Annotated in this window: 55 protein-coding genes, 2 pseudogenes and 2 other annotated features (1 of these 59 running past the window's edge); of the genes and pseudogenes, 51 read left to right on the top strand and 6 right to left on the bottom strand. The window is 35.0% G+C overall.

Annotated elements, in window-relative coordinates:
* From CD30_RS11295 to CD30_RS11270, 6 genes are all read left to right on the top strand, one after another.
* Positions 1-544: the 3' portion of a serine hydrolase gene (locus CD30_RS11295; protein ID WP_036176906.1), read on the top strand. It extends 248 nt beyond the left edge of the window; the window shows 544 of its 792 coding nt (coding positions 249-792); the start codon falls outside the window, past its left edge; the stop codon is at positions 542-544.
* The gene (locus CD30_RS11290) at positions 541-1,353 is read left to right on the top strand and encodes an SH3 domain-containing C40 family peptidase (RefSeq protein WP_036176903.1); all 813 of its coding nucleotides are present in this window, start codon (positions 541-543) and stop codon (positions 1,351-1,353) included. The genes CD30_RS11295 and CD30_RS11290 overlap by 4 nt, the downstream gene beginning before the upstream one ends.
* Before the next feature lie 98 nt (positions 1,354-1,451).
* Positions 1,452-1,874, top strand: coding sequence for a universal stress protein (locus CD30_RS11285; protein WP_036176900.1), 423 nt, complete (start codon positions 1,452-1,454; stop codon positions 1,872-1,874).
* A gap of 133 nt (positions 1,875-2,007) precedes the next feature.
* Entirely contained in the window at positions 2,008-2,610 is a 603-nt protein-coding gene (locus CD30_RS11280; protein WP_052126165.1) for a hypothetical protein, read from the top strand.
* Between the two features lie 450 nt (positions 2,611-3,060).
* A complete protein-coding gene (trhA, locus tag CD30_RS11275; RefSeq protein WP_036176894.1) occupies positions 3,061-3,702 on the top strand; it encodes a PAQR family membrane homeostasis protein TrhA in 642 nt (213 codons plus the stop codon).
* 245 nt (positions 3,703-3,947) lie between these two features.
* The gene (locus CD30_RS11270) at positions 3,948-5,264 is read left to right on the top strand and encodes an IS1380 family transposase (RefSeq protein WP_036176891.1); all 1,317 of its coding nucleotides are present in this window, start codon (positions 3,948-3,950) and stop codon (positions 5,262-5,264) included.
* Positions 5,265-5,617: 353 nt separating this feature from the next.
* Here the strand turns inward: CD30_RS11270 and CD30_RS11265 are convergent, their stop codons facing one another.
* The 4 genes from CD30_RS11265 to CD30_RS11250 all read right to left on the bottom strand — a co-directional run bounded on the left by CD30_RS11265 (position 5,618) and on the right by CD30_RS11250 (position 8,233).
* Positions 5,618-5,899 carry a hypothetical protein gene (locus CD30_RS11265; RefSeq protein ID WP_036176888.1) on the bottom strand — a complete coding sequence of 94 codons (282 nt, stop codon included), beginning with the start codon at positions 5,897-5,899 and terminating at the stop codon, positions 5,618-5,620.
* 120 nt (positions 5,900-6,019) lie between these two features.
* Entirely contained in the window at positions 6,020-6,766 is a 747-nt protein-coding gene (locus CD30_RS11260) for an SDR family NAD(P)-dependent oxidoreductase (RefSeq protein ID WP_036176885.1), read from the bottom strand.
* A 258-nt stretch (positions 6,767-7,024) separates the two neighbouring features.
* Positions 7,025-7,573 (bottom strand): hypothetical protein, encoded by a 549-nt coding sequence (locus tag CD30_RS11255; protein WP_036176882.1) that lies wholly within the window; start codon positions 7,571-7,573, stop codon positions 7,025-7,027.
* Between the two features lie 147 nt (positions 7,574-7,720).
* Positions 7,721-8,233, bottom strand: a complete 513-nt coding sequence (locus tag CD30_RS11250) for a DUF3231 family protein (RefSeq protein WP_036176879.1) — start codon at positions 8,231-8,233, stop codon at positions 7,721-7,723.
* A gap of 378 nt (positions 8,234-8,611) precedes the next feature.
* On the opposite strand from CD30_RS11250, the gene CD30_RS11245 reads away from it, so the two are divergent.
* The 34 genes and pseudogenes from CD30_RS11245 to pheA all read left to right on the top strand — a co-directional run bounded on the left by CD30_RS11245 (position 8,612) and on the right by pheA (position 44,408).
* Complete coding sequence (locus CD30_RS11245; protein WP_036176876.1) at positions 8,612-9,610, top strand: tetratricopeptide repeat protein; 999 nt, start codon at positions 8,612-8,614, stop codon at positions 9,608-9,610.
* A gap of 104 nt (positions 9,611-9,714) precedes the next feature.
* The gene (gene tig, locus CD30_RS11240) at positions 9,715-11,007 is read left to right on the top strand and encodes a trigger factor (RefSeq protein WP_036176873.1); all 1,293 of its coding nucleotides are present in this window, start codon (positions 9,715-9,717) and stop codon (positions 11,005-11,007) included.
* 193 nt (positions 11,008-11,200) lie between these two features.
* Positions 11,201-12,469 carry an ATP-dependent protease ATP-binding subunit ClpX gene (gene clpX, locus CD30_RS11235; RefSeq protein WP_036176869.1) on the top strand — a complete coding sequence of 423 codons (1,269 nt, stop codon included), beginning with the start codon at positions 11,201-11,203 and terminating at the stop codon, positions 12,467-12,469.
* Positions 12,470-12,734: 265 nt separating this feature from the next.
* Positions 12,735-15,068, top strand: a complete 2,334-nt coding sequence (gene lon / locus CD30_RS11230; protein WP_036176866.1) for an endopeptidase La — start codon at positions 12,735-12,737, stop codon at positions 15,066-15,068.
* A complete protein-coding gene (yihA, locus tag CD30_RS11225; RefSeq protein ID WP_036176862.1) occupies positions 15,055-15,636 on the top strand; it encodes a ribosome biogenesis GTP-binding protein YihA/YsxC in 582 nt (193 codons plus the stop codon). Before lon ends, yihA begins: the two co-directional genes overlap by 14 nt.
* A 321-nt stretch (positions 15,637-15,957) precedes the next feature.
* Positions 15,958-17,313, top strand: coding sequence for a glutamyl-tRNA reductase (hemA, locus tag CD30_RS11220; protein ID WP_036176859.1), 1,356 nt, complete (start codon positions 15,958-15,960; stop codon positions 17,311-17,313).
* Positions 17,314-17,465: 152 nt separating this feature from the next.
* Positions 17,466-18,293, top strand: a complete 828-nt coding sequence (ccsA, locus tag CD30_RS11215) for a cytochrome c biogenesis protein CcsA (RefSeq protein ID WP_036176856.1) — start codon at positions 17,466-17,468, stop codon at positions 18,291-18,293.
* Between the two features lie 71 nt (positions 18,294-18,364).
* Entirely contained in the window at positions 18,365-19,294 is a 930-nt protein-coding gene (gene hemC / locus CD30_RS11210) for a hydroxymethylbilane synthase (protein ID WP_036176852.1), read from the top strand.
* A complete protein-coding gene (locus CD30_RS11205) occupies positions 19,287-20,051 on the top strand; it encodes a uroporphyrinogen-III synthase (protein ID WP_036176849.1) in 765 nt (254 codons plus the stop codon). Before hemC ends, CD30_RS11205 begins: the two co-directional genes overlap by 8 nt.
* Positions 20,044-21,024: a porphobilinogen synthase gene (gene hemB, locus CD30_RS11200; RefSeq protein WP_036176846.1), complete on the top strand. Its 981-nt coding sequence runs from the start codon at positions 20,044-20,046 to the stop codon at positions 21,022-21,024. The genes CD30_RS11205 and hemB overlap by 8 nt, the downstream gene beginning before the upstream one ends.
* 3 nt (positions 21,025-21,027) lie before the next feature.
* The gene (hemL, locus tag CD30_RS11195) at positions 21,028-22,317 is read left to right on the top strand and encodes a glutamate-1-semialdehyde 2,1-aminomutase (protein WP_036176843.1); all 1,290 of its coding nucleotides are present in this window, start codon (positions 21,028-21,030) and stop codon (positions 22,315-22,317) included.
* Positions 22,318-22,511: 194 nt separating this feature from the next.
* Positions 22,512-23,456: a hypothetical protein gene (locus tag CD30_RS19520; RefSeq protein WP_052126164.1), complete on the top strand. Its 945-nt coding sequence runs from the start codon at positions 22,512-22,514 to the stop codon at positions 23,454-23,456.
* A 268-nt stretch (positions 23,457-23,724) separates the two neighbouring features.
* Positions 23,725-23,983, top strand: a binding site (T-box leader).
* Positions 23,984-24,047: 64 nt separating this feature from the next.
* Complete coding sequence (locus CD30_RS11180) at positions 24,048-26,696, top strand: valine--tRNA ligase (protein ID WP_036176837.1); 2,649 nt, start codon at positions 24,048-24,050, stop codon at positions 26,694-26,696.
* A 73-nt stretch (positions 26,697-26,769) separates the two neighbouring features.
* Positions 26,770-28,044: a bifunctional folylpolyglutamate synthase/dihydrofolate synthase gene (locus CD30_RS11175; RefSeq protein ID WP_036176835.1), complete on the top strand. Its 1,275-nt coding sequence runs from the start codon at positions 26,770-26,772 to the stop codon at positions 28,042-28,044.
* A 29-nt stretch (positions 28,045-28,073) separates the two neighbouring features.
* The gene (locus CD30_RS11170; protein ID WP_036176832.1) at positions 28,074-29,327 is read left to right on the top strand and encodes a bifunctional folylpolyglutamate synthase/dihydrofolate synthase; all 1,254 of its coding nucleotides are present in this window, start codon (positions 28,074-28,076) and stop codon (positions 29,325-29,327) included.
* A 166-nt stretch (positions 29,328-29,493) separates the two neighbouring features.
* Complete coding sequence (locus CD30_RS11165; protein WP_052126163.1) at positions 29,494-30,138, top strand: hypothetical protein; 645 nt, start codon at positions 29,494-29,496, stop codon at positions 30,136-30,138.
* Positions 30,139-30,232: 94 nt separating this feature from the next.
* On the top strand, positions 30,233-30,820 hold the full coding sequence (locus tag CD30_RS11160; protein WP_036176828.1) for a Maf family protein: 588 nt from the start codon (positions 30,233-30,235) through the stop codon (positions 30,818-30,820).
* Between the two features lie 43 nt (positions 30,821-30,863).
* Positions 30,864-31,394, top strand: a pseudogene (gene radC / locus CD30_RS11155) (RadC family protein); the annotation flags it as partial.
* Positions 31,395-31,965: 571 nt separating this feature from the next.
* On the top strand, positions 31,966-33,849 hold the full coding sequence (locus CD30_RS11150; protein ID WP_036176825.1) for a reverse transcriptase/maturase family protein: 1,884 nt from the start codon (positions 31,966-31,968) through the stop codon (positions 33,847-33,849).
* Positions 33,850-33,934: 85 nt separating this feature from the next.
* Positions 33,935-34,069 (top strand): annotated as a pseudogene (locus CD30_RS19815) (JAB domain-containing protein); the annotation flags it as partial.
* 350 nt (positions 34,070-34,419) lie between these two features.
* The gene (locus CD30_RS11145) at positions 34,420-35,439 is read left to right on the top strand and encodes a rod shape-determining protein (RefSeq protein WP_036176822.1); all 1,020 of its coding nucleotides are present in this window, start codon (positions 34,420-34,422) and stop codon (positions 35,437-35,439) included.
* Between the two features lie 12 nt (positions 35,440-35,451).
* Complete coding sequence (gene mreC, locus CD30_RS11140) at positions 35,452-36,342, top strand: rod shape-determining protein MreC (RefSeq protein WP_036176819.1); 891 nt, start codon at positions 35,452-35,454, stop codon at positions 36,340-36,342.
* A gap of 2 nt (positions 36,343-36,344) precedes the next feature.
* The gene (gene mreD / locus CD30_RS11135; RefSeq protein WP_036176816.1) at positions 36,345-36,872 is read left to right on the top strand and encodes a rod shape-determining protein MreD; all 528 of its coding nucleotides are present in this window, start codon (positions 36,345-36,347) and stop codon (positions 36,870-36,872) included.
* Between the two features lie 26 nt (positions 36,873-36,898).
* Entirely contained in the window at positions 36,899-37,567 is a 669-nt protein-coding gene (locus tag CD30_RS11130; RefSeq protein WP_036176813.1) for a septum site-determining protein MinC, read from the top strand.
* 1 nt (position 37,568) lies between these two features.
* The gene (gene minD / locus CD30_RS11125; RefSeq protein ID WP_036176811.1) at positions 37,569-38,366 is read left to right on the top strand and encodes a septum site-determining protein MinD; all 798 of its coding nucleotides are present in this window, start codon (positions 37,569-37,571) and stop codon (positions 38,364-38,366) included.
* Between the two features lie 212 nt (positions 38,367-38,578).
* On the top strand, positions 38,579-39,133 hold the full coding sequence (locus CD30_RS11120; RefSeq protein WP_170215830.1) for a M23 family metallopeptidase: 555 nt from the start codon (positions 38,579-38,581) through the stop codon (positions 39,131-39,133).
* Positions 39,106-39,744 carry a site-2 protease family protein gene (locus CD30_RS20550; protein ID WP_036176804.1) on the top strand — a complete coding sequence of 213 codons (639 nt, stop codon included), beginning with the start codon at positions 39,106-39,108 and terminating at the stop codon, positions 39,742-39,744. Before CD30_RS11120 ends, CD30_RS20550 begins: the two co-directional genes overlap by 28 nt.
* 42 nt (positions 39,745-39,786) lie before the next feature.
* Positions 39,787-39,865, top strand: a sequence feature (ribosomal protein L21 leader region).
* A 14-nt stretch (positions 39,866-39,879) separates the two neighbouring features.
* Positions 39,880-40,188: a 50S ribosomal protein L21 gene (gene rplU / locus CD30_RS11110; protein WP_036176802.1), complete on the top strand. Its 309-nt coding sequence runs from the start codon at positions 39,880-39,882 to the stop codon at positions 40,186-40,188.
* A 15-nt stretch (positions 40,189-40,203) separates the two neighbouring features.
* The gene (locus tag CD30_RS11105) at positions 40,204-40,542 is read left to right on the top strand and encodes a ribosomal-processing cysteine protease Prp (RefSeq protein WP_036176799.1); all 339 of its coding nucleotides are present in this window, start codon (positions 40,204-40,206) and stop codon (positions 40,540-40,542) included.
* Positions 40,543-40,555: 13 nt separating this feature from the next.
* Positions 40,556-40,855 (top strand): 50S ribosomal protein L27, encoded by a 300-nt coding sequence (rpmA, locus tag CD30_RS11100; protein ID WP_036176796.1) that lies wholly within the window; start codon positions 40,556-40,558, stop codon positions 40,853-40,855.
* Between the two features lie 233 nt (positions 40,856-41,088).
* The gene (locus CD30_RS11095) at positions 41,089-41,604 is read left to right on the top strand and encodes a Spo0B domain-containing protein (protein WP_036176791.1); all 516 of its coding nucleotides are present in this window, start codon (positions 41,089-41,091) and stop codon (positions 41,602-41,604) included.
* Between the two features lie 18 nt (positions 41,605-41,622).
* Complete coding sequence (obgE, locus tag CD30_RS11090; RefSeq protein WP_036176788.1) at positions 41,623-42,912, top strand: GTPase ObgE; 1,290 nt, start codon at positions 41,623-41,625, stop codon at positions 42,910-42,912.
* Between the two features lie 123 nt (positions 42,913-43,035).
* Positions 43,036-43,491, top strand: a complete 456-nt coding sequence (locus tag CD30_RS11085; protein WP_036176785.1) for an ACT domain-containing protein — start codon at positions 43,036-43,038, stop codon at positions 43,489-43,491.
* A 44-nt stretch (positions 43,492-43,535) separates the two neighbouring features.
* Positions 43,536-44,408 (top strand): prephenate dehydratase, encoded by an 873-nt coding sequence (pheA, locus tag CD30_RS11080; protein ID WP_408056766.1) that lies wholly within the window; start codon positions 43,536-43,538, stop codon positions 44,406-44,408.
* 124 nt (positions 44,409-44,532) lie between these two features.
* Here pheA and CD30_RS11075 read toward each other — a convergent pair whose 3' ends face one another.
* Positions 44,533-45,054, bottom strand: coding sequence for a transcription repressor NadR (locus CD30_RS11075; protein ID WP_036176936.1), 522 nt, complete (start codon positions 45,052-45,054; stop codon positions 44,533-44,535).
* 155 nt (positions 45,055-45,209) lie between these two features.
* Between CD30_RS11075 and safA the strand changes: the two genes are divergently transcribed.
* From safA to CD30_RS11035, 8 genes are all read left to right on the top strand, one after another.
* On the top strand, positions 45,210-46,463 hold the full coding sequence (safA, locus tag CD30_RS19510) for a SafA/ExsA family spore coat assembly protein (protein ID WP_052126162.1): 1,254 nt from the start codon (positions 45,210-45,212) through the stop codon (positions 46,461-46,463).
* A 1-nt stretch (position 46,464) separates the two neighbouring features.
* Positions 46,465-47,304, top strand: coding sequence for a phosphotransferase (locus CD30_RS11065; RefSeq protein ID WP_052126161.1), 840 nt, complete (start codon positions 46,465-46,467; stop codon positions 47,302-47,304).
* Between the two features lie 176 nt (positions 47,305-47,480).
* Entirely contained in the window at positions 47,481-48,107 is a 627-nt protein-coding gene (ruvA, locus tag CD30_RS11060) for a Holliday junction branch migration protein RuvA (RefSeq protein ID WP_036176781.1), read from the top strand.
* Positions 48,108-48,119: 12 nt separating this feature from the next.
* On the top strand, positions 48,120-49,118 hold the full coding sequence (ruvB, locus tag CD30_RS20420; protein WP_036176778.1) for a Holliday junction branch migration DNA helicase RuvB: 999 nt from the start codon (positions 48,120-48,122) through the stop codon (positions 49,116-49,118).
* An 18-nt stretch (positions 49,119-49,136) separates the two neighbouring features.
* Positions 49,137-50,177, top strand: coding sequence for a tRNA preQ1(34) S-adenosylmethionine ribosyltransferase-isomerase QueA (queA, locus tag CD30_RS20415; protein ID WP_036176775.1), 1,041 nt, complete (start codon positions 49,137-49,139; stop codon positions 50,175-50,177).
* 110 nt (positions 50,178-50,287) lie between these two features.
* A complete protein-coding gene (gene tgt, locus CD30_RS11045) occupies positions 50,288-51,433 on the top strand; it encodes a tRNA guanosine(34) transglycosylase Tgt (RefSeq protein ID WP_036176771.1) in 1,146 nt (381 codons plus the stop codon).
* A gap of 159 nt (positions 51,434-51,592) precedes the next feature.
* Positions 51,593-51,856 carry a preprotein translocase subunit YajC gene (gene yajC, locus CD30_RS11040; protein ID WP_036176768.1) on the top strand — a complete coding sequence of 88 codons (264 nt, stop codon included), beginning with the start codon at positions 51,593-51,595 and terminating at the stop codon, positions 51,854-51,856.
* Positions 51,857-51,973: 117 nt separating this feature from the next.
* On the top strand, positions 51,974-52,633 hold the full coding sequence (locus tag CD30_RS11035) for a DUF421 domain-containing protein (RefSeq protein WP_036176932.1): 660 nt from the start codon (positions 51,974-51,976) through the stop codon (positions 52,631-52,633).
* Between the two features lie 2 nt (positions 52,634-52,635).
* Here the strand turns inward: CD30_RS11035 and CD30_RS11030 are convergent, their stop codons facing one another.
* A complete protein-coding gene (locus tag CD30_RS11030) occupies positions 52,636-54,153 on the bottom strand; it encodes a putative polysaccharide biosynthesis protein (protein WP_036176764.1) in 1,518 nt (505 codons plus the stop codon).
* Positions 54,154-54,245: 92 nt separating this feature from the next.
* Here CD30_RS11030 and CD30_RS11025 point away from each other — a divergent pair, with 92 nt between their 5' ends.
* The 3 genes from CD30_RS11025 (at position 54,246) to CD30_RS11015 (ending at position 57,597) form a co-directional block, all read left to right on the top strand.
* Positions 54,246-54,560: a post-transcriptional regulator gene (locus CD30_RS11025; protein ID WP_036176761.1), complete on the top strand. Its 315-nt coding sequence runs from the start codon at positions 54,246-54,248 to the stop codon at positions 54,558-54,560.
* A gap of 169 nt (positions 54,561-54,729) precedes the next feature.
* Entirely contained in the window at positions 54,730-57,000 is a 2,271-nt protein-coding gene (gene secDF / locus CD30_RS11020; protein ID WP_036176758.1) for a protein translocase subunit SecDF, read from the top strand.
* 162 nt (positions 57,001-57,162) lie between these two features.
* Positions 57,163-57,597, top strand: a complete 435-nt coding sequence (locus CD30_RS11015; protein ID WP_052126160.1) for a LapA family protein — start codon at positions 57,163-57,165, stop codon at positions 57,595-57,597.
* Positions 57,598-57,671 lie beyond the last annotated feature (74 nt).

The following is a 57,671-nucleotide window of genomic DNA, read 5'->3' as shown; positions in this document are numbered from 1 at the left end:
AGACTCAGATAAGAGTACATTATATGAATTACTTGTTTGGATGATCATTACAAGTGATAATACGGCAACAAATGTGTTAATCGATTTTTTAGGAATGGAAGAATGTAATGCATTTTTTAAAAAAATAGGATTAACGCGTACTAAGCTACAAAGAAAAATGATGGATTTTGATAGCTTACAAAAAGGGGTAGATAATGTCACGACTGCAAGAGATATGGCAAATTTGTTCACCCGAATTTATAAGCAAGATTTATTACCATTACAATTTAGTCAATTAGCTCTTGATATTTTAAGCAGACAAAGAATAAATGATGGACTTAAACGGTATATAATCGAAAATGTTAAAATCGCACATAAAACGGGTAATTTAGATACTGTGAGTCACGATGTTGGCATTGTTTTTCATGAGAAACTAGATTATATCATCGGAATTATGATTACAGATATTAATGATGCTGAAGAAGCGAAGAAATGTATTGGCTTAATTTCTAAGATTGTATTTCAATATTTTGAACGTATTGAAAGGGGTGAACACTTTCTATGAAAGCTGTTGTTACTTCAATGATTGCAAACCTTCATGCAAAACCTGAGGCGACTTCAGAACTAGTTGATGAAGTTCTTTATGGTATGACCGTTGAAATATTAGAGTTATGTGGTGAATCATGGTTAAAGGTTCGTACTACTTATCGATACGAAGGGTATTGTCAAAAGGAACATTTTCTTATAAATGATGAAAAAACAAAAAAGTGGCAAAATGAAGCACAGCATATTATTATTCAAAATTTTGCGGATTTGCTGCGAGGACCTAAAATTCAAAATGAGAAAATAATAACACTTGTAAAAGGTTCCATTGTTCAATTGTTGGAAGAAGAGAATTTGGATCATACCTGGTCGAAGGTGAAATTAGTCACAGGAGAAATTGGTTATACTAGAACCAAATGGATTCAAGAAAAAATACAAGAGATAAAGGTTCCTGAGAGAGACTTTCGTGAGCGTGTTGTTCAAACGGCACTCAGCTATTTGAAAACACCATATCGATGGGGAGGAAAAACTCCAATTGGTATTGATTGTTCTGGACTTTGTTTGATGGCGTATATGTTGAACGGTTCGATTATATATCGGGATGCAAAAATAGTTGACGGTTTTCCTGTTAAGCAAATCCCCTTTGAACAAATTCAAAAAGGTGATTTAATTTATTTCCCGGGGCATATTGCGCTGTATATGGGAGATGATTTATATGTCCATAGTTCATTAGGTGGAAATGAAGTGTCGATCAATAGTTTAAATGATAAACACCCGAATTATCGTCATGATTTAGCAACAACAATTACAGCGGTTGGTAGTATTTTTTAGTAGTTTTCAATTTTCATATTGTCTCTAGAATAAGAATTAATTTATATTCGTATCTTCTAAAATTTGATATGATAAAGTCAAAATGGAGGAGGATAATAATGGCAAAATATCAAAAAATAGCAGTAGCAATCGATTTTTCCGAGCAATCTAAAAAAGCACTAGAACGTGGAGTTATTCTGGCAAAGGATTATGATGCAGCTCTTCAATTAATACATGTAGTTGATACGGTATCATTTGGTTCAATTGCAGCCTATGATTTAAATTATGCTGGAAAATTAAAAACTCAAAGCCTTTCTGAATTAGAAACATTAAAACTTGAAGCAAAAGCCCAAGGTGTTAATAGTGTAGAAGTAACTGTAGAAGAAGGTTCTGCAAAGGCAATTTTAACTCAACTACCAGATGTAGATTTAATCATATGCGGAGCTACAGGATATAATGCAATGGAGAAAATGGTTATCGGTTCAGTTGCAGAGCAAGTTGCTCGTACAGCAAAATGCGATGTTCTTATTGTTCGTTTATAAAATATGTAGCACGTTTTTGCTCACTAAATGGAGTGAAACGTGTTTTTTTTATTTCGTAAAAATTCCTCCAGATGGATGATTACATGTAACTTTCTATAACAAACAAAGTCAAATTGCTAAAGGGGGATTAATCTTGAGAAAAATAAAAATGTTTCTTATTTTTTCATTCCTAATAGCATTTTCATTTAATTTTACCGCAACTGAAGCTTATGCTTGTTCATGTGCTGCACCTGGTTCGCCAACTGAAGAATTAAACATGAGTACTGCTGTGTTCTCTGGGAAAGTGATTAAAATAGTGGACCCTAATAAGGATGCAGAAATACAATCATCCGCAGATCTTCTTGAGGTCCAATTGAAGGTAAAGGAGACATGGAAGGGTGTCGATGAAACAATTGTTACACTTTATACGGCAAGAGAATCTGCAAGCTGTGGTTTTAACTTCACTTTGAATGAAGAATATTTAGTGTATGCAAATAAATCAGATGGAGCACTTCATGTGAATCTTTGTTCGAGAACAGCTCCATTAATAGCAGCTACATCTGATTTAGAAGAACTAGGTGCTGGTGAAGAACCTACCGTAATAGTAGAAGTTGATCAATCAGATGGAAAAAAAGAAAACATTGTAGCTAAAAGTGAAGATGATCATTCAAACATTCTTCTCATTTTTAGTATATTAGGGCTAATTATTATTGCCATTTCCCTGTACGCGATTATCAAAAAGAAACGAAATCAATAAACCAAACGCTCAGAAGAATCAAACGAACCGGAACTTCTAATCTCCACGCTCTAGAGTAGATGATTCAACAGTGGCATTCAAATAGACTGTATAACTTATCTCTAATAAGCGCTCAAACATTTGCGGGGAGTATGAAACTGTATTATAGTAGCAATTAACTATCGATTTTGATTAAGTATGTTACTAAGAGTAAAGGTTCCGTTGTGAGCAAAGAAACGCTTTGGAGCTAGCAATGTAGCGTCACGGATGTTCTTTTTTTGTCGACACTAAGAGCACAATCATTTAGATGTGCTCTATTTTTTTATTCTTCACCAAACGTATGTCTTTTTACAATTTTGCTCATATTTATAGATGTCATTTTGAAGTATGACATTTATCATTTATTTTTTATTACATCTTACTCTTCTGTTTTACCATTATATTGCCATAATATTAATTGAGGTGAAGGAAATGACGCAAGCAGTAATAGTTGAAAGTGCTTATAGTAAAAAAGAAGAATTTTGGAATGCCATGACCCATGGAATAGGTGCGTTTTTAACGATACCAGCAACATTTTTACTAGCAGATAAGGCTATTAGCAATGGGTCAAAAATTGAGTTAATTAGCTACTTAATCTTTGGAATTTCAATGTTCCTTTTATATTTAGCGTCAACATTATATCATTCGTGGCCAACACATAAATATTTCTTAAAAAAATTAGATCACAGTTCAATATTTCTTTTAATCGCAGGAACATATACACCTGTTGCGTTGATAGCAATAGGAGGGAAAACAGGGTGGATTTTATTTGGAATCGAATGGGGATTAGCATTAATAGGTATTGTTCTGAAACAGTTTTTTGTCCACCGTTTTCATGGAATATCACTTATAGTTTATATTGGAATGGGCTGGTTGCTTATCTTTGTTTACCAACCAGTAATTGACCATTTCACAATAAACGGAGTTTTAACATTACTAGCTGGAGGGCTTAGCTACACAATCGGAACTATTTTTTATAAAAACAAAAAAATCCCTTATAATCATGCAATATGGCATGTATTTGTAATGGGTGGAAGCTTGTGCATGTTTTTAGCCATCTATTTCTTTATATAATGAAATGAAATAAACGTACATTATCCTAATGGAATATAGTGATAATGTACGTTTATTCTTTATTTAAATAATTGAAATGAAATAATAGTCATACCTGAATTATTCATAGAAAACTTTTGATAAATTTTGAATGCCTATCTATCAAGCATTTCAACCGAATTGATCATGCATCAAATAAATGAAAAAAGAATCCATTTCTGTTAAAGTTAAATCACCACAAAATAACCACAGAAAGGATTCTTATAATGGCTACTTTACCGCAATTAACTTTAGATTTCAATCGTCAAATTAAATTGTCAAGTGATGGGGGTTCTCTTTCTTCTGATACAGGTGAATTTATCTTTAGGGAATTCGATGAGAAAATCGGATTCTCTAAAACCTTGGCTCGACATCTACATTTAAAAGACGATAGAAAATACCATGTTCATTCGAATGAAAATTTACTCCGTCAAAAGATTTATCAAATCATTGCTGGTTATGCTGAAGATGACAGTGCTGATCAATTGACGAATGATCCTGTCTTCACACAAATTATCGGGACCGACGCCTTAGCTTCTCAACCAAGTTTATCTCGGTTTTACACAAGATTTGATAACGAATCCATGGAACAATTAAATCAAGCGAACCAAGAGCTTTTAGATAAAGTACATACATCCAGGGGATCCAAAGCAATCATCTTTGACTTGGATTCAACACATGCTGACACATATGGTGAACAAGAATCGGCATCGTACAATACTCATTATGGAACGGTCGGTTTTCATCCGTTAGTTGCTTTTGATGGTATCACTGGCGATTTCCTTAAAGCGAAGCTACGACCAGGAAATGTTTATACTTCCAATGGTGTCGTTGATTTTGTAAAACCACTTATTGAACACTACAATGAAAAATTTCCAGAAACCACACCGTTTTTACGTGGAGATAGTGGATTTGCTGTCCCGGCTTTGTATGACTTATGCGAAGATGAGTCTGTCTATTACGTGATTCGTCTAAAATCAAACGCTATTTTACAGCGAATGGCAGATGAATTACATCCAGCAACGGAGATATCAGATGTTTCCATGTCTGAATGCTATTATGAGGAAATCGAATACCAGGCAAAATCATGGTCGAAGTCAAGAAAAGTCATCGTACAATCTGTTCGTCCTGCGGGTGAACTGTTTTTTACCCATTCCTTTTTTGTAACGAATTTAAAAGATGCATTCACTCCAGAAACTATCGTTCGTTCTTATCAAAAAAGAGGGACGATGGAGAACTATATCAAGGAAGCTAAAAACGGTTTTTATCTGGATAAAATGAACAGCCATTCTTTCCAGGTAAATGAAGTCAAAATGATGTTAAGTCTATTAGCGTACAACCTAACGAATTGGCTACGTACCCTTTGCTTTCCAAAAGGACGGAAAAGTATGCAAATCGAGACCATTCGTACAAGAATTATTAAAGTTGCGAGTAAATTAGTAAAATCAGGACGATCCATCTACTTTAAATTGTCCTCTAGTTTTGTGTACCAAAAATTCTTTTGGGAAGTACTTCAGCGAATTCAACGTCTTAAGCTAGAATAATTCAATTGAATAGCTGTTTTTTAAAAGGATGAAAGACCAAGGGGGTAGTATGCCCAAAATCAGGATTTTACTACCATTCACCTTTATCATTTATCATGTTTATCGAAATTAACAGCTCTTACTTGTTTAGATAACAAAAAATCATTGGATTTGGTATCAAATTAAATCTTCATTGGAAGTATGAATAATTCAGGTCATATTTTTATTTCCTATCTTAATTATTTTCTAATTCAAATGCAGTAATACGGTTAACATCAACAATAAGAATATTTCCCGTAGGCAAAATAAAAGTAGCTAATTATTTTTTCATTAAAATTAAAAGATATAATTTTGTAATTAGTCAGCAATACTTTTTAATCACCGCCACCGCCACCTCCGTCATCACTACAATCACTTGAAGTGGAGGTGAATGAATAACTCCCGCTATAATCTGAAGAACCGTATTTTGATTGACGTTTAATTCGCTTAACGGTTTTATTCATTTTTCTTCGATTTTTTCGTTGCTGAGGGGATAATTTAAACCAGGCAAATAAGCGTTGAAAATTTCTTATGATAAATAGAAAGAGTTGAAAGACAAACCATATTAAAAATAAAAGAACGATTCCTAGTAAAAGATACTGGAACAGTTTCTCCATCATCCCACTTCCTATCTATAAGAAATTGCAAGCTTGTTTGTATAACTTTTCATATTTATTATACTAAATTTCAGATTTATTAACTTAGTTCTAATTATTCAAAATTCAAATAAGACTATATTACTCCTCATAGATCATTTTCTTTGTCATACCACCATCAACTGTTAAATTGATGCCAGTTACAAAATCATTTTTTTCGTCTGTTAAATAAAAACATGCGCGGGCGATATCATCAGGTTTGCCAACTCGACGGGATAAATGCTGCTCATGATCAATCTCACGTAACTTTTCATAATCACCAGTTTCAATCCAACCAGGAGAAATGCAATTTACTCGAATTTTATCCGGAGCAAATGATCGAGCTAAAGCATGAGTTAATGAAACGATGCCACCTTTCGTTGCTGCATAGGATTCTGTATGTGGCTCAGACATGAATGCACGTGTAGAAGCCATAGAAACGATAGCGCCACCATGATTATTTTGTCTCATGAACTTTGCAGCTTCCCGTGAACATAAAAAGACACTACGTAAATTAGTATCCATGACATAATCCCATTCATCCATGGACAAATCATAAGGGGATTTCGGACAGAAAATACCCGCATTGTTAATGAGAATATCAATTTTTCCGTATTTCTCTACTGCAAACTTCATTAGCTGTATTACGTCATGTTCTTTTCGAACGTCAGTAGAGAAAAAGGCTGCAAAATAGCCTTCTTTACAAATGTTTTCACATACTTGTTGAACTAGCTCTTCATTTTTATCTGCTAAAACTACATTAGCTCCAGATTTTGCGTACTGAATGGCAACTTCTTTTCCTATCCCCTGAGCAGCACCTGTTATGACGACAACTTTATTTTTAAACATAAAATACCTCCTATTTTCTCTTACCATTATGCTAAGTGAAAAAAGGCTGATTCGTAAATATCGAATCAACCTTTTCCTTACAATATTTAACCTACCCAACCGACAGAAGCAATATAAAAAAGAATGACTGCGCCAACCACCATCCATATAAGTAAGACACCATGATAAAAAATGGTGTCTATAATAATAAATTATTCAAGTGGAACATCTAAGGTAAAGTCTTCTCCAACTGATTCAAAATCTTCATCAAAAGGACCGCTAAGTATGAAGAGTTAATTTTTTTATGTTTTCATCATGCTTTAAAATCCAAACTACATCATCTTCCATTGTAACCGCACCCATAAAGTCGCCGCCTACTTCACCAGAATACCAAAGATCAGCGTCTACTTGTTGTCCAGTATCTGTTACAAGTGTGGCCTGGTCAGGGTAGAAACTTATAGTTTGGTCTGTTGAGTTTTTTGCTGTCATATTGATTGTGATTACTGTAGCAACATCTTGATTGTCGAAGGATTCCTTAAAATCCTCTGCAACTTCAAGTGTAGCGACTTGAACAGCATTTAACGTTAAATTCATTGGACCAGCTTCATGGCTAATGCCTAATTCCTCATTTTTATAATTAATCGTTAATTTACCTAGATCTGATTCTTGTACATTTTCATCTGTACTTACTTCTTCTTCCTGTTCTGTTTCTGTATTTGTCTCATCAGCAGGTGTATCATTTGCTGTATCCGTAGGAGTATCGTCTCCTGAACATGCTGCTAGTCCTAAAGATAATAATAGTGCTAAACCTAAAAGATATTTGCTCATATTTCTCCCTCCTATGTATTTTTATTATGTACAAAACATGTTATAAAAAACGTGAAAATGTGAGAGTTAATTTTCTATTAATACTAAAAAATAGAAAAACACCTATGGTAGGTAGGTGCTTTCAACGTAATTTTTTTATTAAACTTTTTATGATTTGTCGGTAGGGCTAACATGTAGTGGGGGAGGAGCGAGCCAACCCTTTGCTTTATTTAATCGTAACATTTTCCCACCTAATTGAGCCTTAGCCATATGGAATTGGCCATACATAAAGGCAATATCCTCGCGAGTACATAATGCTATTGTAGTACTACAAGAAATTAAACCTGAAGCGACATTTGATGATAAAATTGCACTTATTTCAGGATCCATATATTTTGCTCCTACAGGAATATCTTCAATACGAGCATTTGGACGTTCAGGAGGGGCAGGTGGTAAACCAACACCGTTAATTTTTAAAACACTTTTCACCTGTTTATTTTCTTCCTCTAATCCTGCCAGGGCTTCTTCAATAAGCTTTGCTAAATCTACATCGCCAGTATGGTTGTATAGTGTTTGATAGGCTGCTATCAATCCATTGTTCGTCAATGTATGCGACCACATTGCAAAAATTTCACCATAGTGTAACGGTTCGTCCTTTGGATTTTTACTTAAGATCCCCATCAAAAGCTCTCCTTTATGATTAAAATGCATAACTATCACTAGGTTGCACAAATGTGGAAACATTATTCAGATTTATGCAATTTATAATGAGATAAGATTAAAAGCTTAAGATGGAAAATTGAAATATAAATTGAGGCTTGATTGATTAAAAAATAATTGCAAAAAATACAAATGATTACTCTTTTTCATTTATGTATTATTAATTGTTCTTCGATTAAATTTTATTTAAGCGGGTAACATTGATTAGTAATCGTAATAACTTCATTTGTATTGAAAGATAAAATTGATGTTGTTCAAGAAGTAAATTAACGGTAAAATGACAATAATTATGAATACTTATATAAGATTTTCATAATGAACAGCTTGGGAGTGAGACACATGAAAAATAAGAAGAAAAGAATAAAGGGATATAAAAATGTTGTCTTATTTCCTGGAACTGTCGAAAGATTAATTTCACAAGCCCATGAATATGTAGAAAATTATCAATTCGATGAAGCTAACGAGAATTTCTCAGAAGCGTTACAATACACTGAAGGTGATGAATTAACTTTAAGTGTTTATGCCTACTCTTTATATGAAGCGAAATCCTTTGAAAAAGCAAAAGAGGTTTGCGAGCAATTATTGAGTATTGGGCCATCTATGTACTTAGAAGTGATGGAATTATATTTAACAATTTGTATGCAATTAAAACAATTTAAGCAGGTCGAGAGCATCATTACATCTCTTCTTGAAGAAGGCGCAATTCCTGAAAATCAAGTTGAGAAATTTGAACGTTTAAAAAACTTGAACGCAAATATTACACAAATGGATGATGATTCGCAGCTTGAATTTCAAACTGAAAACAAATTAAATCTTGAAGAATACGATGTGTATCAATTCTTATCTTTAAATCCAAATGAACAATTAATAAAAATACAAGAACTTACTGAAGCAAATGTTCGTCCTATTGTTGAGCAGTTAAAAAGCATTATTGAACATGATAAATCCCATCCATTTATCAAGAGTCTAATATTAATTTTGCTAGTCGAACAAGAAGTGAATGTAGAAATAAAAATAAACAAATTTCATCGATCAATGGTAGTAAATCCATCAACATTACCATTACCAACAAAACTACCACAATATCAAGCCATTACATCACTTGTAATAGAAAAATTAGATCAAGAACCATCTAAATTAGAAATGCTAGAATATTTAATTTCAAAGCATGCAATAGTCACTTATCCTTACGAATGGTTAGATTATGATTCCGAAGATGTGGCTTTAGCTTATATTGATTTAGTAAGCTTAATGTTTGGAAACGTACAGGAAATGGATTATGAATTAGTAGACTTTTTGCAGAATCTCGAAAAGTTAACAGAACTACAAGAAGTATGAAAAAAGTTGAAAGTATAACTAACTATGATATACTAAAATGGTTGTCAAAATCGTATAAACGAAGAGTTTGTCAAACTGTAAATTATTTTTGGAGGTATTAATATATGTCAGCAAAATGGGAAAAACAAGAAGGGAATACTGGTATCCTTACAATCGAAGTGCCAGCTGAAGAAGTGAATAATGCTTTAGATAAAGCGTTTGCAAAAGTTGTGAAAGAAATTAACGTTCCTGGTTTCCGTAAAGGTAAAATGCCACGTAACTTATTTGAAAAACGTTTTGGTATTGAAGCATTATACCAAGATGCTCTTGAAATTCTAGTGCCTGATGCATATTCAAATGCAATCGATGAAACTGGAATTGTGCCAGTTGACTATCCACAAATTGATGGAACTGAGAATTTTGCTAAAGGCCAAGCTTTCACTTTCACTGCAACAGTAACTGTTAAACCAGAGCCTAAATTAGGTGAATATAAAGGTCTTGAAGTGAAAAAATTAGATACAGAAGTTACTGATGAAGAAATCGAAGAACAAATTCAAGAGCAAGTTAGCCGTAAAGCTGAATTAGAAATTAAAGAAGATGAGCCGATTGTAGAAGGTGACACTGCTGTTATCGATTTCGAAGGTTTCGTAGGTGACGAAGCATTCGAAGGTGGTAAAGGAGAAGACTACCCGCTTGAAATCGGATCTGGTTCTTTCATTCCAGGTTTTGAAGAACAATTAGTTGGTCTAAAAGCTGGTGAATCTAAAGATGTACAAGTTACTTTCCCAGAAGAATACCATGCAGCTGAACTTGCTGGTAAAGAAGCTACTTTCAAAGTAACAGTTAAAGAAGTTAAAACAAAAGTTGTTCCAGAATTAAACGACGAATTAGCAAAAGAAATCGATCCAGATGTTGAATCTTTAGCTGAATTACGTGCTGCACTTAAAATTAAAACTCAAGAGCAAAAGAAAGCAGACGCAGACGCTTCTTTACGTGACGAGTTAGTAGAAAAAGCAGCTGAAAATGCTGAAATCGAAATTCCTGAATCAATGACTCATAACGAAATACACCGCATGATTGACGAATTTGCTCAACGTTTACAAATGCAAGGTATGAGCTTAGATCTTTACTATCAATTCTCTGGTCAAGATGAGCATGCATTACACGAGCAAATGCGTCCAGAAGCTGAAAAACGCGTACGTATTTCATTAACTCTAGAAGCAATTGCTAAAGCTGAAAATATCGAAGTAACACAAGAGGATATGGATGCAGAACTAGAAAAAATGGGTAAACAATTCAACATGGATAAAGAACAAATTGTTACTGCTTTAGGTGGTACAACTGAGATCTTAGAAAACGATATCCGCACTCAAAAAACAGTTGAATTTTTAGTAGAAAACGCAAAAATTACTGAATAATTAAGTGTAATTTAGTACAATAGTAAAAAACAAGGTGCGGTATAATCCGTGCCTTGTTTTATAAACATATATAACGAAAAAATACATAAGTTCTGCATGTGGAAAATACATCCATATGCATAAAAGAGTCAACATATTTGATAAAGATATAAGAATCTTGTAAGATAGTTCTCGTGAATAGGGGTGAAGCAAGTTGTTCAAATTTAATGATGAAAAAGGCAATTTGAAGTGCTCGTTCTGTGGAAAGCCACAAGAACAAGTTCGTAAACTAGTAGCAGGTCCAGGAGTATATATCTGTGACGAATGTATCGAACTATGCTCTGAAATTGTTGTTGAAGAATTAGGTGTTGAGGAAGAGATTGAATTCCAAGATATTCCGAAACCAAAAGAAATCTTATCTATACTAGATGAATATGTAATTGGACAAGAGCGAGCAAAGAAAGCCCTTGCTGTTGCTGTGTACAATCACTATAAACGTATTAATTCAAACAGTAAAATTGATGATGTTGAATTATCAAAATCAAATATTGTATTAATTGGACCAACAGGTAGTGGTAAAACATTACTTGCACAAACACTTGCAAGAATATTAAATGTACCATTTGCAATTGCAGATGCCACTTCATTAACAGAAGCTGGTTATGTGGGTGAAGATGTTGAAAATATCTTATTGAAATTAATACAAGCCGCTGATTACGATATTGAACGTGCTGAAAAAGGTATTATTTATATCGATGAGATTGATAAAGTTGCACGTAAATCAGAAAATCCTTCTATTACACGTGATGTATCTGGTGAAGGTGTTCAACAAGCATTACTAAAAATTCTTGAAGGGACTGTAGCAAGTGTTCCTCCTCAAGGGGGACGTAAACACCCTCATCAAGAGTTCTTACAAATTGATACTACAAACATTTTATTTATCGTTGGCGGTGCCTTTGATGGTATTGAACAAATCATTAAACGTCGTCAAGGAGAAAAGGTTATTGGGTTTGGTTCGAATAATGTTAAAAAAGAAGAGAATGAGTCTTTACTTTCGAAATTAATCCCTGAAGATTTGTTGAAATTTGGTTTGATCCCAGAATTTATTGGACGACTACCAGTTTTAGCATCTTTAGAGCAATTAAACGAAGAAGCACTTGTTCGTATCTTAACTGAACCGAAAAATGCTTTAGTAAAACAATATCAAAAAATGTTTGAGCTCGATAAAGTGGAACTTGAATTTGAAGAAGATGCACTTACTGCAATTGCGAATGAGGCAATTGAACGTAAAACGGGTGCTCGTGGCTTACGTTCTATTATCGAATCAACAATTTTAGATATGATGTATGAGCTACCTTCGCGTGAAGACATTGTAAAATGTATCATTACGAAAGAAACAATTAGTGATAACAAGCCACCAAAATTGATTTTGGAAGATGGTACAGAACTAGAAGGTCTAAATGATAAAAAAACATCAGCATAAACTATTGTGATGAAACACAAGTAGGCAAATAAAAGCTGACTTCGAAAGATGCGCAAATATTCGCGTAAAAGTCGTAAGTCAGCTTTTTCTGCCAACTTTAATGAACATATCGTTACTAAATGATTTTTGATACATAAAATGTTAATGACTTATGTACATGTAGAGGATAAAAACTGTAAACAATATGCAAGAGAAATGTTTTGTTTTTATCTCATAATAAGTGAGCGGGTTGATACGCAAAATTCAAATGGAGGTGATTACCCGCATGAGCAAAGTAAAAGATAAGAAACCATTACTGCCTTTGCGAGGATTACTAGTCTACCCTTCAATGGTTTTACATATTGATGTAGGTAGAGCAAGATCAGTGGCTGCGTTAGAGTACGCAATGTTAAATGACAATCACATTTTCTTAGCAACACAAAAAGATTTACGTATTGAAAAACCTGAAAAAGAAGATCTATATACAATTGGAACATTAGTTAATGTTAAACAAATGTTAAAATTACCAAATGGTACATTACGTGTTTTAGTTGAAGGTGTAAGCAGAGGAGAAATCATTAATTTTTATGAAGATAAGGACTTCACCTCTGTTAGCATTGAGTTACATGAAGATAGTAAAGTAAAAGATCCTGAAATTGAGGCGTTAATGCGTACACTTCTTAGCTATTTTGAAAAATATGCGAAATCCTCTAACAAAATTACAACAGAAACGATTGATTCTGTGTTAGATATTGATGAACCAGGTAGACTAGCGGATGTTATCGCATCTCACCTTCCACTTAAAGTAGCAGAAAAACAAGAAATCTTAAGTATATTTAACATAAAAAAACGTTTGGATCATTTAATTATTCGATTACATGATGAACAAGAAGTATTAAATCTAGAAAAGAAAATTAATTCTAAAGTGAAGCAAGCAATGGAGCGTACTCAAAAAGAGTATTATCTTCGTGAACAAATGAAAGCGATTCAGGCTGAGCTAGGTGATCGTGAAGGGAAAACAGGAGAGGTAGCAGATTTAAGGAAACGTGTTGAAAATTCAGGAATGCCTGAGTCCACAAAAAGCACTGCCTTCAAAGAACTTGATCGTTATGAAAAATTACCTGCAGCTAGTGCTGAAAGTGGTGTAATTCGAAATTACATTGAATGGCTTGTGACAATTCCATGGACAGAAAGCACAACTGACCGACTAGATATTCTTCATGCGGAAAATATATTGAATCGTGACCATGACGGTTTAGAAAAAGTAAAAGAACGTATTTTAGAATATTTATCAGTACGTCAACTTAAAAATTCGGTACGTGGACCAATTCTTTGTTTAGTCGGACCTCCTGGGGTAGGGAAAACGTCTTTAGCTCGATCTGTAGCTGAAAGTCTTGATCGAAACTTTGTACGTGTCTCACTTGGTGGTGTTCGAGATGAGTCAGAAATTCGAGGCCATCGTAGAACCTATGTAGGTGCGATGCCTGGTCGAATTATTCAAGGGATGAAAAAAGCCGGTACGATAAATCCTGTCTTTTTACTAGATGAAATTGACAAAATGTCAAATGATTTTAGGGGAGATCCATCGGCGGCGATGCTTGAAGTATTAGACCCAGAACAAAACCATAATTTTAGTGACCATTACATTGAAGAACCATATGATTTATCTCAGGTAATGTTTATTGCTACAGCTAACGATTTAAGTACGATACCAGGTCCTTTGTTAGACCGTATGGAAGTAATATCAATTGCTGGTTACACTGAAATGGAAAAAATTCAAATCGCGAAAAATCACTTAATACCGAAACAAATTGAAGAAAATGGATTGAAAAAATCTCAAATCGTTATAAAAGATGAAGCGATTGTTGATTTAATCCGTTATTATACGCGAGAAGCCGGTGTCCGAAACCTACAAAGACAAATTGCGTCTCTTTGCCGTAAAGCAGCGAAAATAATTGTTTCAGGTGAGAAAAAACGTGTAACAGTTAATCAAAAAGTATTAATTGATATGTTAGGAAAACACAAATTCCATTATGGTCAAGCAGAAACAGAGAATCAAGTTGGTGTTGCAACAGGTTTAGCCTATACAACAGTTGGTGGAGATACATTACAAATCGAAGTATCGCTAACTCCTGGTAAAGGTAAGATCCAATTAACAGGTAAGTTAGGGGAAGTAATGAAAGAATCTGCACAAACAGCCCTATCCTATGTTCGATCATTATCTGATAAGTTGAAAATTGATGCGAATTTCTTTGACGAGCATGATATTCATATCCATGTACCTGAAGGCGCTGTGCCAAAAGATGGTCCATCTGCAGGTATAACAATGTGTACTGCATTGGTATCAGCTATTACAAACAAACCGATTAAACGAGAAATTGGTATGACAGGTGAAATCACATTACGTGGTCGCGTTTTACCAATCGGTGGCTTAAAAGAAAAATCATTAGGTGCACATAGAGCAGGTTTAACAACGATTATTATGCCGAAGGATAATATTCGTGATATTGATGATATACCTGATAGTATTCGAGATCAGCTTACATTTAAACCAGTATCTACTGCTGACGAGGTGCTAAATCTAGCACTAGTTGGAGGTTTTAAAAATGAAAGTAAATAATGTTGAACTGGTTATTAGTGCTGTAAAACCAGAACAATATCCTGAAGGTGGTCTCCCTGAGTTCGCATTAGCAGGACGTTCGAATGTAGGGAAATCATCATTTATTAATAAAATGATTGGACGTAAAGCATTAGCACGCACGTCTTCAAAGCCTGGGAAAACACAAACCCTCAATTTCTACAAAATTGAGGAACAGCTATTTTTTGTAGACGTGCCAGGCTATGGCTATGCAAAGGTTTCGAAAACAGAGCGAGAAGCATGGGGAAAGATGATTGAACGATATATTACAGCGCGTGATGTACTACGTGCTGTACTATTAATCGTTGATTTAAGACATCCACCGACGAGTGATGATCGAATGATGTACGACTTTTTAAAGCATTACAATATACCAACTATTGTTATAGCTACGAAAGCCGATAAAATTCCAAAAGGTAAATGGGATAAGCATAAAAAAGTTGTGAAAGAGACGTTAGATATGGAAAAAGGCGATCCATTAATCGTCTTTTCGTCAGAAATAGGTCTAGGTTTTGAACAAGCTTGGAGCGAAATTGAAAAAAGGATGTAACGAATCGTACATACCCAATTTTCACAACTAAATATGTGAGAGGGGAGATGTTTTGAGTTGAATCGAATTTTTTCGATTTTTACGAAACATCTTTTTCTTAATTAAGGGGATAATTTTAATAATAATGAGAATTATTTTTTATAATTCTACCTAATTTGACTTAAATCATTGAAGAATAAATAAATTTTTGGTACACTTAATTAGAATTATTCTAATTTAAAAATAAAACCAATTCATAGCATGTTCACAATTTAGTTGATGGATAGCGCTTTCTTTGTGTTACAATAGGAGTTGGAAAAAGACAGTGTGAGGTGTAAGTTCATGCATACACTTGTAGTAGGCTTGAATTATAAAACTGCGCCGGTCGAAATTCGTGAGAAATTGTCGTTTATCGAAAGCGATTTACCGAATGCAATGGCTGCGCTAAAAAAAGAAAAAAGCATATTAGAAGATGTAATTGTTTCTACATGCAATCGTACAGAAATTTATGCTGTAGTCGATCAATTACATACTGGTCGTTACTATATAAAACAATTCTTAGCAAAATGGTTCGATATTCCCGTTGAAGAATTTGATAAACATTTATATATACGTGAAAATGACGAATCACTTAACCATTTATTCCGAGTTGCATCTGGTATTGACTCGATGGTGTTAGGTGAAACACAAATTCTTGGTCAAGTTAAGAAAAGCTTTTTAGATGCTCAAGAAATTGGCACAACAGGAACGGTTTATAATCAGTTGTTTAAACAGGCAATTACCTTTGCTAAACGTGCGCACAATGAGACAACGATCAATGAAAACGCAGTATCAGTTTCTTATGCTGCTGTTGAATTAGCCAAAAAAATATTTGGTTCATTAAAACATAAGCATGTAGCAATTCTAGGTGCTGGCAAAATGGGTGAGCTGGCAGCACAGAATTTAGCTGGTAGCGGTGTTGGAAAAGTAACGGTTATTAACCGTACACTAGAGAAAGCACAAATACTTGCAGAAAAATTTAATGGACAAGCAAAATCAATGCAAGAACTACAATGTTCTTTATTGGAAGCGGATATTCTAATCAGTTCCACTGGTTCTACAGAATATGTGATTGATTATGAACTAATGCAATTTGTAGAAAGATTAAGAAAAGGTAAGCCATTATTTATGGTAGATATTGCTGTTCCACGTGATTTGGATCCGAAGATTGGTGACTTACCTAACGTTTTCTTGTACGACATTGATGATTTACAAGGTATTGTAGAGGCGAATCTGGCTGAACGTGAAAAGGCAGCTCAGGATATATCTAAGATGATAGTGAAAGAAGTAGACGAATTTAAAGATTGGATTGCTACTTTAGGTGTTGTGCCTGTAATTTCTTCATTGCGTAAAAAAGCTAGTCGAATTCAAGAAGAGACGATGATGAGTATTGAAAATAAGATGCCAAATTTAACAGATCGAGAACGAAAAATTTTAAATAAGCATACGAAATCCATTATCAATCAATTATTGAAGGAACCAATTCTTCAAGCAAAAGAACTAGCGAATTCACCTAAAGCGAAGGAACAGCTTCAATTATTCCAACAAATTTTTGGGATTGAAGATGCAGTTCAAGAAGAATTGAATAATCTGCACGTTAAGGAGAAGTTAGCAACAGAAAATATTGAGGCAGTTGGAAATCCTAAATTGTCTTATTAATACAAGTTGCAATGGAAACTTATAAGGATATAAATGAGATAAGGCGTTTTCGTATCAGTATGTTAAACTAGATACGGAAACGCTATTATTTTGGAGTGAATCTGAAGATAACACCTTATAAAAATCAATTTTTTGATGGAGAAGGGATGCTAATGACTGAATTAGCGATGACTAGATTATATGAGATGATGGTTATCCTATATGCGATATGTATTGTTTTATATTTTATAGATTATTTTTACAAACAAAATAAAATCCGACGAATTGCCTTTTGGCTCGTTTCGGTTGTTTGGGTTATGCAAACAGCTTTTTTATTACTCTATGTAATGGAGACTAAGCGATTCCCGGTTTTATCGTTGATTGAAGGTGTGTATTTCTATGCATGGCTATTAATTACTATTTCAATCATATTACATTGTATCGCACGCGTAGATTTACCTGTTTTCTTTATTAATATTCTTGGATTTATATTTGTAACAATTCATTTATTTGCCCAGGATCAGATCAACCCAGCTTTAGGGGAAACAGTAATTTCAGAAATGTTGGTCATTCATATTAGTTTTGCAATTTTAGCTTATGCAGCGTTTACGTTAGCATTCGTCTTTTCGATATTGTATTTAATTCTATATAAAATACTGAAAGAAAAAAAATATTCTAAGCTATGGAGCCGTTTACCTGCACTTAGTCAGATTATTAATTGGATTAATAAATCGATACTAGTTGCTATTCCAATTTTCCTTATAAGTATACTTTTAGGACTAGAATGGGCATTTATGACGATGGAAAAGTTCTCTATTATCGATGCAAAAATTCTTGGTTCCTTTGTGATTGCGATTATATATTTCATTATTATGATATTACATCGTAAAGGTAAGCTAACAGGGATTAGTTATTCCTGGGCTCAGATTTATACATTTTTATTAGTAGTTATCAACTTCTTTTTAGGAAGTAAACTTTCAGGATTCCATTTATGGTATTAAAAAGCTAATTGCGAATTTAAACTCACGGGCAAATTAGTCAGGCGTAATTGAATAGAAGGGTAGGAATTATTTTGAGAAAAATTATAGTAGGATCAAGAAAGAGTAAATTAGCACTTACACAAACAAATTGGTTTATTAATGAATTAAAAAATGCAGGTGCACCTTTCGAATTTGAAGTAAAAGAAATTGTAACAAAAGGCGATAAAATTTTAGATGTACAACTATCAAAAGTTGGTGGGAAAGCCCTTTTTGTTAAAGAAATCGAACAAGCCCTTTATGATAAAGAAATTGATTTTGCTGTACATTCTATGAAAGATATGCCAGCTGTTTTGCCTGAAGGTTTTGTAATTGGTTGCATTCCACCTCGAGAAGATGCACGTGATGCCTTTATTTCAAACGGTCATGTGAAGTTCAAGGATCTTCCTAAAGGAGCAATTGTTGGGACAAGCTCTCTTCGTCGCAGTGCTCAAATATTACAAGCTCGTCCAGACTTAGAAATTAAATGGATCCGAGGGAATGTTGATACACGCTTAGCAAAGCTTGAATCTGAAAATTTTGATGCAATTATTTTAGCAGCTGCGGGCTTAAAACGTTTAGGTTGGAGCGATACAATTGTTACGGAATATTTAGATACGGATCTTTGTTTACCGGCCGTTGCGCAAGGTACTCTAGGTATTGAATGCCGTGCTGATGATGAAGAACTACTGGTGGAACTAGCAAAATTAACGGATTCTACAACTTGGAATGAAGCCTTTGCAGAAAGAGCGTTTTTAGGGGCAATGGATGGCGGATGTCAAGTTCCAATTGCAGGATATGCAACAACAGATGGAGATTTATTAACATTAACAGGACTTGTTGCAGCACCAGATGCTTCTGTATTCTATAAAGAAACGTTAACTGGAAAAGATCCAGTAGAGCTAGGAAAAGAAGTGGCTCGAAAGTTAACAGAACAGGGTGCATTTGAGCTGATACAAAAAGTAAAGGCTGAGCTTGATGCTTAAACAATCACTTCGTGGTAAAACCGTTATATTGACTGGTTCTTCCATGACAACATCGATTTTAAATAGAATTCAACAATTGGGTGGAGAAGCACATGCCTTTCCACTCATTAAAATTGTTGAAATATTAGAACCGTATGATCATATGCAACTGGAAATGGCGCGAAATTTCGATTGGCTGATTTTTACAAGTCAAAATGCAGTTGATGCATTCTGTGCTAAAATGGTTAGACATAAGTTTTTTCCTTCAATGATAAAAGGAAAAATTGCTGCTGTTGGTGAGAAAACGCGTGATCGATTAGAAGCTAATGGTTTAACGGTTGATTTTATGCCTTCCATCTATAGTGCCGATTATTTTATAGAGGAATTTCCAACGATCATAGAAGGAAAGCCGCGATGCTTATTCGTAAGAGGAAGTAAAGCGAAGGATACTATTAAAAACGGCCTTCCTTTTTCTGTGGATGAGTGGGTTGTTTATGACACAGAAGATTTTTTAGAGCATATTCAAAGTATTGTAAACATTATTAAATCGAAGGAACAGCCCATTATTATTTTTGCAAGTCCTTCAGCTGTAAATGTTTTTGCAATACATATTGCGCCAATTGTTGGATGGGATAGTGTAAAAATAGCTAGCATTGGACATATAACAGCCCATGCGATAGAAAAACGCGGTGGCCATGTTACATATCAGCCTAATACGTATACAATGGAAGCAGTAATTGATGAGATTAGTAATGAGGAGGAAGAATGGAATGACTGAACTAAATTTCAAAAGACATCGTCGTCTAAGAACTTCAAAAACAATGAGATCAATGGTGAAAGAAACATATTTACACAAAGAGGATTTGATTTACCCGATTTTTGTAATCGAAGGTGAAAATATTAAAAACCCTATTAGTTCTATGCCAGGTGTCTATCAATTTTCATTGGACACGTTGAATAGAGAAGTAGATGAGGTTGTTGAGCTTGGTATACCAGCGATTATTTTATTTGGTATTCCTGCAGAAAAGGATGCGGTTGGGACAGGAGCATTTCATGATCACGGAATCGTACAAGAAGCAACTCGTCAAATAAAAGAACGCTATCCGGAATTACTTGTAATTGCAGATACTTGTTTATGCGAGTTTACTGACCATGGTCACTGTGGATTAGTAGAAGGGGAGAAAATTTTAAATGACCCATCACTTGATGTTTTAGCTCGTACAGCTGTTTCGCAGGCAAAAGCAGGTGCTGATATCATTGCTCCATCAAACATGATGGACGGATTTGTTGCGGCTATTCGTGTAGCTCTTGATGAAGCAGGCTTTGAAGATGTACCAATTATGTCATATGCTGTGAAATATGCATCAAGCTACTATGGCCCATTCCGTGAAGCAGCTGATGGGGCGCCTCAATTTGGTGATCGTAAAACCTATCAAATGGATCCAGCAAATCGCTTAGAAGCATTCCGAGAAGCTGAGTCAGATATTGAGGAAGGTGCAGATATTTTAATCATTAAGCCTGCACTGTCATATTTAGATATTATTCGTGATGTACGTAATAACTATAATTTGCCAATCGTTGCTTATAATGTATCTGGTGAATATGCAATGATTAAAGCGGCAGCACAAAATGGCTGGATTGAAGAAAAATCAATCGTTCTTGAAACATTATTAGGTATGAAACGTGCAGGAGCAGATATGATTTTAACGTATCACGCAAAAGATGTAGCTCGTTGGTTGGAGGAGAAATAAAATATGAAAACATTTACGAATTCAATTAATGCCTTTGAAGAAGCGGTTAATTTAATGCCGGGTGGAGTAAATAGCCCTGTTCGAGCATTTAAGTCGGTAAATTTGAATCCAATTTTTGTTGAGTCAGGAAACGGTGCAGTAATTCGTGATATCGATGGCAATGAGTATATCGATTATGTATTAAGCTGGGGACCGCTTATTTTAGGTCATTCTCATCCTGATGTAGTAAAAGCTATTCAAGAACAAGTAGCTAAAGGATCTTCCTTTGGTGCACCAACATTACTTGAAAACAAATTAGCAGAAATAGTAATTGAGCGAGTTCCTTCAGTTGAGATGGTACGTTTCGTATCGTCTGGTACAGAAGCAACAATGGCAGCCCTTCGTTTAGCGCGTGGTTTTACAGGCCGTGATATTATTTTGAAATTTGAAGGCTCTTACCACGGACATGGTGATTCATTGCTAATAAAAGCAGGTTCAGGTGTAGCAACACTTGGTTTACCTGATAGCCCTGGAGTACCTTCAGATATTGCTAAAAATACAATGACAGTTGCTTATAACGATATTGATGCTGTAAAAGTAGTCTTTGAAAAATTCGGTAAGCAAATTGCTGCAGTGATTGTTGAACCAGTAGCAGGTAATATGGGCGTTGTACCTCCAAAACCAGGGTTCTTAGAAGGTTTAAGAGATGTAACGAAAGAATACGGTTCACTATTAATATTTGATGAGGTTATGACGGGATTCCGCGTAGATTACAATTGTGCCCAAGGTTATTTTGGTGTTACACCAGATTTAACATGTCTAGGGAAAGTTGTTGGTGGAGGTCTACCTGTTGGTGCCTTTGGTGGTCGCCGTGATATTATGGAGCATATTGCACCAGCTGGACCGGTATATCAAGCAGGTACTTTATCTGGTAACCCTCTTGCGATGACTGCAGGAATTGAAACATTATCAAGACTAACTCCTGAATCATATGAATACTTCAAAACGCTTGGAGACATGCTTGAAAATGGTATTCGTGAAGCTGCTCAAAAATTCAATATTCCGCACACTGTTAATCGTGCGGGTTCAATGATTGGTTTATTTTTAACAAATGAAGATGTTATAGACTTTGCCTCTGCAAAGACTTCCGATTTAGAATTATTTGCTGAATATTATAAGCTAATGGCTGAAGAAGGAATATATTTACCACCTTCACAATTCGAAGGCTTATTTATTTCAACTGCACATACGAAAGAACATATTGAAAAAACGATTCAAGCATTTAACATTGTGTTTGAAAAATTATCAAGATAGATTTAAATAAGTTAAATTTCAATATAAATTGTCCCTTCTATTCACTTAGAAGGGGCATTTTTATTTTTATATATCCACTAAAAAATAGTAAGAAAATAAGATTTTATTCTCCAATCCTTCTTATAAAAATAATAGTTACTATATTTTGCATACTTAAGAATCACGCGCATATTGTAGTAGCGGGAGGGATATAAGTGCAAAATTATAACTGGGATCTTATGACGCAATTCGTTTTTCCTGAAGAATATGGGATAGTAGAAGAAGTTGTTTCAGTTGATATAAAACCTCGATGGCAACAAATTGAGACTGAAGATTCTCTAAGACTAGTTGGAATTTATCATATTACTTCAACAGTTCGCTTTAATCCAAAAGAGTTTCCTGAATATAGTGAAGGGACACTTATTGAGCATTTAGAAATGAACGGAAATGAAGGCTATTTCGAATATGCTTTGCCATTGGAAGTTAATTTACCAAAAGAAAAAGTACAAGATGGTTGGGCTCCTCAGTTAAATGTAGAGGATGTTAATTTCTTTGTTTATGATGGGTCAAGTTGTACATTTAAATGGGATATATGTTGTACAATTTCAGAAAAAGTTGATGAAGTAGATTATGAATTTGAGAATGAGTTTATCGAACCTGAATTGCCTAATCTAGAATATATTGATTCTAGTAGTCTTCCTCTAGATATCCCAAGCGTAGAAGCCTTTGCTGAAATGATAGAGGACCCACCGCGTTATGAATTTGAAACGAATGTTCCGAAAGTACAAGTAGAGCCCGAAGTTGAACCAAGCTATGAAGAGAGTTATAGCAATTATTTTGAGCCAGAAAAAATCCTACAAACTACGAATGTTTTGAATACAAAGGAAACTAATTTACCAGAGCCTGAATTACTAGAACCTGAGTTACCAGAAGTCGAATTAGCAAAAGAAATAACTGAAGAATTACCAGAAGCTGAATTTACTATTGATGAGCTTCAAACTAAATCAGATGAATTAGTAGAAGCTGAAAATATTCTTTTACAAGAAAGAGAAAATGAAGAACCATCTACCTTCCCGTTTGAAGAAGAGGATTTCTTCTCAGATTTAACAGAATCCTATACGCTTCTTAATCTAAGATCAAATAAAATCAATCCAGAGTAACCAAGCGATAAAAATTAATAAAATTAACAATAAGAAATCGCCTGTTGTAGGTAAGAATAATGTTCTCAAGCCTTGAAACACTGCGATTGGAATAATCATTTGTTTACAATAAAAACGTACTTTTCTTAGCCAGGGTGGCAATAGATATGGATTATAGCTTTTTCTTCTTTTTCTTTTCATGATTTTTCATTCCTTTCCTTTTCGTTGTAACTTGAAAACTAATGACGTAATATTATACAATATGTACAGTTCAAAAAATTAGTTCAATATAGATGCAATGAATAGGAAGAGTAGAATGATTTTGCATGCATTAGAGAGGAAACGGTAGCTGAAAAGTTTCTGCTTGCAACCATTTGAACGTAGCCTAAGAGCAACTTTTGTGAAATAGTAGTAACAAAATGTCGGTTAAACACCGTTATCGTAATGAGAGCTAACTTCAGAAAAACGCATGATATATGTGCATTTTGTTTTCTGATTAGAATAAAGGTGGTACCGCGGAAAAATGATAAAACTCCTTCGTCCTTTTTTGACGATAGGGGTTTTTTATTTTTGTTTTCTAATCATAATCGTAATAAGGAGGAATTCATTATCATGACAGAACAAAATATTTCAATGCCAACAAAATACGATCCACAAAGCATAGAATCAGGACGCTATGAATGGTGGCTACAAGGTAAATTTTTCGAGGCACAGCCTGAAAGTGGGAAACAACCATATTCAATCGTTATTCCGCCTCCAAACGTAACAGGAAAACTTCATCTAGGCCATGCTTGGGATACTACATTACAAGATATTCTAATACGTATGAAACGTATGCAAGGTTTTGATGCATTATGGTTACCGGGAATGGACCATGCAGGTATTGCAACTCAAGCAAAAGTAGAAGCGAAACTGCGTGAAGAAGGGGTAACACGCTATGATCTTGGCCGTGAAAAATTCCTTGAAAAAACATGGGAATGGAAAGAAGAATATGCAAGTCATATTCGTGAACAATGGGCAAAGCTTGGTTTAGGACTTGATTATACACGTGAGCGCTTTACTCTCGATGAAGGCTTATCGGATGCTGTTAAAGAAGTTTTTGTTAAGTTATATGAAAAAGGCTTAATTTATCGTGGTGAACGTATTATTAACTGGGATCCAGCAGCAAAAACAGCTCTATCTGATATTGAAGTTATCCATAAAGAAGTAGAAGGTGCCTTCTATCATATGGAATACCCACTAGCAGACGGCTCTGGTGTCTTACGCGTTGCAACGACACGTCCGGAAACAATGCTGGGTGACTCTGGTGTTGCTGTACATCCAGAAGACGAACGCTATAAACATTTAGTTGGGAAAACAGTGATTCTTCCGATTGTTGGTCGTGAAATACCTATCGTTGCGGATGATTATGTAGATATGGAGTTCGGTACAGGTGTAGTAAAAATGACACCTGCTCATGACCCGAACGACTTTGAAGTTGGGAACCGTCATAGTTTAGAACGTATTCTTGTCATGAATGAAGATGGCACAATGAATGACCTTGCTGGTAAATATGCTGGAATGGATCGTTTCGAATGTCGTAAACAAATCGTAAAAGATTTACAAGAAGCAGGTGTACTTGTTGAAATTGAGCCACATACACACCAAGTGGGTCACTCTGAACGCTCAGGTGCTGTAGTAGAGCCTTACCTTTCTGCACAATGGTTCGTAAAAATGGGACCACTTGCTGAGCAAGCATTAGAGATACAAAAAAGTGAAGAGGAAAAGGTTAACTTTGTACCAAATCGTTTTGAGAATACGTATAACCGTTGGATGGAAAATATCCATGACTGGTGTATTTCTCGTCAATTATGGTGGGGGCACCAAATTCCAGCATGGTATCACAACGAAACTGGTGAAATTTATGTTGGAAAAGATGCACCAGCAGATAGCGAAAACTGGACACAAGACGAAGATGTATTAGATACGTGGTTCTCATCTGCATTATGGCCATTTTCAACAATGGGTTGGCCAGACACAGAAAATGAAGAATTTAAACGATACTATCCTACAAATACGTTAGTAACTGGCTATGACATCATTTTCTTCTGGGTAAGCCGTATGATTTTCCAAGGAAAAGAATTTACTGGAGAGCGTCCATTTAAAGATGTATTAATTCACGGCTTAGTGCGTGATGGTGAAGGACGTAAAATGAGTAAATCGCTAGGTAACGGTGTTGACCCAATGGATGTAATTGACCAATACGGTGCAGACTCCCTTCGTTACTTCTTAGCAACTGGATCATCGCCTGGTCAAGATTTACGATATACTACTGAAAAAGTAGAAGCAGTATGGAACTTTGCCAATAAAATATGGAATGCTTCTCGCTTTGCCCTTATGAATATGGAAGGTTTAACGTATGATGAAATCGATTTAACAGGCAATTTAAATGTTGCGGATAAATGGATTTTAACTCGTTTAAATGAGACGATTGAACGAGTAACGAACCTTGCTGAGCGTTATGAATTTGGTGAAGTGGGTCGTGAGTTATATAACTTTATTTGGGATGATTTCTGTTCATGGTATATTGAAATGGCGAAGCTTCCACTATATGGAGAAGATGAACAAGCAAAGAAAACAACAAGATCTGTATTGGCTTATGTTCTTGATAACACAATGCGTTTACTTCATCCGCTTATGCCATTTATTACAGAAGAGATTTGGCAACACCTTCCTCATAGTGGAGAGTCCATTACAGTTGCAGCATGGCCGCAAGTTCGAACTGAATTTAATTTTGCAGATGATGCAGCGAGCATGAAGCTTCTTATGGATATTATTCGTTCAGTAAGAAACATCCGCGCGGAAGTAAATACACCGATGAGCAAGAAGGTACCGTTATACATTGCTGCTAAGGATGCTGAAACAGCTCGTGTGCTAGAAGGAAACAGAGCGTATATTGAGAAATTCTGTAATCCTGAAACTTTAACAATTGGAGAAAACATTGAAGCACCTAGTCAATCTATGACAGCAGTTGTTACAGGGGCTGAACTGTTCCTACCATTAGCTGGTTTGATCAATCTTGAAGAAGAAATTGCTCGCCTTGAAAAAGAATTAGAAAAATGGGCGAAGGAAGTTAAACTAGTATCAGGAAAGCTTTCAAATGAAAAATTTGTATCAAAAGCACCAGAAGAACTAGTTGCAAAAGAACGTGAAAAACTAGCCGATTACCAAGAAAAACACGAAGCAGTTGAAAAACGTTTAGCGGAATTAAAAAATATGTAATATGATAAGGAATGTCCTAGTATGAAGCTAGGACATTTTTCTAATGGTTAATTAAATTTTAGGAGCGATCATTATGTTCCATTCCATCGAAGAATGTACGAATTTTATATTTCAATTAAGAGCAGGTAAATATAAAGGAAAGCCTCTTGAAGCAGTTCGAATTATTATGAATGAATTTGGAAATCCGCATCAAAAGGTAAAATTTATTCATTATGCTGGTTCAAATGGGAAGGGCTCTACACTTAATGCAACAAAAGAAATATTAATGATACATGGTTTGAAGGTTGCTGCATTTACTTCGCCCCATCTTGAAAGAGTAAATGAACGCATCACGATCAATAATGAGCAAATTACCGATGAACAATTTGTTACTTATGCTAATCAAGTGGCTGAAATGATTGAAAAACATCTTAATGGACTATATCCTAGTTTTTTTGAAGTGGTCATGCTGATCGCTTTTTTACACTTTGCTAATAGTGATGTTGATGTTGCTTTAATCGAAACGGGAATCGGTGGTCGTGTCGATTCAACGAATATGATAACTCCAGCTGTATCTATAATTACTACCATTTCACTTGAGCATACAGAAATTCTCGGAGATACATATGAAAAAATAGCTTATGAAAAAGCAGGTATTATTAAACCGAATGTTCCTGCTGTTGTCGGTGTGAAAAACGAAGAAGCTCTTCATGTCATTAAACAAAAGGCAAAAAGTTGTCAGGCTGATTTATATATATTAGGAAATGAATTTCAAATACAATCAATTTCCAAAACAAGTCCACAGGTATTTAATTACCAATGCAAAGGAAAAGAGATAAACGGAATTCAACTTGCAATGGAGGGGGAACATCAAGTAGAAAATGCAGCACTAGCTATTACAGCATCTTTACTTTTTGATTCCACTATTTCTGAGGATACAGTTTATAAGGCGCTTGCTAAAGCAAAGTGGGAAGGGCGCTTTGAAAGAATGAATAAACAAATCATTATTGATGGAGCTCACAACTCCGAGGGGACAAGGGCATTAATTCGTACCTTACATGATGTTGAGCCAAATAAACGTTATAAGTTTATTTATGCAGCATTACAGGATAAGGATCATCAAAACAGCATAGCTATGATGGATGAAGTAGCAGATAAAATTAGTTTTACAGAAATCCCTTTACCTCGCGCCGCAAAAGCTGAGCACCTTGCGTCACAATCGAAATGCGAAAACATAGTAGTTGATGGGGACTGGGAAGGACTTATCGAGCGAGAAATAGATAAATTAAATGAAGATGAGCTACTAGTGATAACAGGGTCTCTATACTTTATTGCAGAAGTTCGTAAGTTTTTGCAAACAATTATTTAATATTTTTTGAGAAAGAAGGATATTCTCAGATGATTCCAAAACTAGATGAATATAAAGCAAAGTGGAATGTTGAAAGTGATGATTCTATCAAACCAGGTCTTGCTGCAATTCAAAATGCATTAAATCACTTAAACAATCCTCAAAATGGATTGAACATCGTGCATATTGCAGGTACAAACGGAAAAGGCTCCACATTAGCATTTATTGAAAACATATCGATGGAGCATGGACTAACTGTTGGTAAATTTACTTCACCATGTATCAAAGATGTACATGACCAAATTCAAATTGATGGAAAGCCTATAGCAGAAATAGATTTGGATGAGGTATTTAAAATAATGCATGATGCACAGCTTAGTGGCTTACTTACTGATTTTGAGTTATTAACATGTGCAGCGTTAATTTACTTTTACAACAAAAAAGTAGATTTAGTTTTATTTGAAGCAGGTATGGGTGGATTAGAGGATAGTACAAATGTTGTAGTTCCTATCGTTTCGATTATTCCAAGTATTGCACTTGAACATACAAAATTTTTAGGGAATTCGATTGAAAGTATTGCTCGTCATAAAGCTGGAATTATCAAGCATGAGAGACCAGTTATTGTCGGAAAGCTACCTATAGAAGCAAACAAAATAATCGAACAGGAATCCGAAAACAAAAATTCAACATTATATCGTTTAGGTAACCAGTTTCATGTTCAATTCCATAACGAAGGGGATTTGTACGTAAATCGTATGGGAAATATTCAAATCAGTGGATTGAAACGATCGCTTATTGGCGAACATCAAGGTGAGAATATGGCACTAGCTATTACTGCATTTTTAGAGGTTGCAAAATTCTTTCAAATGAACTGGGATGAAGAAAAAATTCGAAAAGGTGTAAAGGCTGCAAAAGTTCCCGGTCGTTTCGAGAAAGTAATGGAAAATGTATATTTAGATGGTGCTCATAACCCTGCAAGTGCAGAAAAGCTAGCACAAACAATAAAACAACAAATTCCTAATGAACCGATACGTTTTGTAATTGGAATGTTAGCTGATAAGGATGTTAAATCGGTATTGAAAATTCTTGAAACAGTAAGCGATGAGTTTTATTTTATTAATTTTATGAACAGTCGTGCAATGAAAGCAGAAGAAATGATAAATTTGTCGAATGCTACTGAAAAATATGTCATAAATGATTTTTCAGCATTTATAAAAGGTGCTAATTTTAAGGAATGTAAAACAATTGTAACAGGTTCCCTTTATTTGTTGACGGAGTTGCGGAGTAAAATATTTGGAGACTAGCTTAAGGGAATTGTGAAAAATTCATTCATATAAATAAAATAATGACCTCTGAATGTTAAATTATATCGATTGATCGTATATTTTGCGAAATATTTTATTGGCAAGACGACAAAGGTCTTGTCTTTTTTTGTTCTTTGTTTGGTACGGTATACTAGAGGTGATATGCATGAAATTTACAAGAATGATCGGACGCAAAGAACTAATACAAGCAGCAATTTTCGGATCATTAGCAGGAGTTGTCGGTGTAATTTTCTTTATTTTTATGTTGAATTCGATGAATAATGAAGATGTCCAAGAAGTAGCAGAACAAGGTGAGGAAGAGGTTGTTCCAGTATCATCCGATGGGGAATCTTCTACACCTTCAGTTGATTTATCTGCACTACAATTTTATGCAAATCAACATGGCGTTTTTTCTTCGTTTGAAGGGGCGACGGATTTTATGGCTGGGTATCCATCATTAAATACTGCCACAATTATTGAGGTAGATGGAAGCTACTTCGTATGGTCAGAAGTAACACCAGTTCAAGAGGGGATTGTAAAATCCGAAAACCCACCTTCATTTGCGAAAGCCTTTAAAGTATCTAGTAGTGCATGCCAGGATCCCACAATACAAAATGTTCCAACCCTTTTATCTAGTGAAGATCGCGGAAAATTTTATTTTGAACAAGGTCAAGCACCTGAGAATTTACCGCAAGATTGGCAGTCGATAACGTCAGCAATGGCAAGCCTTTCAGATGATTTAGATGTAACGCGATTACACTTATTAAAGCATTATTTTGAGCAAAATGAGTGTCTCAAAATTCAATTTTAAGTTTTAAAAATGGACCGAATTTGAATTTTCTATCTACCATTCAAAATTTTCAAAACAATACTTCTCGGTTAAAATAGTAGTAGGAGGAATGGAAATGAATTTTACTACTAATCATCAGCTTGTTTTAGCATCATCTTCACCTAGGAGAAAGGAGCTTTTTTCAAAATTAGGTGTGCCCTTTGAAGTGGTAACTAGTAATGTAGAGGAGACTTCCGTTGAGGCTAATACAGTTGTTGACTATGTGCGGGAAGTGGCTTTATTAAAAGCAAGAGATGTGAAAAAAAGAGTTTTCAATAAGACGGTTATTGGAGCAGATACAATTGTCGTTTTTGAAGATACGCTTTTACACAAGCCAAAGTCAGAGGAAGAAGCGATTGCACATTTAAGCAAACTATCCAATAATGTGCATTCAGTATTTACCGCTGTTGTCATTATCGACCGAGATGGACATGAAGAAACAATTGTGGAAGAAACGAAAGTGTATTTTAAAACATTATCACCTAATCTAATCAAAGCTTATGTTGATACAGGTGACCCTTTTGATAAAGCAGGTGGTTATGGAATTCAAACAGATGGAGCATTATTTATCGACCGAATTGAGGGAGATTATAATAATGTAGTTGGATTTCCTTTAGCAACTGTTTTTGAAAAATTAATTTCTTTAAACATTTTACATATTTAAAGGAAGTGATTTTTGAATGGTAGTTAGCGTATTTCCAGAGCTCATGCTGCGTGATGTACACGTAGATGATCGTCCAAGGGAACGGCTAATGAAGCAAGGTGCACAAAGTTTATCAAATCAAGAATTAATTGCTATATTGCTTCGAACTGGGACAAAAAAAGAATCGGTTTTATCGATCGCAAATCGAGTATTAAATTACTTTGAAAAAATCCATGAATTAAAGCATGCAACCATTGAGGAAATAACTTCAATAAAAGGAATTGGAGAAGCAAAGGCAATACAGTTATTGGCGGCAGTTGAGCTTGGTAGACGATTGGCCCAAATCCAAGTAGATACACGTTTCACTATTCGATCTCCTCAGGATGCTGCAAATTACTTAATGCCAGAAATGTCCTCTTTGAATCAAGAGCATTTCGTCGCTTTATTTTTAAATACAAAAAACCAAGTAATCCATAAACAGACCATTTTTATTGGAAGTCTCAATTCATCAATTGTGCATCCAAGAGAAATTTTTAGAGAAGCTGTGAAACGCTCTGCAGCTTCTATAATTTGTGCTCATAATCATCCAAGTGGTGTGCGCCTGTAAAGTGCGTAAATTCAGCGTTTTCGAGTGAAAACTAGAACTTCTCACAATGTTCTATGGTCAGCGTCTTACCTTGCGAGGAAACTCATAGAGGGAACATAGCATGATGTGAAAAGGAGAAAAGACGACAAAGCTATCAGAGTCGAGTCAGTTCTTCAGATCAAGTGATGTATGGTAAAAGCTAGACTGCCTGAATCCTAGACAAATGAGCGATGGGTGCGCCGTTACCTACGATAGCTAACAGGTAATGAGGATAAAATGGGAGACATATTGCCTGAGTGTCTGTTGGAAATTGCCGCTTTCCTGTCCATAGTGAGATTTATCCTTCAATCCTTTGTAAAAGGAAACTGTCGAAAGGGATACCTAACCATCACGTTTCTGAATTTATGTGTAATGCAGGGATTGCCTAAGTGTGAGTGCCCAAGTGGCTATAACGTATAGACGTTTGAAAATCACATATGGCAACGGAGTCCTCATAGTACTCAACGTTTGCTTGTAATGAGTTTAGCACGGGGAAGGAGGACAGGTTGTTTTAACGTTAACAATGAAAGGAGTCATGAATATGGCAAAAAATCCATTTCAACAGTTAGACGTTATAAGGAATGTTTCTCGTAATAATCGAAAAGTAAAAGATTGTTATCGTCTACTATATCATAAAGATTTATGGATTAAGGCATATGCAAAGCTGTATCCAAACGCAGGGAATTTAACAAAAGGAACAGCAGAAGAAACAATAGACGGTTTTAGTTCCCAAAAAATAGACGAGTTAATAGAACAACTAAAAGAAGGGAAATTTCGTTTCTCACCTGTGCGCCGTGTATACATTCCAAAATCAAATGGAAAGAAACGCCCACTTGGAGTACCAAATTTTAAAGATAAATTAGTACAAGAAGTGATGAGGATGATTTTGGAACAAGTATACGAGCCTATTTTTAGTAGCCATTCGCACGGTTTCAGAACAAATTATAGTTGTCATACTGCCTTATCAGAAATTAAAAACACTTGGAAAGGCTTAACTTGGTGTATTGAAGGAGATATTAAGGGGTTCTTCGATAACATTAATCATGAAACTCTTTTAAATCTGATTGCTAGAAAAATAGATGACCGACGATTTCTATTGCTAATTCACAATGCCTTATCATGTGGTGTCATGGAAGATTGGCGCTTTGAAAAAACATTTAGTGGAACACCACAAGGCGGGATTATTTCCCCTTTATTTGCAAATATTTATCTCAATGAACTCGATTTATTTATGGAGGAACAAATAAATATATTTGAAAGAGGAAAATTCCGTGAACGAAATTCAGAATGGAAAAGCATTCGTAGCCGCATCTATACTTTACAACGTAAAATCAAAAGATTAGATGAGAGACATGGGCATAAAGAATGGCTGGAACGAAGTGAGTATGTTCAAGAAATCCAAGCATTGAAATCCAAACAATTAACAATTTCAGCTGTTGACCCAATGGATAAAAATTATCGTCGAATGAAATACGTTCGGTATGCGGATGATTTCGTAATTGGTATAGCTGGTTCGAAACAAGAAGCAAAAGAAATAAAAAAAGTTGTAAAAGACTTTCTTAATGAAAGGCTTCAGTTAGAATTAAGCGAAGAAAAAACGGTTATTACTCATCTTGAAAATGGTGTTCCGTTTTTGGGATACGAATTTAGATTATGGAAACAACAGAAAGTAACTCGTGTCCAATATAAAAATCTAAGTCATCCTATGAAAAAACGTACTTTATCAGGTGCGATAAAATTAGTAGTTCCACAAAGTAAAATTCATGCGTTTGCAATTAAAAATGGATATGGAAATTTAGACGATTTTAAAATCACACATCGAAAAAGTCTAATTAATAATTCTGAATTAGAAGTACTTATGACGTATAATGCAGAATTACGTGGGATTGCGAACTACTATAAGTTAGCAAATAATTATCACCATCTAGATAAATTATTCTACTTAGCAGAAAGTAGTTTTATAAAAACTATTGCTAATAAACGAAGAAGCACTTCTAGAAAAGTAGCTACTAGTATGCGTAAACATCAACAAGGACGACTTTGTTTGGTACGTCAAAAGAGTGAAGGGGAACAAGTTTTACATGCTTTCGTAAAACTTAAAGATATGCCAAAAACCAAAGGTGCAATTCGTGTAGATGAAGATGATATAGACCGTATTCCGAATACGTTAAAGTATTCTGGACGTTCAGAATTCGAAAAACGACTATTAGCGAATAAGTGTGAAGCATGTGGCAAAACAGAAGGACAAATGGAAGTACACCATATACGTAAACTAAAAGATTTAAAGAAGAAAAAGAATCTTAAATACTTAGATCGTATAATGATTGAACGAAACAGAAAGACCATTGTACTCTGTTATGATTGCCACCATAAGCATCACGAGAAACAAATACCGATTGAACAACTGGCGAGCCGTATACATTGAAAGGTGTACGTACGGTTCTGAGGGGGGAATTGTGAAACCGACTGTGGAAACATAGCACGGCACATGCTTCCTACCCTACATTGCAACACCGAGCCCAGAAGATATAGAAGTGACAAAAAGGCTGCAAGAAGCAGGATATATTATTGGTATAGAATTAATTGATCATATTATAATTGGTGACCACCAATTTATTAGTTTAAAAGAAAAAGGCTATATGTAGATTAATGTCACATGTAAAAGTCGATATTCCTGAAAAATTGGAATATCGACTTTTTAGAGTCAAAAATTTTTTCTAATATTACATATTCATTTCAAAGAACCTTTAAATTGTTAATTCGTCTTGATATTAGATACGAATAGTCATACGAATGTAATAAGTTAAATAAATTTTTTATTTGTTTCATGGACAAAATAGAAATAAAATGAATGATGTTGATAAAAAATCTATCAAGTTCTACAAAATACGAGGAAGAGCTGTATTCATACTATAAATTTTTACATTAATCCGCTATAATAAATCTTATGATTTAAGGACAGCGAAGTATGGCTTAAAGAAAGGGAGTACACAATTTGTTTGGATTAGGAAACAAAGATGTCGGGATCGATCTTGGCACAGCGAATACATTAGTTTTTATTAAAGGAAAAGGTATCGTTTTACGTGAACCTTCTGTTGTTGCGAAAAACACAAAGACTGGTGAAATTGTAGCAGTAGGAAATGACGCAAAAAATATGATAGGCCGTACACCAGGTTCTATCGTAGCTATTCGTCCAATGAAAGATGGCGTTATTGCAGATTTTGAAATTACGACAGCTATGATTCAATATTATTTAAGACAGGCTTTAAAAAACTCAGGCTCTAATTGGAAAAAACCGAATGTCATGATTTGTGTTCCATACGGAATTACAACGGTTGAACAACGTGCAGTTATTGATGCAAGCCGCCAAGCTGGTGCAAAAGAAGCGTTTACAATCGAAGAACCATTTGCTGCAGCAATAGGTGCAAACCTACCTGTTTGGGATCCAACTGGTTCTATGGTTGTAGATATTGGTGGCGGTACGACAGAAGTCGCTGTTATCTCATTAGGAGGTATCGTAACAAGTGATTCTGTTCGTATTGGTGGTGACGCTATGGACCAAGCTATTATTAGCTATATTCGAAAAGCTTATAATTTAACGATTGGTGAACGTACTGCAGAAAATATTAAAATTGAGATTGGTACGGCTAGAGTTGATGGAGATAATCAAACGATGGAAATCCGTGGACGCGATTTAGTAACAGGATTACCGAAAACCATTGACATTACTTCTCAAGAAATTTCTGAATCATTAAAAGAGGCCATTACCTCTATTATTGATGGTGTGAAGAAAACATTAGAACAGACTCCTCCTGAATTATCTGCAGATGTTATGGAAAGAGGCATTGTTTTAACAGGTGGTGGAGCATTACTAAGAAATCTTGATAAAGTTATTAGTGATGAAACGAAAATGCCTGTATTTATTGCAGAAAATCCATTAGATTGTGTAGCGATCGGTACAGGTAAAGCGTTAGATCATATTGACTTAGTCCGTTCACAACAATTAAAAAAATAAGGAGGAATACCAATGCCACACTTTTCAAACAAGAAATTAATATTGCTACTTGTTAGCATGATTTTCATTGTGGCATTGATTAGCTTCTCATTACGTGATCGTCAAAATGCAACGTTACCCGAACAGTTTATAAAAGATACAGTTGGTTTAGTACAATCATTTGTAGCTAAACCAACGAATTACATAACAGGAGTTTTTAACGATATTAATTCTTTATTAAATACTTATGAAGAAAATAAACGTTTAAAAATGCGTTTAGAGGACTTTGCTGTTTTACAATCACAGGTTAATACATTGCAAAGCGAAAATGAATCATTGCGTGAAATAGTAGAGAAAGAGGATAGTTTGAGAGATTATGTACCAATCCAAGCAACTGTTATTTCTAGAAATCCTGACCAATGGGAAGAGAAAATCATTTTAAATAAAGGTTCATCCCACGGAATCGAAGTGAATATGGCAGTCATGACAGCTCAAGGATTAATTGGTAAAATAAGTTTAGTGACACCTTTAACATCAGAGGTGGAGTTACTTCAAACGAATAATCCGAATTTTAGGGTTTCAGCAGTTATTCAAGGGGAAAATCAAGAGATTTTTGGTTTGTTAGAAGGATATGATGTTGAGCGTAATGAATTAATAATGAAGCGAATCGATTCAAGCTTAGAAGTAAAAGAAGGCGAATTGGTAATTTCATCAGGTTTAGGTGGTATTTTCCCAAAAGGAATATTAATAGGTGAAATTACTGAAGTGACAACAGATGATTTCGGTTTAACAAAACTAGCATATGTAAAACCAGCTGCAGATTTTTCAATGCTTCAAGATGTAATTATTGCCAAAAGAAATGTCATCACAATTGATGAACACGAAAAGGCAAAAACTCAAGCTGAAACAGATGAGGGTGAATAACAATGTTTGTTCGAGCCCTTATCCCGTTTGTAGCTGTAGTTTTGTTTTTACTTGAACCTGAATTTGCTCTGTTTTCTCCAATTCAATTAAATGATCAAATTATTTATTTAGTCCCAAGGTTTTTAATTTTATATTTAATTTTTGTTTCAATCTATTACAGTCGCCAAAGAGCTGTAATATATGGATTAGTTTTTGGGCTCTTGTATGATGTGTTTTACATTGATATTATTGGATTATATACCGTATTATATCCACTTATCTGTTTTTTAGCAGGATCTACTGTGAAATTTATCCATCAACATTTGAGCATTACTACCATCCTTTCATTAGTTTTAGTTGCATTAATGGAGATTGTTCTGTACAACTTCTTTGCATTTATCAATTTTACAAATATTACATTCTCAAATTTTATGATGAATCGTTTAATCCCAACTTTAATCGCTAACCTATTGTTCTTAATAATGTTAGGTTGGGCGTTTAAATATTTGATTAACGCACGTGTATTGCAACGAGCACGTGAAAATAATTAGAAATTAGCGTGAGGTGTCACTTTTTTATGAAAAAACAGCTTGTCCATATAAAAGGGACAAAAGATGGGTTGGTTCTTCGACTTGATGACAGTTGCGCCTACGCAGATTTATTAGATGAATTAGAAAACAAAATCTCTGAAGGCGGTATCGATAACAAAGTTGATGTTCATCTTGATATTGGATATCGTTTTTTAACGGTTGAACAAAAAAACGAATTGGTACAAATGGTAGAACATTCTGGAAAAATGCACGTACTACACGTTCATAGCGAGGTTATAAGCTTGACAGAATGTAATGAACAAGTTCAAGCAAGTATACGAGACACATATGTTGGTATCGTTCGTTCAGGACAAATTGTAAAAGCGTCTGGTGATATCATTATTATTGGTGATGTTAATCCGAACGGTCGTGTTGAAGCTGGAGGAAGTATTTTTGTACTAGGTAATCTAAAAGGTTTAGTACATGCAGGGATAAGTGGTAATGATAGCGCTATTATTACTGCTTCTCATTTTGAACCAACGCATGTTTATATTTCTGATAAAATAGACGTAATGTCTAATGAAAAACCATTTGTAACAGAACAAAGAGAACAAATCGTTGCCTATATTGGTGAAAATGGTGTAATTGCATATGATCGCTTACAAGAAGTTAGAAATTTGCGCCCATTTTTACATAGTGCAAAAGGAGGAAGCTAATGTGGGGGAAGCAATAGTTATTACTTCAGGTAAAGGCGGTGTTGGTAAAACAACAACTACTGCCAATCTTGGAACTGCATTGGCTCTTCAAGGTAAAAAAGTATGTTTAATCGATACAGATATCGGATTACGTAATCTTGATGTTGTTCTTGGCTTGGAAAATCGTATTATTTATGATTTAGTCGATGTTGTTGAAGGTCGATGCAAACCACATCAAGCACTTGTTCGTGATAAGCGTGTAGAGGAAAAACTATTTTTATTGCCTGCTGCTCAAACAACAGATAAAAACGCTGTGAATCCAGAGCAAATGAAGAGTCTAGTAGATGAGTTGAAACGTGAATTTGATTATGTTTTAATCGATTGCCCTGCTGGTATTGAACAAGGATATCGTAATGCAGTAGCTGGTGCAGATCAAGCGATTGTTGTTACGACACCAGAAATATCAGCTGTACGTGATGCTGATCGAATTATTGGACTACTAGAACAAGAAAATATAGAGCCGCCAAGACTTATTATTAATCGAATTCGAAAAAGTCTTATGAAAAACGGAGATACTCTCGATATTAATGAAATAACAGCACATCTTTCAATTGATTTATTAGGAATTATTATTGAAGATGAAAATGTGATTAGCTCTTCGAATAAAGGTGAACCTATTGTCATGGATCCAAATAATAAGGCTTCATTAGGCTACCGTAATATTGCTCGAAGAATTCTTGGTGAATCAGTCCCTCTTATGTCATTAGATGAGGAACATAAAGGTATGTTTGCAAAATTTAAATCTATTTTTTCAAGATAAAGAGTACTAAAATGTCCCACTTACAAAAGTTTGTAGTGGGACATTTTTTTTATTTTTACTAAAAGAGTTAATAGTTTCACGATAAGTAAAATATAATTCTAATAAGTTTAAAACAGCGGGATAATATTATCCTGTTGTTTTAGTATTTGATTCTCCTAGAATCATAATTTTATATTCTTCATATACTATGAAAAATTAGAATGGATGATCATGTGTCTAAAAAATGGAAATGGATTGGTGCAGGGCTTTTATGTGTTGCGGTTCTTGCAACGAATCATTTACAACAAAATGGACAAATAAATACGGATATTAGAAAGATTGTATATAGCTCTGAGGATTTAAATTTTATGCGCAATGTTTTAAGAGAAGCTTTTGGAACCGAAGAAGATCCAACAATAGCTGTTTCTCAAGAAGCAATTGACAATCAGCTCTTATCCTTTATTGCAGTAAAACCATATGATGATGGATACTTATTAACATTTGAGAAGCCACTTCCAATATTAGCGATTGAGAATGGCTTAGTTGTATATACCGGACATAATACGAATATTGGAAGAACAATATCTGTTTATTATGAAAATAATACAACGGTTACTTATGGCTTTTTGGATTCGTTTACGGTGTTACCATATACTTCAGTAGCTAAAGGACAAACAATTGCAAATAAAGATGAGGCCGGTGATCTTTATATACAAATAGAGACAAATGGGAAATCATTGAATTTAGAAGAAACGATTAAATGGATGAGAGAGTATGTTCAATCGTGACTCGAATGGTAATCCATCCATTATTCCTACCATTACTATTTGGTATGGTTTTATATGGTGATGTAGCGTATTACGCAATGATTTTAACATCTCTAATTGTCCATGAAGTAGGTCATTTAATAGCTGCTTGGTTAGTCAAGGTAAAGGTGGAGCGTTGTGTTATAATGCCATATGGTGGAGAAATTGAGTTGCGGAGTGGTTTTGCCCTTAATCCTACAAAACAACTGGTTATAGCACTTGGAGGTCCTATTGCAACATTAGGGTGTATAATGGTTACACCATTGTTAGATCCTTTATTTGCAGAACCCTTTTTAAAAATACAAATGATATTATTATTGATTAATTTAATTCCTATTTGGCCATTAGATGGCGGTAGGATTGTTTTTTCTTTAATTTTGATTTTTAATGGTAATGCTAGAAATTATGAGTTTTTCCTGGCCATATCCTTAATTCTTATTATTTTATCAGTTCTTATTACATTTATCCTTTTACCTCGATCTCTTTTTATTTTTATTTTAAGCTTGTTCCTATTGATGAAGATTATAAGTGAATGGCGTTACCGTAAATATCGATTAGCTTTTGAAATACACGTAATGAAAAGATTGACTTAAAAAGAACGCTGTGTTAGTATTTTAATGTTATTGTTTGTAGCACCCGTGCTACAACCGCTCTGGAAAGGTTTATAAGAATCTGTTGGATCACCTTTCATATCAGGCGAGTCTGAGTCTAAGAGGAGGTGCAGTAAAATGTACGCAATTATCGAAACTGGTGGTAAACAAATCAAAGTAGAAGCTGGACAAGAAATCTATGTTGAAAAACTAGGTGTCGAAGCTGATGAAGTAGTAACTTTTGATAAAGTTTTATTCGTAGGTGGCGAAACAGTAAAAGTTGGAGCTCCAACAGTTGAAGGTGCTACTGTAACAGCGAAAGTTGTTAAAGAAGGTCGCGCTAAAAAAATCACTGTATTCAAATACAAAGCGAAGAAAAACTACCGTCGTAAACAAGGTCATCGTCAACCTTACACTAAATTAGTTGTTGAATCTATCAACGCTTAAGTCAGAGGTGAAAAGATGATTACGGTAACTATACAAAGCGATGAAAATCGTAAATCTTACGGGTTTGAAATATCTGGCCATGCATTATCCGATGTTTATGGTCGTGATTTAGTTTGTGCAGGTGCATCGGCTATAGCTTTTGGTACAGTTAATGCCATTGTACAAATTTGTCAAATTGAACCTGAAATCGAGCAAGGAGAACAAGGCGGATATTTATCTGTCCAACTTCCTACCGATTTAGATGCTGATACAGACTCAAAATTACAAGTCGTCATGAACACTATGGTAACGCAGGTTTATACTATGGTTGCTAGTTATGGTGACTACATTGAATTAAAATATAAAATGGTGTAGGAGGTGGAACCAAATGAAATTATTCCTATCTTTAGACCTTCAGTTTTTCGCTTCGAAAAAAGGAGTAGGTTCTACAAAGAACGGACGTGACTCTGAATCTAAGCGCCTTGGTGCTAAACGTGCTGATGGTCAATTCGTAACTGGTGGTTCAATTCTTTACCGTCAACGCGGTACAAAAATTTATCCAGGTACAAATGTTGGCCGTGGTGGGGATGACACTCTTTTCGCTAAAGTTGACGGCGTTGTGAAATTCGAACGTATGGGCCGTGACAAGAAAAAAGTTAGTGTATATCCAGTAGCTCAAGAAGCATAATCGAAAGGACTGCTTAGGCAGTCCTTTTATATTGTCAAAGAAGTCAAGCAAGATTACCTAAGGGACTGCTTTATGCAGTCCTTTTTTTATGATGAATAATTGAAATTTTCATAAGTATTTACTCATTATTATTATTGCGAACAAGAAATATATAGAAAAACTTGTTATACTAAGAAATACATAACTCTCATTATCAGTTGATTTTACGTCATTTATATTTGGAGTGAATAAATATGAAACAACAACCACTGTCAATCATTCAAGTTTTGCGATATGCAAATCATGATTTTATGAATCATCTTCAAGTATTAAATATGAATTTAGAATTAGGTCGTACTGAAGAATCAAAAGGGATTATAAAAGAAATATCTGAAAGTTATCGAACATTTTCAGATTTAAACAAGTTGAATTTACCAAAAACAGCTGAATGGCTACATACTGCGCGGTGGCGATTCCCTTCAATAAATATTCATTTAAGCTGTAATATAGTGGATGCTAATGAAACGCAAAATGACGAGGAAATTGTAGAATACTTAGAAAAGACAATTATTCATGTTTATGATAGTTTAGATGCTTATACAGAACAACATCTTTTCATTCAAATTGAATCCAATAAAGAGTTGTTTAAACTAATATTCCACCTTAAAGGGAAATGGAATGCCGATGTATTTAAACATGAAAAATTAACGAAATTGAAAGTTCAAACATATGAAGAGACAAATGAATCTTGGAAATATGAATTGACCTAGAGAATAGGAGTGAAATCAATGTTTGTTGATCACGTGAAAATTTATGTAAAAGGTGGAGACGGCGGAGATGGTATGGTCGCTTTTCGCCGTGAGAAATTTGTTCCAAATGGAGGTCCTGCTGGTGGCGATGGAGGACATGGTGGGAATGTTGTTTTCCAAGTTGAAGAAGGCTTGCGTACATTAATGGATTTTAGATATAAACGTCATTTTAAAGCTGAACGTGGTGAACACGGAATGAGTAAAGGAATGCATGGGAAAAAGTCAGAGGATCTAATCATTAAAGTGCCACCTGGAACTGTTGTTATAAATGAAGAGACAAAAGCTGTTATTGCTGATTTAGTTGAGCATGGACAAACTGCTGTCATCGCTCGCGGTGGTCGTGGAGGTCGTGGTAATTCAAGATTTGCCACACCAGCAAATCCAGCACCTGAACTTGCTGAAAAAGGTGAGCCAGGCCAAGAATTAAATGTTATATTGGAATTAAAAGTTTTAGCAGATGTTGGTCTTGTAGGGTTCCCAAGTGTTGGAAAATCAACAATTTTATCTGTTGTATCCGCTGCAAAGCCGAAAATAGGTGCTTATCATTTTACAACTATCGTACCAAATTTAGGAATGGTGGAAACAGACGATGGTCGAAGCTTTGCTATGGCAGATTTACCAGGATTAATTGAAGGTGCCCATCAAGGTGTTGGACTAGGTATGCAATTCCTTAGACATATTGAACGTACACGTGTAATAGTTCACGTAGTTGATATGAGCGGTGTAGAAGGACGAGATCCATACGAGGATTACGTTACAATAAATGAGGAACTAAAACAATATAATTTACGTTTAACAGAGCGTCCTCAAATTGTAGTTGCAAATAAAATGGATATGCCAAATGCAGAAGAAAACTTAGAAGAGTTTTTAAAGAAGGTTGGAGACTCTGTTAAAGTTTTCCCAGTATCGGCACTTTCTCGTCAGGGATTAAAGCCTGTATTATATGAAATCGCAGATCTATTAGAAGTAACGCCAGAATTTACACTACATGAAATTGAAGAAGAAACAAGTAACGCAACAGTACTTTATAAACATGAGAAAAAAGGTGAAGAGTTCGAAATTACTCGTGATGATGATGGAGCCTTTGTACTTAGTGGATACTCCATTGAACGTTTGTTTAAAATGACAGACTTCAGTAGAGAAGACGGTATTCGACGTTTTGCTAGACAACTTCGTGCAATGGGAGTGGATGAAGCATTGCGCGAAAAAGGTGCAAAAGACGGGGATACGGTGAGATTGTTAGAATTTGAATTTGATTTTGTCGATTAACGACTTTATGAGCTTAAATAAAGTGTAGTTAATGTCTGGGGGCCGTGATATACATGATTGAAGAATCAATTATTCATTGGCCTCCAATTCGCTTTTTGCGAATGAATTATGAGGGGGTAGCGTATGAAAAACGTTGCAAATCAAAAGTATTATTTGGTCAGAGAAGATGTATTGACGGATGCGATGCAAAAAACTCTAGAAGCAAAACAACTTTTAGAAAGTGGTGCAGTTTCTTCAATTTGGGATGCTGTAAAAAAAGTTGATTTATCAAGAAGTGCTTTTTATAAATATCGTGATGCAGTATTTCCATTCCACTCAATTGTGCAAGAACGAATTTTAACGATTATCATCCAGTTGCAGGATCAAAAAGGGACACTAGCAAAGCTTTTAGAAATTATAACAATAGCTCATTGTAATGTTTTAACAATACATCAAACGATTCCAATACAAGGACGAGCAAATGTAACATTATCACTTGATGTGACAAGCATGTCAATTGATCTAAATGAATTAATTGAGCAAATCAATAAGCTTGAATTCGTAGAAGCAGCAGAAGTTATTAGTTCGGGGGCATTATAAAAAATAGATAATAAATTTTTAATATTCACTAGGGGGAAATGAATGTGATAGTTGAGCAAGAAAAAAAAATCGCCTATCTAGGACCAGAGGCATCTTTTACATATATAGCGACAAAGGGGCTTTTTCCCGATAATCAGTTAATGCCAATGACAACCATTCCTGAATGTATTGATGCGGTTGTAGAAGGTAAAGTAGAATATGCTGTGGTGCCACTTGAAAATGCATTAGAAGGTATCGTTCCATTAACGATTGATTATTTATTTCATGAAGTTAATTTATATGTTGTAGCAGAAATATTAGAAAAAATACAACAGCATTTAATGGTGAACAAATCCCAAGTTCATAATTGGCAGCATGTTGAGGAGATTTATTCCCACCCGCATGCACTTGCTCAATGTCACAAATATTTGTTTTATCGATTTAGTGGTATACCATTAAGGCAAATATCATCTACTTCAGCTGCAGCTAAACTTGTTGCAGAGAGCCCTGAACGTTGTATTGCAGCGATAGGGAACGCATCATCAGCAGAAAAGTATGGCTTAGAAATAGTAGAAAAAAACATTCATGATTTTCACTTTAATCATACGCGCTTTTTTGTACTCTCTCGTCACAATACTAGATTGCCAGTGGAAAAAGCTGAAGTGAATCCGAAGACAACAATCATGTTTACACTTCCGTCAGATGAATCAGGAACTTTACACCAGGTTTTATCAGTTCTTGCATGGAGAAAGCTAAACTTGAGTAAAATTGAATCTCGACCATTAAAAACGGGATTAGGTCATTATTTCTTTATTGCGGATGTGCTTGCGGATGAGAATGATGTAATGATGAAAGGTGCCTTTGAAGAGCTAAATTCAATTGGTGTTACTGTTAAATCATTAGGTACTTATTACACACATTTGACACCGGAAGGGTAAATTTATTAAAAAAAGTATTTAAAAATGATCCCTTCACTCAATTCATTTTAATAAAAAAATTCCAACTAAAAATTAAAAGGATGTGCCATGACTGATTTTTATCATCAGCTGGCTCATCCTTTTTTTACTCTTCTACTAAATATCCCTTTTCCCTTAAACGTTGCACCGCTGAATCTAGTTGTTCGATACTTGGAGCTGAAATAACATGCAAATGAGTTCCATTAGTAAGTATTGAGAGTAAGCTTGCTTTTGTATCCTTCACACGTTGAATGAAGTTTTGTACCTCTAAACGATTTGAAATCATCATAGAAGCGGTAATTTCTCCATACAACGGATGCTCAACAATTACATTTTTTAAAGTTACTCCACAATCAACAATAGTCGACATTTCATCTTCTGCTTGTTCAGTCGTATGTAAACAAACAATTTTACGTTCATAAGTATTGCTCGGTTCATCGGTTGTTAAATATAAATATCCCTGACTTGTTGCAATAATTGGCTCATTACGAGCTTTTAACAAATTCATATCATTAACAATCACTTGACGAGAAACATTTGCTTGTTTTGCTAAATCAGTTCCAGTAATCGGTTGTTTTGAGTTTTTTAATAATGTAAGAAGTTCCTTGCGTCGTTCTTCGCCTAACATTTTTTTCAATTTTAAAAAGCTCCTTTTTTCGACTTTTTATGTATATAAATTGATACCACATTCATAGTTTATCACGAGGAAGGAAATCATCCGATATTTTTTGTGTCCTTTTTTATTGCTTCACATATTATAAAACGAGAAAAGGAGGATGTATTGTGCGAACTCATGTTGTTCAAAAGGGAGATACACTTTGGAAAATTGCAAAACAGTATGGTGTTAATTTTGAAGAATTAAAGAGTCTTAATAGCCATTTAGCTAACCCAGACTATGTAATGCCAGGTATGGAAATCTTTCTACCTGATAATGTTTCAACTGGATCAAATAAAGGGAAAACAGCAACTACAAGAACTACAAGTTATAAAGAAAAACTAACTGAACCAATTATCCCTATTTCAGAAGCTCAGCCAGCACCAGCACAAGAACCGGCGCCAGTGGTAGAGGAAGCACCTGTACAGGAGGCTCCCCCTTCAAAAGAGAAGCTAACTCAACCACGACCATTACCAGAGTACATTATGCCACAACCAATACAACCAGTACCACCAGCACCACCAATGCCACAACCAGAAGTAATGCCTGATTTTCATTTAGATTTTGCTCCACAATTACATTTTACACAACCAGTTTCGCAAACTTTACCAACACCGCAGCCACAACCTGTTCCAATGCCAATGATTATGCCGCAACAGCAACCACAGCATATTCCAATGCCGATGCCAATTCCACAACCAATTATGATACAAATGCCGAAGCCTGAGGTTGAGGAAAAAGAAGTAACAAGAACAGAGTATGTTCCAGTGCCACAGCCATATTATGTGTACATTCCATATATTCCAGAGCAAATGATGCCAGTTCATCACCCATGTCCATGTTCGTCCCATCATCATGTTAAACCTTGTGGCTGTGGAGGAAATCAGCAGATGCCTATGCATATGCAATATGCTCCAATGCACATGGAACAAATGCCAATGATGGAGATGCCTTGTGGCTGTGGTGGTTCTCAACATTTTGACTCTAATTTTATGCAACCTCAGTATTTTGAACCCAATTATGACATTGCTCCTGTGATGGTGGATAATAACAAAGATTCGACTTTGCCTGATTGGTTAGAAGATTCATCATCTTCATCAGAAGATATGAATTTAGGTCATGAATTAGGGTTTGATGCCAAGTATAATTACGACGATTATTCACAAATGCAAGAAGGAGCTGTTCCAGACTTTTATCACGGTAGCCCAAATGAGCATGTGATGGGGTATCCAATGCAACAAATGCCGTATATGCCTCATAATGTAATGCCTGATCATATGATGCCTCACCACATGATGCAGCAACAAATGACGTATCCAATGTACCAAAACCAACCATTTATGAATCAAAATTTACCGCACCAAAAACCTTGGAATTATTAAAATGCAAATAAAAAACAATATATGGAAAGAAGAAACACCAAATGAAACACTATTTATAAAAAAGTATGATAATGATTTTGTTGTTGATAAAGTAAAATTTATACATGAGAGACTAGAGCAAATTGAGTTTCCATATGTTATTCCACTAAAAAAAACCAAAGAGCCTAATTTATTAGTACAGAAATGGCAACCAAGAAGCTACAGTGCCGATTTCTCTAAAGAATCCGATCGTAAACATGCGGTGAAAATATTAAAGGCATTGCATCAAACAAGTAATGTAATTGACTGGAAAAGTAAAAGTATTGTACCAAGACAAAATTTACTTCATAAATGGACAGTTCGACTGGAACGTTTTTTATCATATGAAAAAGAGCTAGTTCCTTATTTACAGCATGGATATTATGATATTACGCTATATGCAAATCGTGTATTAAGGAAAATGAAAAAAAACCTTGATAACAAATCCCCACAGCTTACTTTATTACATGGTGATGTGGTGCATCATAATTTCTTAGTAACGCTCGAGGGTATGAAATTGATCGATTTTGATTTAGCTGTCCTTGGAGATCCGTCTGACGAATGTATACTTTGGTTGCATCGAGCATTACCGACAGTCGATTACGATCTCCAATTATTATTAGATGAAAATCAATATTTGGTTGAAAAAAGTAGCCATAAAATGTTCTATCTACAATATCCCAATGAGCTATTAAGAGAATGGCTCTATACCTTACAGCTTGGAGATATCGAAAAGGAAGCCTTTTTAGACTATTTAATGCCATTTACAGAAAAAGCTTTAATGCATTGGCCCGAGTTAATTGCAAAAACTGAAAAAGTATAAATTTAACCATTACATGTTAGTCGAAACCATTCATTTATGATAGAATAATTGAATCAAAATAGTTGAAATTGACCGTCTATTAAAAGGCGGTCTTTCTTTCGTATGTACTGCGGTAGATTCGCTAATCAATAGCCGGAATATGCTATAATGGGAAGCAGTGAATGTGAGGGATTGTAATGTATGATTATATTATTGGACAAGTAAAGCGAGTAACACATGAATATATCGTAATAGAGCAACAACATATTGGATGGTGTATTTATACTCCAAATCCATTTGTATTCCAAGTAAAAGATGAGTTACAGCAAGTGTATATACATATGCATGTTCGTGAAGATGCACACCTGTTGTTTGGATTTAAATCATTAGATCAAAGAGAATTATTTAGAAAGCTTATTCAAGTATCAGGTATCGGTCCAAAGGGTGCGTTAGCAATCTTAGCAGGTGGTAATCCTGCACACGTAATTTCAGCAATAGAATCAGAGGATGAATCATTACTAGTTAAATTTCCTGGTGTAGGGAAGAAAACAGCTCGACAAATGATACTTGATTTAAAAGGAAAACTCGGAAACTTATCTATTCAACATGAAGTTGTTATACCAAGTAAAGAAGATGAACTCCCGTTGTTTGGTGTAAATCCAAACCAACATCTTTTAGACGAAGCCTTTTTGGCATTAAGTGCTCTTGGGTATTCAGATAAAGAACTATTGAAAATAAAACCAAACTTAGAGAAAAATGAAAATTTATCAACAACTGAAGGATATATGAAGGAAGCTTTACAATTATTATTAACATCGAAGTAAGGGGGGAAACAGATGTCTGATCGAATCATTTCCAGCGAAGTAAGCAACTATGATGAGCAATTTGAACTTTCCCTAAGACCTCAAAAGCTAAATCAATATATCGGCCAGCAAAAGGTTAAGGATAGTTTAAAGATATTTATAGAAGCTGCTAAACTACGCCAAGAAAGCTTAGATCATGTGTTGCTATACGGTCCTCCTGGTCTTGGGAAAACCACATTAGCAAGTATTATCGCCAACGAAATGAATGTTAATATTCGTATGACAAGTGGACCAGCGATTGAACGACCTGGTGATTTAGCTGCCATCGTTAGTTCGTTAGAGCCAGGGGATGTGCTATTTATTGATGAGATTCATCGTCTTTCAAGATCAATTGAAGAGGTACTTTATCCGGCTATGGAGGACTTTTGCTTAGACATTGTCATCGGAAAAGGAAATGAAGCCCGTACTATTCGGTATGATTTGCCACCATTCACATTGGTTGGTGCGACTACGAGAGCTGGTGCCTTGTCAGCTCCTTTCCGTGACCGTTTTGGAGTTATGTTACGTCTAGATTATTATGATGAGCAGTCTCTTATTGAAATCGTGATAAGGAGTGCTAATCTTTTCGAAGTAGATATCGAATCATCTGCTGCTAAAGAAATTGCTAGACGTTCAAGGGGGACACCGCGTATTGCTAATCGTTTATTAAAACGAGTAAGGGACTATGCTCAAGTAATTGGAGATGGCATTATATCTCTTCCAATCGCCAATCAAGCCCTACAACTTCTACAAGTTGATCCACTTGGACTAGATCATATTGATCATAAGCTTTTGAAAAGTATGATAGAAGGCTTCCAAGGCGGACCAGTTGGCCTTGATACACTTGCTGCATCAATTGGTGAAGAAAGGGTAACAATTGAGGATGTATACGAACCTTATTTAATGCAAATTGGTTTCATTCAACGTACTCCACGTGGGCGTGTTGCAACACAACTCGCATATGAACATTTTGGTTACTCACAACAAACATAAAAAAAGGAAGTTTCAATAATGAAAGTAGAAGATTTTGATTTTGATTTACCTGAAGAGTTAATCGCTCAAACACCATTAGAAGATCGTACTGCTAGTCGATTAATGATAGTAGATCGCAAAACTGGGGAAGTTGAACATCATCATTTCCCTCGTATTGTTGAGGAACTCCAAAAGGGGGATTGCCTCGTTTTAAATGATACACGTGTAATGCCTGCAAGACTTTTCGGAGTAAAAGAAGAAACAGGAGCTCACATTGAGATATTATTATTAAAACAGGGGAATGCAGACGAATGGGAAACTTTAGTTAAACCTGCAAAACGTGTGAAGATAGGTACAGAGATTACATTCGGTGACGGTTTATTAAAAGCTACTTGCACTGGTGAACTAGATCATGGTGGACGTCTCTTTAAATTTAGTTATGATGGTATTTTTTACGAGATTTTAGATCAACTCGGCGATATGCCATTACCACCTTATATTCATGAAAAATTAGAGGATCGTGAAAGATATCAAACGGTTTATTCTAAAGAAATTGGCTCGGCTGCTGCACCAACAGCTGGATTACATTTTACGAATGAAATTTTAGAGCTGATTAAAGAAAAAGGTGTGGAAGTTGTTTTTATTACACTACATGTTGGTCTTGGAACCTTCCGCCCGGTTAGTGTAGATTCCATCGAAAATCATGATATGCATTCTGAATTTTATAGTGTAACAGAAGAAGCAGCAGAGGTGATTAATCGTACAAAGAAACATGGTGGAAAAGTAATCGCAGTTGGCACAACATCCACTCGAACACTCGAGACCATTGCGCAAAAATACAATGGAGAAATTCGTGCTGAACAAGGGTGGACAAATATTTTCATCTATCCTGGCTTTGAATATAAGGCAATTGATGGATTAATTACGAACTTTCATTTACCTAAATCAACTTTAGTTATGTTAGTAAGCGCTCTAACGTCTAGAGAGATCATTTTAAATGCATATAGAAAAGCTGTTGAAGAAAAGTATCGCTTCTTTAGCTTTGGAGATGCGATGTTTATTCGACCGAGCCGTGACTAATATAAGTATAGGCTTTAAGTTGAAATCGGGGAAACTAGAGAATAATAATTCTGGAATACCTAAAGACTGATTAAAGTACTGTTTTTACTTCACAAGAAAGGGAATAAAAAATGACAAAACCTGCAGTAACCTATGAATTAATTAAAACTTGTAAACAAACAGGAGCGAGACTTGGAATAGTCCATACACCACATGGCTCCTTTGAAACACCAGCATTTATGCCAGTAGGAACTCAAGCAACGGTCAAAACGATGTCTCCAGAGGAATTAAAAGAGATGAATGCGGGCATTATCCTATCGAACACCTATCATTTATGGCTACGTCCTGGTAATGACATTGTAAAAGAAGCTGGTGGTCTTCATAAATTTATGAACTGGGATCGTCCAATTTTAACCGATTCGGGCGGCTTCCAAGTATTTTCACTAAGCGAATTCCGTAAAATTGAAGAAGAAGGTGTACATTTCCGTAACCATTTAAATGGGGACAAGCTATTCTTAAGCCCAGAAAAAGCGATGGAAATTCAAAATGATCTTGGTTCGGATATTATGATGGCCTTTGATGAATGTCCGCCATACCCAGCAACGTATGAATATATGTTAAATTCCGTAGACCGTACGACACGTTGGGCAAAACGTTGTAAAGAAGCACATAGCAGACCAGAAGATCAAGGGTTATTTGGTATTGTGCAAGGTGGAGAATTTGAGGATTTACGTAAACGTTCAGCAGAAGCGTTAGTGGAACTTGATTTACCTGGATATGCAGTTGGTGGACTTTCTGTAGGTGAGCCGAAGGACATTATGAATCGTGTGCTCGAGTTTACAACACCATTATTACCTGATAATAAACCACGTTATTTAATGGGTGTTGGTTCTCCAGATTCATTAATTGATGGAGCGATTCGTGGAATTGATATGTTTGACTGCGTATTACCAACACGTATTGCTCGAAATGGCACATTGATGACATCAGAAGGTCGTTTAGTTGTAAAAAATGCGAAGTATGCTCGCGACTTTAGCCCAATTGATCCAAACTGTGATTGCTATACATGTAAAAACTATACTCGTGCTTATGTTCGTCATTTAATTAGAACAGAAGAAACATTTGGTATTCGTTTAACAACATATCATAATCTGCATTTCTTATTAAAATTAATGGAGCAAGTTCGACAAGCAATCCGCGAAGATCGTCTAGGAGATTTCCGTGAAGAATTCTTTGAAAAATACGGTTTTAATAAGCCGGATGCTAAAAATTTCTAAATTAATTTAAGCAAAATTATATAAAGTAAAATATTTCAAATTTTATCTACTTTTAAAAAAATATGAAATATTTCATAAAAATGATAGTTTCAAATCGCTTTTTATAGTCAATTTATAATATACTATTTAAGTGAGATTAGGAAAGGGGGATTTACGGTAATGGATGGTTTATTACAAATACTACCAATTATTATTATGTTTGTAGCTATGTGGTTTTTCTTAATTCGCCCGGCTCAAAAAAGACAAAAAGCAACTGCGCAAATGCAAAATAGTTTAAAGCGCGGTGATCGCGTTGTGACAATTGGTGGATTACACGGTGAAATTGATGCGATTGAAGATACTTCAGTATATATCCTAGTAGATGGGAATACTCGTTTAAAATTTGAACGTCAAGCAATCGGACGCGTAGTAACTGAACAATAATAGTAAAAAAGCCTACGAATTTGGACAAGCTCCCAAATTCGTAGGCTTTTTTCATTTTCAATATTTGAATAGTTAAGATGAAGAGTGCAAACAATGAGTGAGGAAGGGGAGTTTGAAATGGAAGTTTATTTTGAAATATTTTATCGCACGGTACTTTTATATATATTCGTCCTCATTGTTTTTCGGATGATGGGGAAAAGAGAAGTTGGCGAACTTAGCATTATGGATTTAGTGGTCTTCGTTTTAATTGCAGAATGTGTCGCCTTCTCTTTAGATGATATGGAAAAACCAATTTTACAAACAATTTTCCCAATCCTTATTTTGTTAGGGATTCAATTTCTGAATTCAATTATTGCGTTAAAAAGTAAAAAATTTCGTGATTTAGTAGATGGAGACCCATCCTTAATCGTCCGAGATGGGGTAATTAATGAAGCAGAAATGAAGAAACAGCGATACAATTTAGATGACTTATTTCAGCAATTACGTGAAGAAAGGGTACCATCCATTCAAAATATTGCCTATGCCTATTTAGAGCCTTCAGGTAAACTATCTATCTTTTTAAAAGAAGAAGACCCACTCGTTTTACCATTAATTATCGATGGAAATATAATTGAAAAACATATAACCATGATAGATAAGGATGAATCATGGTTATATGAGACATTAAAAAAGAAAGGTTATGATAATCCAGATGATATATTTTACTGTTGCTATGAAAACTATGATTTACATGTTCAATTAAAGCAAGCGGCAATCAATCAAAATACGGCCAATTAACATTATTTTGAACGTGAAACAACTGCCTTTAAATATTTGAAATCACTAAATCTGAATTGGTTAAATAGTACGAGTAAAACGGTGATAATACCTAATGTGATCGCACCATTTGTCCAAAAATCAAAGCTGAACCTTGGTAATAAGAAGCTTTGAATGATGCAGGTTACAATAAAAATAAAGTAAGGAATAATAAAGAAACGGAAGCCCCCAGCAATCATTTTATTTTGACGAATCGTTGCAATATGTAAAAACGAAGTCATCAATACGCCAAAACCAATAGCAATAATTGCACCATTTTCGGCGATAGAGGCCTGTGACGCTAAAACGAACATAACAAATAGTTTTCCTAAACCACCATAGATGGAATTCATCATGGCAGCGCGTGCCTCATCCACTGCTTGTAAAATGGAATGTAGAGGGCTTTGAATATAGTAAAAATAAAAAATTGGAGCTAATACACGCATGTAGCCTTTTGTTTCTTCAAGTCCGAAAAGCTGTGCTGCTAACTCATCTCCATGGAGGAAGAAATAAGTAGCTGCATAACAACCAATAATTGAAGATAATCTTAAAGAAAGCTCAATGCGCTCATTTAATAAAGAATAATTATTTCTTGCGACAGCACTGCTAACCGCGGGTATTAACACGATGGCAAGGGCATTTGGAATAAATGAAGGGAATAATAATAGTGGAATATGAACACCAGAAATTACCCCATATAATGTTGTTGCACCGGCAGCAGTAAATCCTGCTAAGGTCAATGCTTTTAAAAAAACAATAGGTTCTAAAAACCACGTAAATGTTCCGAAAAGTCGACTACCTGCTGATGGCACCGCTACTCTTAATAAAGGCATCGATGGGTATGGCTTTACTTGTTCAGTTGATTTTAGTTTTCGTTTAGACCATAAATAGTGAAAATATAAATATAAAAATGAAACTACTTCTCCTACAAGTGTGATTGCCATCGCATAGGCAGCTGTTACTTCTGGGTTGTCTGCAACAACAAACATTGGTAAAACCATTGAAATAAGAGCAATTCTTACAAGCTGTTCAATCATTTGGGACCAAGCTGTAGGAGAAATTTTCGTTATGCCTTGTAAATAACCTCTTATTAAACCGGAACATACGACGATTGGTACTGCACCTAAAGCGATATACAGCGTTACCGTTGTTGCTTCATTATGTAATAATGTGCCTGCTAAAAATGGGATAAAGAAATACAATATTGGAACAAAAACGATTATTGACGCGATTGACCATTTTGTTGCTGTTTTCATAACAGCCTTGAGTTGACCAAGACGTTTCTTTGCATATAATTCGGCAATGATTTTTGCAACGGCTATAGGTAGTCCAATTTGAACGAGTGACATGAAAAAAATAAAGGCAGGGTATGCGGTCATATAAACCCCTACAGCTTCTTCTCCAGCAATCCTCATAAATTGCATTCTATATACAAAGCCTAACAATTTAGATAAAAAGATGACAACCATTAGAAAAATAGTACCTCTAACGAATGAAGCCATTGATTCAATCCCTTCTCAATTAAAGAAATATCAGCTACAATATTTGTATGCTTGTTCTATAGATGTTAAAACAAATGCTTGGAGTGAATCATATGATAATCGAATATAAAGATATATATGAAAAAGTAATGCCAGCGTTACAAAGTAAGGCGGAAGAATTTGAGCATTTAGGTTATGAAGGGATAACTATTGATTCTGTTTGGAACTATTGTATAAATAAAAAATGGCGTAAAAAAATAATTGAGGAATTAAAAATTCATGAAATTGTTGAAACAATTTTCTCTATATCAGCATCTGAGATTGTGAGCTTTACACAAATTAAGTCATTCCAAACTACCGATTGGTTTGGAGAAATACGTCAAGATGAATTAAATGAATTATTAAGAATTGAGCCCAAAAAAGAGTAACGTTAACTTTTAAAATATCTTTATTTGTGTTGATTTGACAGTATGCAAATCGTGATTCATAATAGGTTTGTTGCATATAAGGAAGAGTTTTATGGTATAAAAACTAGGAGCGCATCAAGCGTTTTTTTGTTTATCGTAGTAGTGTACATACACCTGAGGAGGATTAGGCATGAAATTAAAAAGCCGTGTAATAGCTTTTGTAGCTATTGTTGTTGTGCTATTTGCAGCAATGGGTGCAACAGTTAAAGGAGTTTTAGATGATGTAAAACTCGGCTTAGATTTACAAGGTGGTTTTGAGGTTTTATATCAAGTCGAACCATTAAAAGAAGGACAAGATATAACACCCGATGTTGTAACCGATACAACGACAGCTTTGTTAAATCGTATTGACCAATTTGGTGTTAGTGAGCCAAGTGTTCAAATTGAGGGAGAGGACCGTATTCGTGTACAATTGGCAGGGTTAGATGACCAATCTTCTGCTCGTGAGTTATTATCAAGTACTGCGAATTTATCCTTCCGTGATGTGAATGACAATTTATTATTGGATGGTACAGATTTAGTAGAGGGTGGAGCTGCTGCTTCTTTTGATCAAAATCGTCCAATCGTTACTCTGACATTAAAGGATGCATCTAAATTTGCAGATGTAACAAGAAAAGTTGCCTCAATGCCACAAGGTCAAAATTTACTAGTCGTTTGGTTAGATTTTGAAGAGGGTGTTGATTCTTATGTTCAAGAGGTTTTAAAACCTGAAGAACAACAAAAATTTGTTTCAGTTGCTGGGGTAGATGAAGTTTTAAATACAACGAATGTTATGATTAGTGGAAGCTTTACTGTTCAAGAAACAAAGGATATTGCAAGTGTTCTGAATGCAGGTGCGTTACCTGTTAAGCTTACAGAAATTTATTCCACATCCGTTGGGGCTCAATTTGGTGACCAAGCATTAAAAAGTACGGTTTATGCTAGTATTGTAGGGGTCCTAATCATCTTTGCATTTATGATTCTTTATTATCGTCTACCAGGATTTATATCTGTTATTACGTTAACAGTATTTACTTACCTTGTTTTATGGGTATTTAATGGAATTGGAGCAGTTTTAACATTGCCAGGTATTGCTGCACTAGTGCTCGGTATTGGTATGGCTGTTGATGCGAATATCTTAACTGCAGAGCGTATTAAGGAAGAGTTAAGGGTTGGCAAAAGCGTGAAGGAAGCATATCAGCTAGGTTCCAAACAATCATTAACTGCTATCATTGATGCTCAGTTGACTACGTTACTTGCAGCAGCTGTATTATTCTATTTTGGTACAAGTTCTGTAAAAGGATTTGCTACAACGCTTATGATTTCAATTGTACTAAGCTTTGTCACAGCTGTATGGTTATCAAGGATATTATTAGGATTGCTAGTTAAAAGTGGTTATCTGGATAAACCATTTTTATTCGGTGTGTCGAAATCGAAAATTCATGATGAATCTGAGGGACTTACATCTTTAGATTTATCTACGAAGTTTGATCGATTTAATTTCGTCCACCACCGTAAAAAATTCTATACATTATCATTATTGATACTTGTTGTTGGTGCAGTTATCTTGGGCATTTTCCGCTTAAATTTAGGCATTGACTTCTCAAGTGGTACACGTGTGGAAATTCTTGCAGATGAGTCATTAACACAAGATGATATAGCAACTTATATAGAAAAAATTGGGTTCCCATCAGAGGAAGTTGTTATTTCGGGGGAAAACAATGATACAGCAGTTATTCGTTATAAAGATGATTTAACTCAGGAAGAAATATTACAGTTAAAAGAAAATGTCTTAACTGATTATGGTCATGATCCAAGTGTAAGCACAGTTTCAGATACTGTAGGAAGAGAATTAGTGAAAAACGCAATTTATGCTCTTGCAATTGCAGCACTAGGTATTATTATATATGTTGCAATTCGATTTGAATGGCGTATGGGTGTTGGTGCTATTGCATCATTACTACATGACGTATTCTTTATGGTAGCGATTTTCAGTTTCTTACGACTAGAAGTTGATATTACATTTATCGCGGCAATTTTAACAATCGTCGGTTATTCGATAAATGACACGATTGTTACCTTCGACCGTATCCGTGAAAATATAGATAAAAAAGGCGAAATCTCTTCCGCTGAAGAGTTAGCAGAAATTGTGAACAAGTCCCTTCGTCAAACAATGGGTCGTTCTATTAATACTGTTTTAACAGTTATCATTGTTGTCGTTGCACTATTAATTTTAGGTGCTCCAGCAATTCAAAACTTCTCAATTGCCTTACTGATTGGTTTAATTACAGGAATGTATTCTTCAATCTGTATCGCTGCTCAGCTTTGGTACACATTAAAGGTGAGTCAAATGAAGAAAAAAGGTACAAAAGTTGTGAAAAAAGAGAAAAAACAATGGGGTACAGACGAACCTGTTGTTTAATATAAAGTAAAAGTTAAAGGTGTACTATTTCTCTTTTTAGAGATAATATAGTACACCTTTCTTTTTTAATTTTTTACTATTTTTCCCTACATTTTTCGACTTATAAAAATTATAATAATGAAGAAAGTGTAGCAAATTATTTGATAGAAGGAGTGGCTCTAGTTGAAAGAACAATGGAGATTAATATTAGGACTTATAATAGTAATTATTATTGCTGTGTTTGCAATCGTAAATGTAGAAGAAGTTCCCGTTAGCTTTGTAGTCGGTGTAGCGAGCTGGCCACTGATTTTAGTCATTTTAGGTTCAGCTTTTTTAGGGGTTATTATTAGCTCCTGTTTTGCTGGCATTAGAATTTTCAAACTAAAAAAAGAAATTCAAGAGCTTGAACGTTTAATCCCAAACTACGATAAAATTAAAGCAAGAAGAAAAGAAGAGGAAGCGGTAGAAAAAGCGAAGAGGGAACAAGCTAGAATAGAAAAAGAGCGAGCGAAAAAGGAAAAAGCTCGAATGGAGAAGCTTGAAAAAGAAAGAATAGAAAAAGAAAAATTAGATAATGTAAAAAAGAATCAAGATAATAGTTCAAATGAAATAAAATAATAGAAATTTATTTGAAAGTCAATTTATCATTAATTGGCTTTTTTATTGTTTTTAGGCTACACATTGAAAAAAAG

The sequence above is a fragment of the Ureibacillus massiliensis 4400831 = CIP 108448 = CCUG 49529 genome (genome assembly GCF_000772965.1).
Lineage (GTDB): Bacteria > Bacillota > Bacilli > Bacillales_A > Planococcaceae > Ureibacillus > Ureibacillus massiliensis.
The sequence above is the reverse complement of the archived record's forward strand: the minus strand, read 5'-3'. Positions and strand labels throughout refer to the sequence as shown.

What these genes read in the sequence shown, in the direction of transcription:
- CD30_RS11290 (WP_036176903.1), top strand. Translation starts at nt 541, where the DNA reads ATGAAAGCTGTTGTTACTTCAATGATTGCAAACCTTCATGCAAAACCT.
- CD30_RS11285 (WP_036176900.1), top strand. Translation starts at nt 1,452, where the DNA reads ATGGCAAAATATCAAAAAATAGCAGTAGCAATCGATTTTTCCGAGCAA.
- trhA (WP_036176894.1), top strand. Translation starts at nt 3,061, where the DNA reads ATGACGCAAGCAGTAATAGTTGAAAGTGCTTATAGTAAAAAAGAAGAA.
- CD30_RS11270 (WP_036176891.1), top strand. Translation starts at nt 3,948, where the DNA reads ATGGCTACTTTACCGCAATTAACTTTAGATTTCAATCGTCAAATTAAA.
- CD30_RS11265 (WP_036176888.1), bottom strand. Translation starts at nt 5,899, where the DNA reads ATGGAGAAACTGTTCCAGTATCTTTTACTAGGAATCGTTCTTTTATTT.
- CD30_RS11260 (WP_036176885.1), bottom strand. Translation starts at nt 6,766, where the DNA reads ATGTTTAAAAATAAAGTTGTCGTCATAACAGGTGCTGCTCAGGGGATA.
- CD30_RS11255 (WP_036176882.1), bottom strand. Translation starts at nt 7,573, where the DNA reads ATGAGCAAATATCTTTTAGGTTTAGCACTATTATTATCTTTAGGACTA.
- CD30_RS11250 (WP_036176879.1), bottom strand. Translation starts at nt 8,233, where the DNA reads ATGGGGATCTTAAGTAAAAATCCAAAGGACGAACCGTTACACTATGGT.
- CD30_RS11245 (WP_036176876.1), top strand. Translation starts at nt 8,612, where the DNA reads ATGAAAAATAAGAAGAAAAGAATAAAGGGATATAAAAATGTTGTCTTA.
- tig (WP_036176873.1), top strand. Translation starts at nt 9,715, where the DNA reads ATGTCAGCAAAATGGGAAAAACAAGAAGGGAATACTGGTATCCTTACA.
- lon (WP_036176866.1), top strand. Translation starts at nt 12,735, where the DNA reads ATGAGCAAAGTAAAAGATAAGAAACCATTACTGCCTTTGCGAGGATTA.
- yihA (WP_036176862.1), top strand. Translation starts at nt 15,055, where the DNA reads ATGAAAGTAAATAATGTTGAACTGGTTATTAGTGCTGTAAAACCAGAA.
- hemA (WP_036176859.1), top strand. Translation starts at nt 15,958, where the DNA reads ATGCATACACTTGTAGTAGGCTTGAATTATAAAACTGCGCCGGTCGAA.
- ccsA (WP_036176856.1), top strand. Translation starts at nt 17,466, where the DNA reads ATGACTGAATTAGCGATGACTAGATTATATGAGATGATGGTTATCCTA.
- CD30_RS11205 (WP_036176849.1), top strand. Translation starts at nt 19,287, where the DNA reads ATGCTTAAACAATCACTTCGTGGTAAAACCGTTATATTGACTGGTTCT.
- hemB (WP_036176846.1), top strand. Translation starts at nt 20,044, where the DNA reads ATGACTGAACTAAATTTCAAAAGACATCGTCGTCTAAGAACTTCAAAA.
- hemL (WP_036176843.1), top strand. Translation starts at nt 21,028, where the DNA reads ATGAAAACATTTACGAATTCAATTAATGCCTTTGAAGAAGCGGTTAAT.
- CD30_RS11180 (WP_036176837.1), top strand. Translation starts at nt 24,048, where the DNA reads ATGACAGAACAAAATATTTCAATGCCAACAAAATACGATCCACAAAGC.
- CD30_RS11175 (WP_036176835.1), top strand. Translation starts at nt 26,770, where the DNA reads ATGTTCCATTCCATCGAAGAATGTACGAATTTTATATTTCAATTAAGA.
- CD30_RS11170 (WP_036176832.1), top strand. Translation starts at nt 28,074, where the DNA reads ATGATTCCAAAACTAGATGAATATAAAGCAAAGTGGAATGTTGAAAGT.
- CD30_RS11165 (WP_052126163.1), top strand. Translation starts at nt 29,494, where the DNA reads ATGAAATTTACAAGAATGATCGGACGCAAAGAACTAATACAAGCAGCA.
- CD30_RS11160 (WP_036176828.1), top strand. Translation starts at nt 30,233, where the DNA reads ATGAATTTTACTACTAATCATCAGCTTGTTTTAGCATCATCTTCACCT.
- CD30_RS11150 (WP_036176825.1), top strand. Translation starts at nt 31,966, where the DNA reads ATGGCAAAAAATCCATTTCAACAGTTAGACGTTATAAGGAATGTTTCT.
- mreC (WP_036176819.1), top strand. Translation starts at nt 35,452, where the DNA reads ATGCCACACTTTTCAAACAAGAAATTAATATTGCTACTTGTTAGCATG.
- mreD (WP_036176816.1), top strand. Translation starts at nt 36,345, where the DNA reads ATGTTTGTTCGAGCCCTTATCCCGTTTGTAGCTGTAGTTTTGTTTTTA.
- CD30_RS11130 (WP_036176813.1), top strand. Translation starts at nt 36,899, where the DNA reads ATGAAAAAACAGCTTGTCCATATAAAAGGGACAAAAGATGGGTTGGTT.
- CD30_RS20550 (WP_036176804.1), top strand. Translation starts at nt 39,106, where the DNA reads ATGGATGAGAGAGTATGTTCAATCGTGACTCGAATGGTAATCCATCCA.
- rplU (WP_036176802.1), top strand. Translation starts at nt 39,880, where the DNA reads ATGTACGCAATTATCGAAACTGGTGGTAAACAAATCAAAGTAGAAGCT.
- CD30_RS11105 (WP_036176799.1), top strand. Translation starts at nt 40,204, where the DNA reads ATGATTACGGTAACTATACAAAGCGATGAAAATCGTAAATCTTACGGG.
- rpmA (WP_036176796.1), top strand. Translation starts at nt 40,556, where the DNA reads ATGAAATTATTCCTATCTTTAGACCTTCAGTTTTTCGCTTCGAAAAAA.
- CD30_RS11095 (WP_036176791.1), top strand. Translation starts at nt 41,089, where the DNA reads ATGAAACAACAACCACTGTCAATCATTCAAGTTTTGCGATATGCAAAT.
- obgE (WP_036176788.1), top strand. Translation starts at nt 41,623, where the DNA reads ATGTTTGTTGATCACGTGAAAATTTATGTAAAAGGTGGAGACGGCGGA.
- CD30_RS11085 (WP_036176785.1), top strand. Translation starts at nt 43,036, where the DNA reads ATGAAAAACGTTGCAAATCAAAAGTATTATTTGGTCAGAGAAGATGTA.
- CD30_RS11075 (WP_036176936.1), bottom strand. Translation starts at nt 45,054, where the DNA reads ATGTTAGGCGAAGAACGACGCAAGGAACTTCTTACATTATTAAAAAAC.
- CD30_RS11065 (WP_052126161.1), top strand. Translation starts at nt 46,465, where the DNA reads ATGCAAATAAAAAACAATATATGGAAAGAAGAAACACCAAATGAAACA.
- ruvA (WP_036176781.1), top strand. Translation starts at nt 47,481, where the DNA reads ATGTATGATTATATTATTGGACAAGTAAAGCGAGTAACACATGAATAT.
- ruvB (WP_036176778.1), top strand. Translation starts at nt 48,120, where the DNA reads ATGTCTGATCGAATCATTTCCAGCGAAGTAAGCAACTATGATGAGCAA.
- queA (WP_036176775.1), top strand. Translation starts at nt 49,137, where the DNA reads ATGAAAGTAGAAGATTTTGATTTTGATTTACCTGAAGAGTTAATCGCT.
- tgt (WP_036176771.1), top strand. Translation starts at nt 50,288, where the DNA reads ATGACAAAACCTGCAGTAACCTATGAATTAATTAAAACTTGTAAACAA.
- yajC (WP_036176768.1), top strand. Translation starts at nt 51,593, where the DNA reads ATGGATGGTTTATTACAAATACTACCAATTATTATTATGTTTGTAGCT.
- CD30_RS11035 (WP_036176932.1), top strand. Translation starts at nt 51,974, where the DNA reads ATGGAAGTTTATTTTGAAATATTTTATCGCACGGTACTTTTATATATA.
- CD30_RS11030 (WP_036176764.1), bottom strand. Translation starts at nt 54,153, where the DNA reads ATGGCTTCATTCGTTAGAGGTACTATTTTTCTAATGGTTGTCATCTTT.
- CD30_RS11025 (WP_036176761.1), top strand. Translation starts at nt 54,246, where the DNA reads ATGATAATCGAATATAAAGATATATATGAAAAAGTAATGCCAGCGTTA.
- secDF (WP_036176758.1), top strand. Translation starts at nt 54,730, where the DNA reads ATGAAATTAAAAAGCCGTGTAATAGCTTTTGTAGCTATTGTTGTTGTG.